This window comes from Streptomyces sp. NPDC001219, from assembly GCF_053597915.1.
On record NZ_JBSFJF010000011.1, the window covers coordinates 56,827 to 113,553 of the forward strand.

The 56,727-nt window shown below is 72.5% G+C and carries 51 protein-coding genes and 1 pseudogene (2 of these 52 cut by a window edge); 18 read left to right on the plus strand and 34 right to left on the minus strand.

Features of this window, described 5'->3' with window-relative positions:
• Positions 1-2,791, minus strand: the 5' portion of a protein-coding gene (locus tag ACWC9R_RS09585; RefSeq protein WP_450729982.1) for a helix-turn-helix transcriptional regulator. Its footprint begins 59 nt before the window's first position; the window shows 2,791 of its 2,850 coding nt (coding positions 1-2,791); its start codon is at positions 2,789-2,791; its stop codon lies off the left edge, out of view.
• Positions 2,792-3,200: 409 nt separating this feature from the next.
• Here ACWC9R_RS09585 and lipA point away from each other — a divergent pair, with 409 nt between their 5' ends.
• The 3 genes from lipA to ACWC9R_RS09600 all read left to right on the plus strand — a co-directional run bounded on the left by lipA (position 3,201) and on the right by ACWC9R_RS09600 (position 7,267).
• Entirely contained in the window at positions 3,201-4,163 is a 963-nt protein-coding gene (lipA, locus tag ACWC9R_RS09590; RefSeq protein ID WP_450729984.1) for a lipoyl synthase, read from the plus strand.
• 503 nt (positions 4,164-4,666) lie between these two features.
• On the plus strand, positions 4,667-5,965 hold the full coding sequence (locus ACWC9R_RS09595) for an erythromycin esterase family protein (protein ID WP_450729986.1): 1,299 nt from the start codon (positions 4,667-4,669) through the stop codon (positions 5,963-5,965).
• Positions 5,966-6,196: 231 nt separating this feature from the next.
• Positions 6,197-7,267: a zinc-binding dehydrogenase gene (locus ACWC9R_RS09600; protein ID WP_450729988.1), complete on the plus strand. Its 1,071-nt coding sequence runs from the start codon at positions 6,197-6,199 to the stop codon at positions 7,265-7,267.
• 37 nt (positions 7,268-7,304) lie between these two features.
• Here ACWC9R_RS09600 and ACWC9R_RS09605 read toward each other — a convergent pair whose 3' ends face one another.
• The 8 genes from ACWC9R_RS09605 to ACWC9R_RS09640 all read right to left on the minus strand — a co-directional run bounded on the left by ACWC9R_RS09605 (position 7,305) and on the right by ACWC9R_RS09640 (position 14,167).
• Positions 7,305-7,763, minus strand: a complete 459-nt coding sequence (locus ACWC9R_RS09605; protein ID WP_450729990.1) for a hypothetical protein — start codon at positions 7,761-7,763, stop codon at positions 7,305-7,307.
• A 15-nt stretch (positions 7,764-7,778) separates the two neighbouring features.
• Entirely contained in the window at positions 7,779-7,913 is a 135-nt protein-coding gene (locus ACWC9R_RS09610; protein ID WP_450729992.1) for a hypothetical protein, read from the minus strand.
• 90 nt (positions 7,914-8,003) lie between these two features.
• Entirely contained in the window at positions 8,004-9,317 is a 1,314-nt protein-coding gene (locus tag ACWC9R_RS09615) for a UDP-glucose dehydrogenase family protein (protein ID WP_450729994.1), read from the minus strand.
• Positions 9,318-9,400: 83 nt separating this feature from the next.
• On the minus strand, positions 9,401-10,786 hold the full coding sequence (locus ACWC9R_RS09620) for a glycosyltransferase family 2 protein (RefSeq protein WP_450729996.1): 1,386 nt from the start codon (positions 10,784-10,786) through the stop codon (positions 9,401-9,403).
• Positions 10,783-10,959, minus strand: a complete 177-nt coding sequence (locus tag ACWC9R_RS09625) for a hypothetical protein (protein ID WP_362604871.1) — start codon at positions 10,957-10,959, stop codon at positions 10,783-10,785. The genes ACWC9R_RS09620 and ACWC9R_RS09625 overlap by 4 nt, the downstream gene beginning before the upstream one ends.
• 500 nt (positions 10,960-11,459) lie before the next feature.
• Positions 11,460-12,164 carry a hypothetical protein gene (locus ACWC9R_RS09630; RefSeq protein WP_450729998.1) on the minus strand — a complete coding sequence of 235 codons (705 nt, stop codon included), beginning with the start codon at positions 12,162-12,164 and terminating at the stop codon, positions 11,460-11,462.
• 60 nt (positions 12,165-12,224) lie between these two features.
• Positions 12,225-12,596 (minus strand): hypothetical protein, encoded by a 372-nt coding sequence (locus ACWC9R_RS09635; RefSeq protein ID WP_450730000.1) that lies wholly within the window; start codon positions 12,594-12,596, stop codon positions 12,225-12,227.
• A 47-nt stretch (positions 12,597-12,643) separates the two neighbouring features.
• Entirely contained in the window at positions 12,644-14,167 is a 1,524-nt protein-coding gene (locus ACWC9R_RS09640) for a zinc ribbon domain-containing protein (protein ID WP_450730002.1), read from the minus strand.
• A gap of 262 nt (positions 14,168-14,429) precedes the next feature.
• On the opposite strand from ACWC9R_RS09640, the gene ACWC9R_RS09645 reads away from it, so the two are divergent.
• Positions 14,430-15,296 carry a dienelactone hydrolase family protein gene (locus ACWC9R_RS09645; protein ID WP_450730004.1) on the plus strand — a complete coding sequence of 289 codons (867 nt, stop codon included), beginning with the start codon at positions 14,430-14,432 and terminating at the stop codon, positions 15,294-15,296.
• Between the two features lie 59 nt (positions 15,297-15,355).
• Here ACWC9R_RS09645 and ACWC9R_RS09650 read toward each other — a convergent pair.
• Positions 15,356-15,769, minus strand: a pseudogene (locus ACWC9R_RS09650) (alpha/beta fold hydrolase); the annotation flags it as partial.
• A 220-nt stretch (positions 15,770-15,989) separates the two neighbouring features.
• On the opposite strand from ACWC9R_RS09650, the gene ACWC9R_RS09655 reads away from it, so the two are divergent.
• The 3 genes from ACWC9R_RS09655 to ACWC9R_RS09665 all read left to right on the plus strand — a co-directional run bounded on the left by ACWC9R_RS09655 (position 15,990) and on the right by ACWC9R_RS09665 (position 19,688).
• Positions 15,990-17,174, plus strand: coding sequence for a CaiB/BaiF CoA transferase family protein (locus ACWC9R_RS09655; RefSeq protein WP_450730006.1), 1,185 nt, complete (start codon positions 15,990-15,992; stop codon positions 17,172-17,174).
• Between the two features lie 73 nt (positions 17,175-17,247).
• Positions 17,248-18,420 (plus strand): acyl-CoA dehydrogenase family protein, encoded by a 1,173-nt coding sequence (locus ACWC9R_RS09660; RefSeq protein WP_450730008.1) that lies wholly within the window; start codon positions 17,248-17,250, stop codon positions 18,418-18,420.
• Positions 18,421-18,818: 398 nt separating this feature from the next.
• Positions 18,819-19,688 (plus strand): LysR family transcriptional regulator, encoded by an 870-nt coding sequence (locus ACWC9R_RS09665; protein WP_450730010.1) that lies wholly within the window; start codon positions 18,819-18,821, stop codon positions 19,686-19,688.
• 58 nt (positions 19,689-19,746) lie between these two features.
• On the opposite strand, the gene ACWC9R_RS09670 is transcribed toward ACWC9R_RS09665, so the two are convergent.
• The 4 genes from ACWC9R_RS09670 to ACWC9R_RS09685 are packed head-to-tail and all read right to left on the minus strand — an operon-like array spanning position 19,747 to position 23,308.
• Positions 19,747-20,982, minus strand: a complete 1,236-nt coding sequence (locus tag ACWC9R_RS09670) for an FAD-dependent monooxygenase (protein ID WP_450730012.1) — start codon at positions 20,980-20,982, stop codon at positions 19,747-19,749.
• The gene (locus tag ACWC9R_RS09675) at positions 20,979-21,233 is read right to left on the minus strand and encodes a hypothetical protein (RefSeq protein WP_450730014.1); all 255 of its coding nucleotides are present in this window, start codon (positions 21,231-21,233) and stop codon (positions 20,979-20,981) included. The genes ACWC9R_RS09670 and ACWC9R_RS09675 overlap by 4 nt, the downstream gene beginning before the upstream one ends.
• Complete coding sequence (locus ACWC9R_RS09680) at positions 21,230-21,838, minus strand: VOC family protein (protein WP_450730016.1); 609 nt, start codon at positions 21,836-21,838, stop codon at positions 21,230-21,232. Before ACWC9R_RS09680 ends, ACWC9R_RS09675 begins: the two co-directional genes overlap by 4 nt.
• A 48-nt stretch (positions 21,839-21,886) precedes the next feature.
• Entirely contained in the window at positions 21,887-23,308 is a 1,422-nt protein-coding gene (locus tag ACWC9R_RS09685) for an MFS transporter (RefSeq protein ID WP_450730018.1), read from the minus strand.
• 140 nt (positions 23,309-23,448) lie between these two features.
• Between ACWC9R_RS09685 and ACWC9R_RS09690 the strand changes: the two genes are divergently transcribed.
• On the plus strand, positions 23,449-24,351 hold the full coding sequence (locus ACWC9R_RS09690) for a LysR family transcriptional regulator (RefSeq protein ID WP_450730020.1): 903 nt from the start codon (positions 23,449-23,451) through the stop codon (positions 24,349-24,351).
• A gap of 23 nt (positions 24,352-24,374) precedes the next feature.
• Here ACWC9R_RS09690 and ACWC9R_RS09695 read toward each other — a convergent pair whose 3' ends face one another.
• Positions 24,375-26,105 (minus strand): class I adenylate-forming enzyme family protein, encoded by a 1,731-nt coding sequence (locus ACWC9R_RS09695; protein WP_450730022.1) that lies wholly within the window; start codon positions 26,103-26,105, stop codon positions 24,375-24,377.
• Between the two features lie 569 nt (positions 26,106-26,674).
• Here ACWC9R_RS09695 and ACWC9R_RS09700 point away from each other — a divergent pair.
• From ACWC9R_RS09700 to ACWC9R_RS09710, 3 genes are read left to right on the plus strand one after another with little or no spacing between them, the layout of a single operon-like run.
• Positions 26,675-27,481, plus strand: a complete 807-nt coding sequence (locus ACWC9R_RS09700) for a hypothetical protein (protein WP_450730024.1) — start codon at positions 26,675-26,677, stop codon at positions 27,479-27,481.
• Between the two features lie 60 nt (positions 27,482-27,541).
• Complete coding sequence (locus tag ACWC9R_RS09705) at positions 27,542-28,240, plus strand: O-methyltransferase (RefSeq protein WP_450730026.1); 699 nt, start codon at positions 27,542-27,544, stop codon at positions 28,238-28,240.
• Positions 28,240-29,982, plus strand: a complete 1,743-nt coding sequence (locus ACWC9R_RS09710) for a 3-deoxy-7-phosphoheptulonate synthase (protein WP_450730028.1) — start codon at positions 28,240-28,242, stop codon at positions 29,980-29,982. The genes ACWC9R_RS09705 and ACWC9R_RS09710 overlap by 1 nt, the downstream gene beginning before the upstream one ends.
• 28 nt (positions 29,983-30,010) lie before the next feature.
• On the opposite strand, the gene ACWC9R_RS09715 is transcribed toward ACWC9R_RS09710, so the two are convergent.
• From ACWC9R_RS09715 to ACWC9R_RS09725, 3 genes are all read right to left on the minus strand, one after another.
• Positions 30,011-31,255: a DegT/DnrJ/EryC1/StrS family aminotransferase gene (locus tag ACWC9R_RS09715; protein WP_450730159.1), complete on the minus strand. Its 1,245-nt coding sequence runs from the start codon at positions 31,253-31,255 to the stop codon at positions 30,011-30,013.
• A gap of 171 nt (positions 31,256-31,426) precedes the next feature.
• Entirely contained in the window at positions 31,427-31,654 is a 228-nt protein-coding gene (locus tag ACWC9R_RS09720; protein WP_450730030.1) for a hypothetical protein, read from the minus strand.
• A 76-nt stretch (positions 31,655-31,730) separates the two neighbouring features.
• Entirely contained in the window at positions 31,731-32,762 is a 1,032-nt protein-coding gene (locus ACWC9R_RS09725) for a LacI family DNA-binding transcriptional regulator (RefSeq protein ID WP_450730032.1), read from the minus strand.
• Between the two features lie 149 nt (positions 32,763-32,911).
• Here ACWC9R_RS09725 and ACWC9R_RS09730 point away from each other — a divergent pair, with 149 nt between their 5' ends.
• From ACWC9R_RS09730 to ACWC9R_RS09745, 4 genes are all read left to right on the plus strand, one after another.
• Positions 32,912-34,237: an extracellular solute-binding protein gene (locus tag ACWC9R_RS09730; RefSeq protein WP_450730033.1), complete on the plus strand. Its 1,326-nt coding sequence runs from the start codon at positions 32,912-32,914 to the stop codon at positions 34,235-34,237.
• A 5-nt stretch (positions 34,238-34,242) separates the two neighbouring features.
• Positions 34,243-35,223 carry a carbohydrate ABC transporter permease gene (locus tag ACWC9R_RS09735; RefSeq protein WP_450730034.1) on the plus strand — a complete coding sequence of 327 codons (981 nt, stop codon included), beginning with the start codon at positions 34,243-34,245 and terminating at the stop codon, positions 35,221-35,223.
• Positions 35,220-36,068, plus strand: a complete 849-nt coding sequence (locus ACWC9R_RS09740) for a carbohydrate ABC transporter permease (RefSeq protein WP_450730036.1) — start codon at positions 35,220-35,222, stop codon at positions 36,066-36,068. Before ACWC9R_RS09735 ends, ACWC9R_RS09740 begins: the two co-directional genes overlap by 4 nt.
• Before the next feature lie 133 nt (positions 36,069-36,201).
• The gene (locus ACWC9R_RS09745; protein ID WP_450730038.1) at positions 36,202-37,866 is read left to right on the plus strand and encodes a glycoside hydrolase family 13 protein; all 1,665 of its coding nucleotides are present in this window, start codon (positions 36,202-36,204) and stop codon (positions 37,864-37,866) included.
• A gap of 22 nt (positions 37,867-37,888) precedes the next feature.
• On the opposite strand, the gene ACWC9R_RS09750 is transcribed toward ACWC9R_RS09745, so the two are convergent.
• From ACWC9R_RS09750 to ACWC9R_RS09820, 15 genes are all read right to left on the minus strand, one after another.
• Positions 37,889-38,659: a sirohydrochlorin chelatase gene (locus ACWC9R_RS09750; RefSeq protein ID WP_450730040.1), complete on the minus strand. Its 771-nt coding sequence runs from the start codon at positions 38,657-38,659 to the stop codon at positions 37,889-37,891.
• A gap of 3 nt (positions 38,660-38,662) precedes the next feature.
• Entirely contained in the window at positions 38,663-39,595 is a 933-nt protein-coding gene (locus ACWC9R_RS09755) for an ABC transporter permease (RefSeq protein ID WP_450730042.1), read from the minus strand.
• Positions 39,582-40,388, minus strand: a complete 807-nt coding sequence (locus ACWC9R_RS09760) for an ABC transporter ATP-binding protein (RefSeq protein WP_450730044.1) — start codon at positions 40,386-40,388, stop codon at positions 39,582-39,584. Before ACWC9R_RS09760 ends, ACWC9R_RS09755 begins: the two co-directional genes overlap by 14 nt.
• A gap of 39 nt (positions 40,389-40,427) precedes the next feature.
• Positions 40,428-41,537 (minus strand): aliphatic sulfonate ABC transporter substrate-binding protein, encoded by a 1,110-nt coding sequence (locus ACWC9R_RS09765; protein ID WP_450730046.1) that lies wholly within the window; start codon positions 41,535-41,537, stop codon positions 40,428-40,430.
• A 212-nt stretch (positions 41,538-41,749) separates the two neighbouring features.
• On the minus strand, positions 41,750-43,105 hold the full coding sequence (locus tag ACWC9R_RS09770) for a sulfate adenylyltransferase subunit 1 (RefSeq protein WP_450730048.1): 1,356 nt from the start codon (positions 43,103-43,105) through the stop codon (positions 41,750-41,752).
• A 2-nt stretch (positions 43,106-43,107) separates the two neighbouring features.
• Positions 43,108-44,052, minus strand: a complete 945-nt coding sequence (gene cysD / locus ACWC9R_RS09775) for a sulfate adenylyltransferase subunit CysD (protein WP_450730050.1) — start codon at positions 44,050-44,052, stop codon at positions 43,108-43,110.
• Entirely contained in the window at positions 44,049-44,582 is a 534-nt protein-coding gene (cysC, locus tag ACWC9R_RS09780; RefSeq protein ID WP_362605000.1) for an adenylyl-sulfate kinase, read from the minus strand. Before cysC ends, cysD begins: the two co-directional genes overlap by 4 nt.
• 20 nt (positions 44,583-44,602) lie before the next feature.
• Positions 44,603-45,295 carry a phosphoadenylyl-sulfate reductase gene (locus ACWC9R_RS09785; protein WP_450730052.1) on the minus strand — a complete coding sequence of 231 codons (693 nt, stop codon included), beginning with the start codon at positions 45,293-45,295 and terminating at the stop codon, positions 44,603-44,605.
• On the minus strand, positions 45,292-45,486 hold the full coding sequence (locus tag ACWC9R_RS09790; protein ID WP_450730054.1) for a hypothetical protein: 195 nt from the start codon (positions 45,484-45,486) through the stop codon (positions 45,292-45,294). Before ACWC9R_RS09790 ends, ACWC9R_RS09785 begins: the two co-directional genes overlap by 4 nt.
• Positions 45,487-45,601: 115 nt before the next feature.
• Positions 45,602-47,299, minus strand: a complete 1,698-nt coding sequence (locus tag ACWC9R_RS09795; RefSeq protein ID WP_450730056.1) for a nitrite/sulfite reductase — start codon at positions 47,297-47,299, stop codon at positions 45,602-45,604.
• A 213-nt stretch (positions 47,300-47,512) separates the two neighbouring features.
• Complete coding sequence (locus tag ACWC9R_RS09800; RefSeq protein WP_350257049.1) at positions 47,513-47,596, minus strand: putative leader peptide; 84 nt, start codon at positions 47,594-47,596, stop codon at positions 47,513-47,515.
• A 92-nt stretch (positions 47,597-47,688) separates the two neighbouring features.
• Positions 47,689-48,288: a GNAT family N-acetyltransferase gene (locus ACWC9R_RS09805; protein ID WP_450730058.1), complete on the minus strand. Its 600-nt coding sequence runs from the start codon at positions 48,286-48,288 to the stop codon at positions 47,689-47,691.
• A 198-nt stretch (positions 48,289-48,486) separates the two neighbouring features.
• Entirely contained in the window at positions 48,487-49,176 is a 690-nt protein-coding gene (locus tag ACWC9R_RS09810; RefSeq protein WP_450730060.1) for a class F sortase, read from the minus strand.
• A gap of 131 nt (positions 49,177-49,307) precedes the next feature.
• Entirely contained in the window at positions 49,308-50,168 is an 861-nt protein-coding gene (locus ACWC9R_RS09815) for an LLM class flavin-dependent oxidoreductase (RefSeq protein ID WP_450730062.1), read from the minus strand.
• Between the two features lie 273 nt (positions 50,169-50,441).
• Complete coding sequence (locus ACWC9R_RS09820; protein ID WP_450730064.1) at positions 50,442-51,731, minus strand: GAF domain-containing protein; 1,290 nt, start codon at positions 51,729-51,731, stop codon at positions 50,442-50,444.
• Between the two features lie 274 nt (positions 51,732-52,005).
• Between ACWC9R_RS09820 and ACWC9R_RS09825 the strand changes: the two genes are divergently transcribed.
• Positions 52,006-52,425: a hypothetical protein gene (locus tag ACWC9R_RS09825; protein WP_450730066.1), complete on the plus strand. Its 420-nt coding sequence runs from the start codon at positions 52,006-52,008 to the stop codon at positions 52,423-52,425.
• 151 nt (positions 52,426-52,576) lie between these two features.
• Here the strand turns inward: ACWC9R_RS09825 and ACWC9R_RS09830 are convergent, their stop codons facing one another.
• A complete protein-coding gene (locus tag ACWC9R_RS09830; protein WP_450730068.1) occupies positions 52,577-54,220 on the minus strand; it encodes an acyl-CoA dehydrogenase family protein in 1,644 nt (547 codons plus the stop codon).
• 18 nt (positions 54,221-54,238) lie between these two features.
• Here ACWC9R_RS09830 and ACWC9R_RS09835 point away from each other — a divergent pair, with 18 nt between their 5' ends.
• Together ACWC9R_RS09835 and ACWC9R_RS09840 are read left to right on the plus strand one after the other, a co-directional pair.
• Entirely contained in the window at positions 54,239-55,399 is a 1,161-nt protein-coding gene (locus ACWC9R_RS09835; RefSeq protein ID WP_450730070.1) for a YihY/virulence factor BrkB family protein, read from the plus strand.
• A 609-nt stretch (positions 55,400-56,008) separates the two neighbouring features.
• A protein-coding gene (locus tag ACWC9R_RS09840) for a CocE/NonD family hydrolase (protein WP_450730072.1) crosses the window boundary here: on the plus strand, positions 56,009-56,727 show its 5' end (the start). 958 nt of this gene lie beyond the right edge of the window; 719 of the gene's 1,677 nt are visible here — the first part of the coding sequence; its start codon is at positions 56,009-56,011; the stop codon falls past the right edge of the window.

Consider the following 56,727-nt stretch of genomic DNA (forward strand, 5'->3'; position numbering starts at 1 on the left):
GGGGGAAGTCCTTGCGGCCGGTGATGTCGAGCTTGCGGTAGGCGCTGGACAGGTGGAGTTCCACCGTGCGGCGGGTGATGTGCAGCGTGGTCGCGATCCGTTCGTTGGTCGAACCGCGTACGGCATCGATGAGGATCTGCTTCTCCCGCTTGGTCAGCTGCAGGACGCCGCCCAGCGGCGAACGGCCGGTGGAGCGCCCCTCCGCCGCGGCCAGCCGCTGCCGCAACCGCACCGCGAGCGGCCGTGCTCCGCACCGGTCGGCCAGTTCGAGCGCCGTGCTCAGCTGCGTCAGCGCCTCGTCGTGGCGTCCTTCGTCGAACAGCAGGCAGGCCAGGTCCGCGGAGGCGTGCGCGAGGTCGAAGTCGGCGCCCGCGTCCGTCAGCAGCCGTATCGCCTCCCGCAGCAGCTTCCCGGCCTCGGGCGCGTCCGGCAGGGCACCGAGGGCCCGCAGGGCGATGCCCCGTTCCCGCGGGGTGCCCGCCGCCTCGGCCGACCGCAGCAGCCGGTCAGCGGTGTCGCGGGCCTCCTCGTCCCGTCCCAGCTGCGTCAGCAGGTCGACCGCGTGGAGATACGAGTGGACGCCTCCGGTGGCCCCGTCCGGGGTGTCCGCGCCCAGGGCCTCGGCCAAGTCCCGTGCGGCGCCCGGCAGATCACCGCTGTCGGCCCGCAGACGGGCGCGGGTGATCCACACGTCCCGGTGCAGCCAGCCGGGCGGCAGGCTGCCCAGACAGCCGTGCTCGCGCAGCAGCGCGCGGGCCTCGTCGCCGCGCCCCATGGCGAGCTGGACCTCCGCCAGCATCCCCACGATCCAGACCAGCAGCGGGTGCTGGTAGCGCGTCTTGTGGTGGACGATGGCCTCCAGGCATTCGTGGAGTTCGTCGTGGGCGTGGCGCAGCCGACCGCGTAGCAGGGCCATCCGCGCGGTGACGGGCAACAGCAACGTCCGGTGCAGCGGGTGCTCATGGCACCGCGCACAGTCCTCGTGCCGCCGCAGATGAGCCGCCACGTCCTCGTCGCGGCCGTTCCAGGTCAGGACCATCAGCGCCATCAGCTTCAGCACCGGGTGCAGGCACAGCCCCGTGTCCGTCCGCAGGGCCTCCCGGGCCTGCTCCACCGCCTGCGCCGGCCGGCCGCCGCCGAGGTGGCTGCGCAGGGCGCCCATGACCAGGGCCGCGGCGGCGGCCTGCTCCGCACCGCAGAACTCGGCGTCCGGCGTGGTGCGCCTCCCCGGCCCGTGCCCCTTCGGCGCGAGGCGTTCCTCGCTGAGCTGGGCGGCGGTCGGCAGCGGGTAGGCGTTGAGGCAGTCGAGCATGCGGTGCACCTGGTGCCAGCCGGACAGCCGGGCCCACGCGGGGCCGGCGGTGATGGTGGTCCTGGCCGCCTCGCCGGGCTGGAAGCCGAGGTAGAGCGCGGTGCTGATACGGGCCAGGAGGGGCAGGCGCAGCGCGTCGTCCGTGGTCTCCGCCAGCGTCCTGATCGCCTCGTCGATGCCCTGGACCCGGTTGATCGCCATCGTGGCGTCGGTGAGCTGGAGCAGTGCTGCCCGGCGGGCCTCGCCCGATGCCGCCTGTACGGCGTGCGCCAGGTAGCGCCGGGCCCGGTGTGGTTCCCGCGCGGCGAGTGCCGCCTGCCCGGCCCGCATCAGTACCGGGACCGGCCAGGAGTCCTCCAGCGTCACGGTCGACGCGGTGAGATGACCGGCGATCTGCTCGGCCGGGGCCTGTCTGCCGTGGAGATAGGTGGCGGCGGCGAGATGCGCGGCGTTGCGGGCCATCAGGGTCATCCGGCCCAGGAGCGCGTCGCGGACGACGGGGTGCCGCAGCGACAGCTTGTCGCTGTCCCCGACCAGGCGCATACAGACCAGCAGGTCGACGGCGGCGAGGGTCTCGGACAGCGACAGGCCGCTGAGGTGGCTGACCAGGAGCGGACTGGCGGCCGTGTGGGTCTCCGCGATCGCGATGGCGGAGGCGACCTTCCCGGCGTCGGGGTCGGTCCGCATCAGCCGGGTCCCGATGAACTCGGCCACGGAGGCGGGCCGGAGGGCCGCGGCCGGTGCCCGGCCGGGGGAGTCCGCCGGCTGGTCGCGCAGTACCCGGGCGACCTCGGTGAGCAGGAACGGGTTGCCCGCACAGGCCCGGTGACACTCCGCCACGAGCTCATCGGCCGGTGTGCGGTGCAGCATCCGTCGCAGCAGCGCGGCGGCCTGTGTCCGGGTGAGCCCTTCCAGCCGCCGGTGCCGTGTGCCGACCAGCAGCTCGTGCCGTTCTCCGGGGCCGCCGCCGCTCTCTCCGTCCCGCACGGACGCCACCAGGAGCACCCGGGTCAGGTGCGGGGTCAGCAGCGCGCGCCGGAGGAAGTCCAGTGAGGCGGTGTCGGCCTGGTGGGCGTCGTCGAGGGAGAGGACCACGGACGCGCCGGACGTCAGCTCCGCGAGGGCGGTCAGGACGGGAGGGAGCAGGTCTTCCGGTTCCGCCCCCGGGTCCGGCGAGCCCGTCGGGGACGTCAGGGCCGCGTCGAGGGCCGTGCGGCAGCCGTGCGCCGCCGGCAGAAGGGCGGCGAGTTTCCCGGCCAGTTGGCGAACGAGACCGAGCGGATGATTGCGGTCGTGAAGCGAGCACACCAGGTCGATGGTGTGACACCCCTGAGCACGGGCGGAGGCCGAGAACGCGCGCAGCAGGCTGGTCCGCCCGATGCCCGGCTCCCCGGTCACGAGAAACCGGACCGCTCCGCCCCGGGCGCAGTCCTCCAGGGCCTGGCCGAGCAGGCGCAGCTCGTTCTGACGCCCCGTCATGGACACCCGTTGCCCATCCTCTGTGCGATGCATGAAGCTCCTCTGTCACAGATCACTGCTCTTTCCCCTGCAGCATCAACTGTGTGCTCGCAACGACGGCATTCTGAACGAGTTGGCCATTGCCCTTCATAAGAGGCAAACAGGCAACGCGCCGCCCTCCGCGCCCCAGCGGACCACCGCCTTCCACCACCGAGCCGCCGTCCGTACGGCCGGACGACCCCCGAAACATCGGTTTCCGGTCACTGTGCCGAGGGCCCGGCAGGAGGGCCGGTGGTGGAGTGCCATGCGCACCAGGCCCGGAATTGGGCATTCCGGCCGGGCCGAATACGACCGGTCACGGTCACCGGCCGGGCGTAGCCTGACTGGGCCAGATCGTTGCTCCTCACCCGTGCAAAGAGAGGTACCGAACGTGTCCGCTGTCGCACCCGACGGACGCAGGATGTTGCGCCTGGAGGTCCGGAACAGCCAGACCCCCATCGAGCGCAAGCCCGAGTGGATCAAGACCCGGGCGAAAATGGGTCCCGAGTACAACCACCTGCTGGGCCTGGTCAAGAGCGAGGGTCTGCACACGGTCTGCCAGGAGGCGGGCTGTCCCAACATCTTCGAATGCTGGGAGGACCGCGAGGCCACCTTCCTCATCGGCGGCGAGCAGTGCACCCGCCGCTGCGACTTCTGCCTCATCGACACCGGCAAGCCGCAGCCCCTGGACCGCGACGAGCCCCGCCGGGTCGCCGAGTCCGTCGTCTCGATGGACCTCAACTACGCGACGATCACCGGCGTCGCGCGCGACGACCTGGCGGACGGCGGCGCCTGGCTCTACGCGGAGACCGTACGGCGCATCCACGCGATGACGGCGGAGCGCGAGGACGGCCGCACCAAAGTGGAGCTGCTCGCTCCCGACTTCAACGGTGCGCCGGAGGCACTGGCCGAGGTCTTCTCGTGCCGTCCCGAGGTCTTCGCCCACAACGTCGAGACGGTCCCGCGGATCTTCAAGCGGATTCGCCCCGGCTTCCGCTACGAGCGCTCGCTGGAGGTCATCACCAAGTCCCGCGAGGCCGGCCTGGTCACCAAGTCCAACCTCATCCTGGGCATGGGCGAGACCCGCGAGGAGATCAGCCAGGCGCTCCAGGACCTCTACGACGCGGGCTGCGAACTGATCACCATCACCCAGTACCTGCGCCCGTCGCCGCGCCACCACCCCGTCGACCGCTGGGTCAAGCCCGCCGAGTTCGTGGAGCTGAAGGAAGAGGCCGACGAGATCGGCTACGCCGGTGTCATGTCCGGCCCGCTGGTCCGCTCCTCCTACCGCGCCGGCCGCCTCTACCAGCAGGCCATGGAGCGGCGTGGCGCGTCGCTCGCCCTGCCGGGCTGAGCGTCCCGGCCACCCCGCTCACCACTACGGCCCCGGCTCCTGAGCCCGACGGATACCGGGGCGGTGGTGGCCTGAGCGAGGAGTTCCGGACCGTGGTGCCCCGGGGGCCGATGTGCCCTTCCGTGCTTCCCGGGCGAGACGGTAGGCGTCGGCCTCGCGGATGAGGTGCCGGTGACGGAACAGGAGCGTCTGGGAGTTCATGCCGCTGATGCTGGGATTTCCCCCAAGGTGAAGGTCAACCGGCGCACGGGGAAAGGCTGAGCCCACCCACCCTCAGGCGCGCAAAAACTCCTGTGCGCGCCGCCCTCACCCGCTGCTAGCTTTCGGCCATGGCAATTCGCAGCAACTTTCTCTGAGCGGTTCGTCCGCAGACCCGGCGCCCCGTGGCCCAGTAGCCGCCCCGGCGCCGGTGAGGTCTGCGCGCCGTCGCGCCGCCCTCCCGCCGTGTGCGGGGGACGGGCGGCCGTTTCCTGAACCTCCGCGTCGAGAAATGAGCTCTGACCATGCCTGTTCAGCCTTCTTCGCATGCCGCGCTTGCCGACTGGTTCCGTGCGCACGCCCACACCCTGACCACGCTCGATCCCCAGCAGCCCCCCGACGACCTCGAAGCGCTCCGGGAGATCGTCGGTGACGCGCGGGTCGTCGCGATCGGCGAGGGTGCCCACTTCGTCGAGGAGTTCTCCCTGGCGCGCCGGCGGGTGCTGCGCTTTCTCGCCGAGCGGTGCGGATTCACCGTCCTCGCGATGGAGTTCGGCTTCAGCGAGGCCTTTCCGCTCGACCGGTGGCTGCAGGGTGCGGGCGACGACGGTGACCTGGCACGGGTGAGCCGGGCCGCCGCCGAGTGGGGCGCCGCGGATCTCATGAACTGGCTGCGCCACCACAACCGCGCCAGCGGGTACCCCCTGCGGTTCGCCGGCATCGACCTCCCCGAGGCCGGCGGGGCGCTGCGGCCCGCCCTGGAGCCGGTGGCCGACTATCTGCGTGAGGTCGATCCCGACGCCCTGCCCCTCGTCGACACCGCGCTGGCGGTCAGCGACCGGTTCCTCGAGGGCGTCGGCTCCGGCGCCGCGGCCGCGCCCGCGTGGGCCAAACGGGAGGCCGCCGAGCAGAACGAGCTGACCGCCGTACTGGCGCGGCTGTTGCTGCGGCTGCGTGCCGCCGAACCGCTCTACGTGCCCCGCAGCGGACAGCGCCGCTTCGACATCGCCCGGCGCCGGGTGGAGGCGGCCTGCCACACCGACCACATCTTCCAGGCGATGACCGCCCTGATGTCCGGCCGGGGCCGGGCGGCGGACCTGGCGGTGCGTGAGATCTACATGGCCGAGTCGGTGCGCTGGCATCTGGAACGGGCCGCCCCCGGGACCCGGATCGCCCTCGTGGCGCACAACAGCCATATTCACAAGACGGAACTGGAGCTCGGCGGCGGCCTGACCACGCTGCCCATGGGCCTGCACCTGCAGCGGATGCTCGGCCGGGACTACCGCACGGTGGCCCTTGTCCACACCGCCGACCATGTGCCGGAGATGTACCTCGACGCGAACGCCACGGTCGGCTTCACCGTTGCCGAAGCGCACCTTCCGCCGCCCGAACCCGGCAGTGTCGAGGCCGCCCTCACCGACGCCGGACTCGCCGACCGGATCACCCTGACCGATCTGCGCCAGGCACCGCGCGACCCCCAGGGCGCGCCGCTGCCCCACGCGATCCGGTCCCAGAGCTCCACCTTGCACACCCCGGTGTCCGTGGCGTTCGATGCCGTGCTCGCGGTGCCGACGGTCACCCGGGACCGCACCGTGCGCTTCTGATCGCGCCGTACATGGGCGGGCGGGGCTTCCCGGGCGTGAAGCCCCGCCCGCCTGCGGCCTCGGGGCCAGGGCGGCGGCTGCAGCGTCGCTCTGCGCTGCCGTTCGGAACGGGCACAGGCACCGGGGCCGGCCGTGTCGGCCGAACGGGCGGAAGATGACGCGACGCCCATCGGCAGGTCACCGCCGCGGGAAGGGCGAGGGCATGAGCCATCGAACGGCAGGTGATCCGGCGTGAGGGCGTTCGTGCTCCGGAGGGTCGGCGAGGTCGGCGTCATGGAGAAGCCGGTCCCCGAACCGGGCCCCAACGACGTGGTGGTGCGCACCACCGCGGCCCTGGTGTGCACCACGGATGTGCATGTCATGAGGGGCGTGATTCCGGTCGCGCCGGAGGTGACACTGGGACATGAGGCGGTCGGTGTCGTCCATGCGCTCGGCTCGGCCGTCGAGGGACTGGCCGTGGGCCAACGCGTCGCGGCTGCCGGGATCACGCCCTGCTTCCAGTGCGACGCCTGCCAGCGCGGATTCTCCTCGCAGTGCCAGGGACGCATGCTGGGCGGGGCGAAGTTCACCAACCAGCGTGACGGGACCCTGGCCGAGTACTTTCTCGTCAACAACGCCGAGGCCAATCTCGCGCCGATTCCCGACCGGCTCTCCGACCACCAGGCGCTGTACGCCACCGACATGCTCTCCACGGGGTTCGTCGCCGCCGAACACGCGGAGCTCGCCCTGGGCGAGACCGTGGCGGTCTTCGCGCAGGGCGCGGTGGGGCTGTCGGCGACGATCGGCTGCCGGCTGCTCGGCGCCGGCCTCATCATCGCCGTCGAGTCGGTTCCCGCACGTCAGGAGCTCGCCCGCCGCTTCGGCGCCGATGTGGTCGTCGACCACACCCGGTGCGATCCGGTCGAGCGGATCATGGAGCTGACGGACGGCCAGGGCGTCGACGCGGCAATCGAGGCGCTCGGCGCTCCGCAGACCTGGGAGGCGGCCTTCCGGGTCACGAAGCCGGGAGGCCGCGTCTCCAACGTCGGGTACCACGGGGAGGTACACGAGCCGCTGCGTATCCCCCTGGAAGCGTTCGGTTATGGCATGTCGGACAAGCAGCTGTACGGCGGGTTCAACCGCGGCGGCCGCGGGTGGCTGCGGCGGATCTTCCGGTTGCTGGAAACGGGGAAGGTCGATCCCACGCCGATGACCACCCATGAGTTCGGCTTCGACGAGATCGAGCGGGCCTTCCGGATGATGGCGGCGAAGGAGGACGGCATCATCAAACCGCTCCTTCACTTCCCCGCGGGCGGTGCGTAGACCGCGCCGGTGGTGGTGCCGGTGCCCGGTTGGCCGTTCAGCGGTACTGCTTCAGCTCTCCGGGCCGCGCGAAGTAGAAGGCCCGTGGCCCGTCCGTCGCGCCGGTGTTCCCGCAGAGGCACGGGGCGGGCCGCCCTTCGACCAGTGCGCTGCCGTTGAGGACGCGTTTGCCGTCGAAGTGGCGGCCGGTCCAGCCGAAGATATGCGTTCCCCGGCCCAGCCGCATGATGCCGGCGGTGATCCGCGCCGTCGGAACCGGCAGGCCACCGGACATGAACGGCAGGGACAGGAAGAGGTTCCACTTTTCCCGCGCCGCCGGGCCGGTCCACAGCGCGACGGTCACCGCCGCCCCGTCCAGGTCGGGAATGCAGCCACGCACCCGGTAGGGCTTGGCGACCGGCGTGGTCGTGTAGTGCCAGAGCGCCGTGGCAACGGCCTGCTGCGCCCGGGAAAGACACTCCGGCGAGCAGGTCACCGGCTGGTTCGGCACGGCCATGTCAGCCTCCCTTGTTCACGGCCACATCGGCGGCCAGCCGAGGACGAGGCCGGCGAACAGACTGAAAATCCACAGCACGGCGAGCGCGGCGACCACACCCAGGGCACCGATTCCGATGACAACAGCCTTTGCTCCTAAGGAATGTGCCATGCTGCCATCCTCTCTCTCACCTCCTCCGGGGTGTGCGGCGGGGTACGGATTCCTGAGCCGTCGGGTGCGGCCAGGCGCGCGGCGGCGGTCTCACGGCGCAGCGGGACGCACCGTGGCGCGTCCCACGCTCAGGTACGTGAATCCGGCGGAGACCAGGGCGTCGGGATCGAGGGTGTTGCGGCCGTCGAAGAGGAGCCGGCGGCGCATGGTCCGTCCGGCGGAGGCCCAGTCGACGTCCCTGAGTTCGGGCCATTCCGTCACCACGAGGGCGGCGTCCGCGTCGCGCAGTGCGGCCGCCGGTGACGGGTGGCGCGTCGTGGCGTTCCAGGGGGTGACATCGGCCGGGCGGGCCATGGGGTCCCAGCAGTGCACGGTGGCGTTCTCCGCGAGGAGCCGGGCGGCGATGACCGCGCTGGGGGCCTCGCGCAGATCGTCGGTGCCCGCCTTGAACGTCATGCCCAGCAGCGCGACGCGGCGCCCCTGGAGACCGCCGAGTTCCGTCTTGAGGCGCTGGATGGCGCGGCGGGGCTGGAGGTCATTGACCTCGATGACGGAGTTGAGCAGCTGGAAGGGGTAGCCGGAGTTGCTGGCCATGGCCCGCAGGGCACGGGAGTCCTTGGGGAAGCAGCTGCCGCCGTAGCCGAGGCCCGCCTTGAGGAAGTGCGGGCCGAGGCGGTGGTCCATGCCGATGGCCGTGGCGACCTGTTCGACGTCGGCGCCGGTGGCCTCGCAGACGGTGGCGATCTCGTTGATGAAGGTGATCTTGGTGGCGAGCAGGGCGTTGGCGGCGAGCTTGACCATCTCGGCGGACGCCACCGACAGCGTCTGCACCGGACCGTCGACCCCGTCGTGAAGTTCCCTGATCAGCCGGTCCGTTCGCGCGTCGGAGGTCCCGATGACGATGCGGTCGGGGTGCAGGAAGTCGTCGACCGCCTTGCCCTCCGCGGTGAACTCGGGGTTCGCCGCGTACCCGACATGGGCCAGCCCGGCCTCGTCGAGGGCGGCGCGGACCCGGTCCCCGGTGCCCACCGGCACCGTGCTCTTGACGACCACCGCCGTCAGGTGGGGCGCGTCCTTGAGGGTTTCGATGACCGACCAGACGCGGGACAGGTCGGCGTCGCCGGACGCGGTGGGCGGGGTGTCCACACAGACGTAGGCGATCTCGGCGTCCTTGAGCGCCGTGTGGGCTTCGAGGGTGAAGGTGAGACGGTCCTTGTTCGCCGCGATCAGGTCGCCCAGACCGGGTTCGTGGATCGGCACCTCACCCCCGTTCAGCAGCCTGATCCGCTCCGGCTGCACATCGCGCACGGTGACGCGATGGCCCAGCTCGGCCAAGCACGCGCCCGTGACCAGGCCGATGTATCCCGCGCCGAAGACGGCGACGGTGCGTGGTGTGGTGACCATGGGGAGGAACTCTTTCCTGAGAGAGGTGCCGGCCGCCGGGTCGCCCGGCGGCCGGCGGGGCGGTGTCCATGAGCCCGCACGGGCTACGGAGCCGTGACGGGCCGGGCGTCGAGGGCGACTTCGGCGCCGTTCTGCCGGGTGTTCCAGCCGGTGCGGGCGCAGGTGACGATGCCGTACCAGCGCAGCCAGCGCAGGACGGTCCAGGCCATGACGATGGCCAGCGGCATCATCACCCAGGTGAGGGCGCGGGACCGGATGCGTTCGTCGCTGCGGATGATGCCGAGGTAGCGCAGGCCGAGGGCCCAGCCGAGGAGGAAGGGCACCCAGAGCATCGACAGGGGCGGCAGGTTGTCGTAGGCGACCGGTTCGACGACCAGCAGCCACACCGTCACCACCTGCGTCATGATCATCTGGAACCACCGCATCAGATGGAGCCAGAACGCCGGGCGGGCGGGGGACAGATAGCGCATCCGCCATACGGAGCGGATGGTCGAGCCCCGCATCCACCGCAGATACATCCGGGTGAAGTGGCTCCACTTCTCCGGCATGGCCGTGAAGACGATGGCCGACGGCTGCTGCACGGTCAGACCGCGCTCCTGTGCGTAGAGCGTGAGCAGCGAGTCGTCGGAGAACATCACGGTGTTGCCCAGGAAGGTCTCGCCCAGATACGACCCGAGATTGTCGCGGACGACCTCGGCGCGATAGGCGGCCAGCGGACCGGAGTTGACCATCACGGCGCCGACGGCGGACTGGCCGGAGCGGTCGACGAGCTGACTGGTGACGAACCAGAGGTCGGTCACGCGCGCCAGGAGGTTGGCCCGGTTGTTGGTGGCGATGACGATGCCCGCAGCGGACTGGACCCTGGACCGGGCGAACGGTGCGAGGATCTCCTGCACGGCGTTCGGGGCCAGACAGGAATCGCTGTCCACGGTGATGTAGATCTGCGCCTGCGGGCTCACCCGGACCCCATGTGCCTGGGCATGACGCTTTCCCTCGTTGGGAACGCGTTGCCAGGTGGTGCCGATGCCGTGGTCGGCGGCAGTCTGCCGCCACCAGTCACGGACCTCGGCGTAGTCCGAGGTGGTGGAACCGTCGTCGACGACATGGACGCTGTCCGGGCGCCGGGTCTGGCGCAGGAACGACTCCAGCCCGAGGCGCAGATAGCCGGGATCTTCGTTGTAGACCGGCATGAGGATCGCCACATGCAGTGCGTCGAGCTGCCGCGCGGCGCGCTCCTTGACGCGTCGCGGGCGTTCGAGGTGGTAGAGCAGGGTCTGGATCAGGAAGATCACGAAGAGGGTGAGCCACACGTAGGACAGGCGCCCGGTGACGTCCGCGTCCCAGCGGGCCGCGGACAGCGCGTGCTGAGCGGTCCAGCCGCCGGCCAGGATCAGCACGATGATGCCCATGAAGACCGTGGCGGACCGGTGTTGACGGGCAGTCAGCACCGGCGTCCGCTGGGTGGTCACTGCTCGCCCACTCCACGGCGGGTCCGGAATCCGAACCGGATCAGCAGGAATCCGCTGAGGACCGCGAAGGCGCTCACGCCCAGCAGCCACCACCCGGTGGTGAACGTCATCGTCCCGATGGTGACCGTCCCGAATAAGCCCGACTTGGCGAGCTGTCCGTAGTCAGAAGGCATACCGATTTCCCCCCACGAATGATGATTTTCATACTTGCGGCGGTCATCCTAGAGTTACTTGACACTTCACGAACCCTCGAACGTTTCTTCGAGTGAGGGGTGACAACGGTGTCCTGAGGGAGGGGGGCGACAGCGGTCCGCATTTCAACAGTTTTCGACATCGCCACACTCGGAAGGACACCCTCCGTTGTGTGGCAGGTCAGTGGCCGTGGCGGCAGTGACGCCGGGGGTGCGGAGGGGGAACAGGGCTCCCGCGGGGCCGTGTTGGAGTCTGCCGGTTTCGGTAGCGGCTTGATGCGTCTCAAGTCGATAACAGGGGGGCGTGCGGGGGGCGCACTCACCCCGCAGGTGTCACGCGGGCCACAGAGGTGAGCGCCCGTCGGCCGGGAGCATGCGCGAAAGCCCCCGGTACTGTTCCTCCACCGGGGGCTTTGGTGCAACGTCGCGTGGACGAAGGCGGGTTGGCCGGCTGCCGTCGGCAGCCGGAGCCCCGCCGGTGCTCACCTCTCCTTGATCGAGGCGCTGATGATCTCGCCGCCGGAGACCGTGTAGGTCCCCTGGTAGACCCGTACCGAGCCGTCGGTCTGGACGGCGCGGAGAACGGCGCTGACCTGCCCCGCGCTGCCGCTGTCCACCGCGCTGAGGCTGATGGCCACCGTGCTGTTGTAGCCGGACACCCACTGCGTGTACGAGTTGCCGCCGATGTTCTTGCCGCCGAGGTCCCAGGCAGACGAGAAGTCCCGGGCGTTGATGTCCCGGTAGTACTCCTCCACGACCGCGCTCGGGTTGTCGGGTGACGGTGAGCTGTACGTCGGGGTGGGGGAGGGGAAGTCGGTCGGCGGCAGGGTCCCGCCGTAGGCCGGCGGGGAGGAGGTCAGGTCGGTGGGAGGCACGGAACCGATCGTCGGGCCGGGAGTCGGGGTGTCCGAGGAGCTGACGTCGACCGTGGTGCCGTCGTACGGGGAGTTGGTGGACGAGGAGAGGACGACGGCGGTCACGACGCCCGCGACGAGCAGCGCCGCCATCAGCCACAGCAGCCACTGCGGGAGGATGGTGGTGCCCACCCGTACGTAGCCGTGCCGGGTGTCAGCGGCCGGCTGAGCGGTGCCGGCCGCTGTGCCGCTCTCGCGCGGCATGCCGCAGTTCGGGCAGAGCATCGCGGCAGCGTCCTCCTGGAGCGCGCCGCAGTGTGTGCAGGACGGCATCGTCATCTCCCCCCGTCGTCCTTCGTGTTCCTGGTTCCGGCCGGTGCGTCGTCGGTCCGCTTACAGTCCGTGGACCGCCTCCTCGATCGCCACCGCCAGGGTGGCCAGGGCGGTGAAGTCCGGGACCGCGCCCACGAGCGCCCTGGCGAACAGCCGCAGCTTGCCCTTGCGCGGGGTCTCCGAGGTGGCCTCCTCGCGGGCGTCCTCGGCGGCCTCGATCAGGTCGTCCCGTTCGGGGTGCTCGGACCGGCCGAGCTCGTCGATCAGCCGGGTCAGCAGCGCGCCGAGGTCCTCGGGAGAGGGCTGCTGCCCGCCGGTGTGCTCGGTCAGCCCGCTGTCGCGGACCTCCGCCTTGGCGTTCCGGCCGCTGGCGACGGCGTTTCCGACGACTTTCGAGCCGCCGGTGGCGATGATTCCGTCGTTCCTGCGCATGCGGATTCCTCATTCCTTGTGCGGTTGTCAGCCGAGTCTCGCGGTGGTCAGTCGAGCTTGACCCCGGGGATCTTGTTGAGGAGGTTCATCGCGATCCGGGCCCGGTCACCGGAGGCGACCGGACTGGAGTCCACGCGGGCGCCGTTGGACGCGATGATGCCGTTGTTGATGATGGCCTGCTGACGCTGAATCAGTTCGCCCGCGTCGATGCCGCGCTCCTCGGCGAACTCGACGAGGGCGTCCAGGACCCGCTTCTCCACCGTCTTCAGGACCATGCTGCTGTCGGCCTTCTGGAAATGGCGGTGGTGGCGGGTGGAAGCGGCCTGCCGGCGGACGCTCTGCCGCGCCCCGTAGTCGAAACAGCGCAGCCGGGTGATCAGCTTGTTCTGCCGGCGTACCCGCCGGGACATCCAGAAGTCGGGGGCGAACCCCGCGACGGCGCGCGCGGGGGAGGCCAGCAGGACGAAGAAGGTGCTGATCGCTGTCCTGGAGACCAGCGCGGCGACCTCACCCACGGGCGGCCGGGGCATGAGGGTGTCGATGACCCGGTAGCGGTCGAGCAGCGGGAACAGCACCGTCGGGACGGCCTCCACGAAGAGGTTGGAGTCCGACCGCACGAAGCGGAGGAAGAGCGAGGTGACCAACTCGCCGCCCCAGCCGGTGGAGTGCACGGCCAGGTAGGGGCGCGCGCCCTCCTCGGGCGTCCGTTTCAGCGCGTCCATCTGGTCGAACGGAATCCGGGGCACGGGCCGGCCGAGGGGATCGGGCAGGAAGCGGGTGTCCCCCAGGATGGTCCCGCCGTCGGCGAAGAGCCGCTCCTCGATTTCCAGACAGGGCAGCGCCAGGGTGCCGACGCGTGCCGCGATATGGGTGTACAGCTCCGTCACGTCGAATTCCTGCGGCTCCTCTCCCGACTCGTCCGGGGTGGTGACGTCGAACGTCAGTGACCAGGAGTCGAGTTCGGCGCCGTAGCCGAAGAACGGTGAGTAGCCGCTGTAGGTGGTGACGTTCCCGTCGGCGTACGCACCGATCTGGCGCAGCCGTGTCGCGATGGCGTTGTTGAGCGGCGGCGGCGCGTCCGCCGGGTCGAACCGGTTCGGGCGGAGGCTCTGGAGGTGGCGCCCGTACTTCGTGGAGAGCTCGAAGGAGAACACCGTCACCCAGGCGAGGAACAGCACCAGCAGGGTGATCAGCCCGTCGCCGACCCAGAAGGTGAAGACGAAGGCCAGCAGGAAGAGGACGGTGAGTACGAGATCCCGGCCGTGGCGGCGCGTGTTGGCCAGATAGGCGTGCCGGAGCACCACGGGGATGTCGCACGCCGGGGCCGCCGCCACACCCAGATGCGGTTCGGCGGCCACCTGTTTGATGAGCGAGGCGGCGTAGGCGCGGTCCAGGTAGGCGGCCGCGCACAAGTACCGGGTCAGTTGGCGGCCGTTGCCCCACCGCGGCACGGTGGTGCGGTGGTCGGCGGCCCGCGTGGCGCCGGCCGTCGTCGCCACGGCAGGCGCGGGCGGTGGAGCACCGTCCGCCTGCTGCGGCAGCGTCAGGGTCGCGGTCCCGTCGGCCACCACGGCCGCACCGCACCTGCTGCAGAACGCCGCTTCCGGGGCGGTACTCCCGCCACATCCGGGGCATGTCGTCGATTGCGTCATATTTTCCCCCCACACATGAGCCGGGCTCACGTCCAACAAGTGCACCACAAGAGCATTCTGAGAAAATGTCGGAGTCACTCTTTGAGGCTGGACCGTTACAGATCCGGAACGGGGTCTGGCAGGGGGCGGCCGGAGAGCGGCACCGACCAGTCCCCGATCAGCGACCGAAGCGGTGGTATCCATGGCAGATCACGACCTGACCGGTTTCGAGCGTGGCACCTTCACCCACGACGGCACCACCCACCCGATACTGCGGCGGGGCACGGGCCCCGCCGTGATCGTGGTGGCGGAGATACCGGGGATCACGCCCAAGGTGCTGGAGTTCGCGACGCGGGTCGCCGGTGTCGGCTGTACCGCGGTGCTCCCGGTGCTCTTCGGTACGCCCGGCCGCGATGCCGACCCCGCACACGTCGGCCGGCTGAGAGCGGGCCTCTCCATGGCCTCGTCCATCGGGAAGGTCTGTGTGAGCCGGGAGTTCACGGTGCTGGCCACCGGGAGAACCTCCCCGGTGGTGACCTGGCTGCGGGCCCTGGCCGCGCACGAGCACGAGCGCTGCGGCGGCCCCGGGGTCGGGGCCGTCGGCATGTGTCTCACCGGTGGCTTCGCCCTCGCCATGGCCACCGACGAGCGGCTGCTCGCCCCTGTCGTGTCCCAGCCGTCGCTGCCGCTGGCCCTGGGCAGGAGACGGGCCGCCACCATGGACCTGTCCGCCGAGGACCTCGCCGTCGTCCGGGGGCGCTGCGAGCGCGAGGGGCTGCGGGTCCTCGGGCTCCGGTTCCGCGGCGACCGGCTGGTGCCGGGCGACCGGTTCGCCTTTCTGCGCCGCGAACTCGGTGAGGCGTTCACCGCCGTCGAGCTGGACGACTCCGCCGCGAACCCGCAGGCCGTGCGTCCGCCGCACTCGGTCCTGACCGAGCACCTCGTCGACGAGCCCGGCCAGCCGACCCGTGCGGCGCTGGACGAGGTGCTCGACCTGTTCCGTACGCGGCTGCTCGGGCAGGACCGCGGGCCGGTCGCGGAGGCGCCGGCCGCCGGGGGAGGGGAGTGAGGCCGGGTGTGCCGGGCGGGCGGTGACCGGCGGGGTCAGCCGTGCGCGGCCTCCGGGGCGTCCCGCTCCCGCGCCCGGGGTCCGCCGGGGGAGGTGCACCCCAGGACGAGACGGCGGACCCGGTGCGGAGGGCGGGCGGCGAGCCACTGGGCGACGCGGCCGCCCATGGAGGTGCCGTACACATCGGCCCGCTCGACCTCCAGGGCGTCCAGCACCGCGATCACGTCGTCGGCGAACAGCCGTGTGGAGTACGGCCCGTCGGGTGCGCCGCTGGCCCCGGTGCCGCGGTAGTCCATGGTGAGGGTGGCGTGCGTGGCGTGGAAGTCCTCGCGTACGCCGTCCCACCAGTGGTGGTTGTTCGCCTGCCCGGCGAGGAGCACCAACGGGCGCCCGGAGCCGTGCCGTTGCCAGGCCAGGACGGTTCCGTCCTGGGCCCGGGCCGAGGTGTGGAGCTGTTGGGAGTGGCCGGTCATGCCGTTCCCGCCTTCCTGGACGGAGTGGTCCGCGTACCGTTCCGCGCCCGCCGCCGGGGCGTCGAGGCGAGGCGCGCGGAGCATGGCACCATCAGTGTGCCGAGGCTGTCATGAGTCCTCATGAGGCCCTGCTCAGGTGGCGCTCTCCCGGAGTCCGCGCGCATGCTTCCCGCGGCGGCCGCCGGGCCGCCGTGTTCCCTCAGCACCTGGAGGTCACCGCATGACCGAGCTTCCGCTCTCCGGCATCACCGTCGTCAGCGTCGAGCAGGCCGTGGCGGCGCCCTTCGCCACCCGGCAACTGGCGGACCTCGGCGCCCGGGTGATCAAGGTCGAGCGTCCCGGGGAGGGTGACTTCGCCCGCCGGTACGACACCACGGTGCAGGGGCAGTCCAGCTACTTCGTGTGGCTCAACCGGTCCAAGGAGTCCCTGACCCTGGACCTGAAGGCGCCGCGCGGACGGGAGATCCTGGAGCAACTCCTCGGCGGCGCCGATGTGTTCGTACAGAACCTGGCCCCGGGGGCGGCGGCCCGGCTGGACCTGGACGCGGCCTCTCTGGTGGCGCGGCACCCCACGCTGATCCCCTGCACGGTCTCCGGCTACGGCACCACCGGGCCCTGGGCCGACCGCAAGGCCTACGACCTGCTCGTCCAGTGCCAGACCGGGCTGGTGTCCCTCACCGGAACCGCCGGGGAGACCGCCCGCGCGGGGGTCTCGGTCGCCGACATCGCGGCCGGTATGTACGCCTACTCGGGCATCCTGACCAGCCTGTACACCCGGGCCGTCAGCGGTGTCGCCCGCCCCGTGGAGGTCTCCCTCTTCGAGGCGCTGGCCGAATGGATGAACCAGCCCGCCTACTACACCCGGTTCAGCGGCACCCAGCCCCCGCGGCTCGGCACCCAGCACGCGACCATCGCGCCGTACGGGGCCTACACCGCGGCCGACGGCCAGGAGGTGCTGTTCTCCATCCAGAACGAGCGCGAGTGGGCCGCCCTGTGCGAGCGGTTCCTGAAGCGCCCCGACCTGGTGGACGATCCGCGCTTCGCCACCGGCCCGGACCGGGTGGCGCACCGGGACGCGCTGAACGCGCTCGTCGCCGAGCGGTTCCGGCAGCTGGACAGCCGGGAGGCGGAGGAGCTGCTGGACGCCGCGGGCGTCGCCAACGCCGGGGTCAACGACGTCGCGCAGTTCCTCGACCACCCGGTGCTGCGGGAGCGGGACCGCTGGCGCGACGTACGGATTCCCGGCGGGACCGTACCGGCGCTGCTGCCGCCGGTCGACCTCGCCGGCGCCGGCCACCGCATGGACCCGGTCCCCGCCGTCGGCGAACACACCACGAGCATCCTGGCCGAGCTGGGACACGGCGCCGCCGGCATCGAGCGCCTCCGCGCCGACCACGTCGTCTGACGCCGCCCCGGCATCCGGCACCGAGCGCGCATCCGGCACCGCACCCACGCCCGCCAGTGAGGAGCAGCACAGCATGAGCACTCTCGACATCCTGTCCGAGGACGAGCGGTTCATCGTCGGCACGGTGCACGACTTCGTGGACCGGGACGTCAGGCCGGTGGTCCGGGAGCTGGAGCACGCCGACACCTACCCCGCGGCGCTGATCGAGCGGATGAAGGGCCTCGGCGTCTTCGGCCTGGCCGTCCCCGAGGAGTACGGGGGAACTCCGGTCTCCACGCCCTGCTATGTGCTCCTCACCGAGGAACTGGCCCGCGGCTGGATGAGCCTGGCCGGTGCCATGGGCGGCCACACCGTGGTCGCGAAGCTGCTGCTCCACTACGGCACCGAGGAGCAGCGGTCCCGCTACCTGCCGCGGATGGCCACCGGCGAGATCCGGGCCACCATGGCGCTCACCGAACCCGGCGGCGGCTCCGACCTCCAGGCCCTGCGGACCGTGGCGCGCAGGGACGCGGACGGGTACGTGATCAACGGCTCGAAGACCTGGATCACCAACTCCCGGCGCTCCCGGCTGATCGCCCTGCTGTGCAAGACCGACCCCGAGGCCACCCCGGCACACCGGGGCATCTCGATCCTCCTCGTCGAGCACGGCCCCGGGCTGACGGTCTCCCGCGATCTGCCCAAGCTCGGCTACAAGGGCGTCGAGAGCTGTGAACTCTCCTTCGACGACTACCGGGCACCGGCCGACGCGGTGCTCGGCGGCGTCGAGGGCAAGGGGTTCGCCCAGATGATGCGGGGACTGGAGACCGGCCGGCTCCAGGTCGCCGCACGGGCCCTCGGGGTCGGCCGGGCGGCACTGGAGGACGCGCTCGCCTACGCCCAGGAGCGCGAGTCGTTCGGCAAGCCGATCTGGCGGCACCAGTCGATCGGCAACTACCTGGCGGACATGGCCACCTCGCTCTCCGCGGCGCGCCAGCTCACCCTGCACGCGGCACGCGAGGCCGACGCCGGGCGGCGGGTGGACATGGAGGCCGGTATGGCGAAGCTGTTCGCCTCCGAGACCGCGATGCAGATCGCCCTCAACGCGGTGCGCATCCACGGGGGTTACGGCTACTCGACCGAGTTCGACGTCGAGCGGTACTTCCGTGACGCGCCGCTGATGATCGTCGGCGAGGGCACCAACGAGATCCAGCGCAAGGTGATCGCCGGCCAGCTCGTCGAGCGGGGCGGCCTGGACGGCGCCCGTTAAGTAGCGGAATGGTCAAGTTCGCCGGACAAAAGGGGCATGAGGCTCATGTGCTGGTGCATTCTTCCGTCGCACGTCTGATCGATCAGGTAAAGATTGGCTTGTTCGTCACATCGGAGAGGGAGACACACGGGGGCCGGGCTGTGTTCTGTCGCTACGCACATCCGTCCGGGGCAGTTCCCGGGAGCGCGTCCCTCACGGGCAGTCCGCTCTCCGGAGAGCGTGGCGCCGGAGACGCCGTGCCGCCCACGTGGTGATCACCGCACCCGCCGGCCGGCGGGAAAAGGCGGATCGCCGCGGAACGCGGCGCCGCCCGCGCGGTGCATGACGCATACCGCAATGTGTTCCGACCGTACGCGTGCCCTGGCTTTTGCCATACCTCCGGGATCAGGTGGTGGACCGTGTTGCAGCGTGATATCGAAGTGAAACTCCTGCGCACCCTCGTGGCGGTTGTCGATGAGAACGGTTTCGCGCGCGCCGCACAGATCCTGCACGTGACGCAGCCGACCGTCAGCCAGCAGATCCAGCGCCTGGAATCCATCATTCAGGCGCCGTTGTTCCAGCGCGCCAAAAGGCCGTTACGGCTCACCCCCGCCGGGCGGGAGGTGGTGGCACACGCCCGGCGCGTCATCCTGCTCAACAACGAAGTGCTCAGCAAGCTCTCGGTGCTGCACAGCCAGAAGTCCTTCAGCATGGGCTGCTCGGTGCATTTCGCCGACGGACTGCAGAGCATGATCGGCCAACTGGCGGTGGAGCGCCCGCATCTGCGGTGCGCGATGGCGACCGGCCTCAGCGCCGTGCTCGCCGACCAGCTCGCCCAGGGCCAGCTGGAGGCGGCCCTGCTGCTGGGAACGCGGACCCCGCGCTGCGAGATGCTGGGAAGGCTGCGCCTGGCGTGGTTCGGAGAGGTGCCGCTGGTCACCGGGGACCGGTTCCCGGTGGCGCTGGTCAGCGAGCGCTCGGCCCTCAGCATGCGGATCGTCGACACCCTGGCCGAGCGCAACGTCTCCTGGCGCAGCGTCCCGTGGTGCTCCGACCCGCTGTCGGTCCGGGCCTCCGTCCAGGCCGGGCTGGCCTACACCGCGCTGCCCGCCGACACCCACCACAACCACCCCTCGCTGCGCCCCGCGCCACCCGGTGTCCTGGGCGCCGCGCCGGAACCCCTGCCCGTCTACCTGGCCTTCGCGTCCTCGGCGGCGGAACCCGTCGTCGACGCGGCACGGGCGGTGGCACGCGCGACGCTCAAGGCCCTGCCGCTGTCGCCGCCGTGACCGGTGGCGGGGACGGCCCCTTGCCCGCGACGGGGGCGCGGGCAAGGGGCCGGTCCGGTCAGTAGCCGCTCCGCGCCGCCCCGCGGGCCGCCAGCTTCGGGCCGTACGGAGCGGAGTCCAGCCACGCCCCCGCCCGGAGCCCGGCCGTCGCCACGGCCGCGGCGGCCCGCCGCCGCAGCCGGACCGAGGGGCGGTGCGCCAGCATGTGCTCCAAAGCCGTGCTCGCGCAGGCCCGGTTGTAGCCGGCCGCCTCCTTCCGCTCCTGGCCGAACCGGACGATCTCCGCCTCGGCCGCGCCCGGATCGCGGGCCGACAGCGCCTCCTGGGCGGCGCGCACCGCCCGGATCGCGTCCGGGATGCTGGAGTTCATGCCCCGGGCGCCGAACGGGGCGAAGAGATGGGCGGCCTCACCCGTCAGCAGCACCCGGCGGTGCGCGTCGGTGAAGGCCGCGGCCACCTGCTGGGCGAACCGGTAGGTCGACACCCAGCGCACCCGCTCGCCGTACGACGCGGGCAGCACCCGGGGAATCCAGCGGCGCAGCCCCTCCGGGGAGACGAACCGCTCCGGGACGTCGTTCACCCGCAGGTTGAGATCGACCCGCCAGCCGCCCGCGAACGGCACGATGAGGACGTTCCGGCCGCCGACACCCGGGTGCTGGTAATGGAAGACCCGCTCCAGCGGCACCGGATGGGCGGGGTCGTCGTCCAGGTCGACCACCACGAAGGTGTTCCGGGAGCGCGGCCCCTCCAGGGGACTGCCGATGGCGGACCGCAGCGCCGACCGCGAGCCGTCCGCCGCGATCACGTAGTCCGCCTCCCACTTGACGCCCGTGGCGTCCACCAGCCGTACCCCGTCCGGGGAGCTCTCGGCCGCGGTCACCTCCACACCCCAGTGGAACTCCACCCCGGCCTCCCGGCACGCGGCGGCCATCAGGTCCTCGGTGCACACCTGCGGAAGGCTGGTGAACGGCGGCAGTCCGTCGCGGCGCAGGGGCGGATAGGTCCGGGAGTAGATCTCCCGCCCGGCCCAGAACGACCGCTTGGTGGCCCACATCAGGCCACGGCCGGCGATCTCGTGGCCGAGCCCGGGGCTGAGCCCCTCCAGGGCGCGCAGTGACGCTCCGTGCAGATAGGCGGCGCGGCTGCCCGGCCGGACCGTGTCCCGGGTGCGCCTCTCCAGGACCACCGCGGGCAGGCCGGCGGCGCGCAGTGCCAGCGCGGCGCTCAGCCCGGCCGGGCCGGCGCCGACGACCAGCACCGGATGACGGGCCGCCGCCCCGTCGGCGGTGCTCACGCGCCCTCCTGGGCGAGATGGAGCACGTCCGGGGTGAAGGAGACGATGCGGCCGTCGAGCCCGCCGGTCAGCAGGGCGTGCCACAGCGCGGTGCGCATTCCGGTCTCCTCGCGGCGGAGCGTGATCTCGCGCTCCGTGGTGGTCAGTTCCAGGTAGTCCCCGGTCCTCCGGGCCGCCATCCCGGCGGCCTCGGCGGTGTGGACCACGGGTTCGAACTCCGGCACGTCGAGTACGTACACCGCGAGCCTCACGCCCCCGCCACCTCCGTGTTCTTCCGTATCAGCTCCGCCTTCCGCTGCCACAGCGCCTGCGCCGAGGGCTGCGGGGACCCGGCGATGTCGCTGAGGGCGTGCAGCGTCAGCTCCGCGTCCCGGGCGTCGGTCTCCGACATCTCGCGCAGCGGCCGGGTGATCTCCAGCTGGATGCCGTTGGGGTCGTCGAAGTAGATCGACTCGATCAGCTCGTGGCCCAGCGGACGGGTGACCCGCACCCCGTGCGCCTTCAGCCGGTCCCGCCAGGCCAGCAGCTCCTCCTCGGTGTCGACGTGGAAGGCGAGGTGCCGGGAGCGGTGCATGAGGTCGCTCGGCGGTTCCTCCTCCGGCAGGCCGAAGTAGTAGAAGAACGCGATCCGGTTCCCCCGCCCCATGTCGAAGAAGAAGTGCACGAAGTCCGGGTGGTCCTCGGTGACCCAGCCCGTCGCGGTGATCGCGTGCACCAGGGGCATCCCCAGGGCCCGGGTGTAGAACGCGTGGGTCGCACGCGGCCGCCAGGTGACGAAGGCCAGATGGTCGACGCCGTCCAGGCACGGGCCCGGCCGGCCGGACCGGGGACCCGCGGACGGTGATGCGGTTGCCAATGCTCCTCCTAGTAGGGGCGGAACGGCAGAGCGGCGCTGCCGGGGGCGTCAGCGCGCCGGTGACGGGGTGCGCCCGCGCAGCCCCGTACCGGCGACCAGCGCCCCGAGCAGCAGGGCCAGCCCGCCGATGACCAGCGCCCAGCGGGTGCCGCCCGCGTTGGACGAGGCCAGATTGAGGACCACACCCAGGACGGCGACGCCCAGCGAGGCGCCGACCTGGCGGGCGGAGTTGAGCGCCCCGGCGCCGATACCGGCCAGCTCGGCCGGGACCGAGCCGGCCATCCCGGCGACCAGGGCGGGCAGCGCGAAGGAGACCCCGAAGCCGAACGCCAGCAGACCCACCACCGTGGCCACCAGCGCACCGGCCGAGTCGCCGGTGAACGGTGCCTGGAGCAGCGCGCCGGCGCCCATGAGGACGAAGCCGATGGTGGCCGGGCGGCGCGGCCCGATCCGGCCGACCAGACGCCCGGTGAAGATCGGGTTGAAGGCGGTGGGCAGGGTCAGCGGAAGGAAGGCGAGACCGGCGCTGAACGAGGAGTAGCCGCGGCTGTCCTGGAAGAACAGCGAGAGCACGAACAGCAGCCCGGACAGGCCGAAGTTGGCGAGCAGGCCGGAGGCCAGCGCGGCCGAGAAACCGCGGCTGCGGAACATCCGCAGCGGCAGCATCGCCGCGTCACCGGCCCGCAGTTCGGCGACCACGAAGACCACCGCAGCGACCACCGCCAGCGCGAACGCGGTCAGCACCCCGGCGGCCGCCCAGCCCTTCTCCGGGCCCTCGATCAGCGCGTACACCAGCGCGGCCAGCGCCAGGACGCCGCTGAGCTGCCCGGTCAGATCGAGGCCGCTGCGCTGCTTGCGCGCGGTCTCCGGGGCCAGCCGCACCGTGATGACCAGGCTGACCAGCGCCAGCGGCACATTGATCAGGAAGATGGTGCGCCAGCCGACCGTGTCGGTGAGCACCCCGCCCACCAGCGGTCCGGCCGCCAGCGCCGCACCCGTGATGGCCGCCCAGGACCCCACCGCCCGGGCCCGCTCCGCGGGGTCGGTGTACGCGTTGGTGATCACGGCCAGCGAGGCCGGCAGCAGCAGCGCCCCGGCCACGCCCAGTGCCAGCCGCAGCACCACCAGCGCGTCGAGGGTCGTCGCCGCCGCCGAGACACCGGACAGCACACCGAACGCCACCAGGCCCCAGAGGAAGACCCGCCGTCCGCCGTAGCGGTCCGACAGCCAGCCCGCGGTGAGCAGCAGCGCGGCGAAGGTGATGGTGTAGCCGTTGGTGACCCACTGCAGGCCGCTCAGCCCGACGTGCAGGTCCCGGGCGATCGCCGGGAGCGCGACCGAGACGATCGTCATGTCCAGCAGGACCATGAAGTAACCGAGCGAGAGGCCGGTCAGTAAGGTGCGCGAGGGCTTACCGCTCCGTGCCGCGTCGGCGACGGAAGCCCGCTGTGGTTCCGCCTGCGTAGCCATGTGTTCTCCTCGGTTTCGGAATCGCCATTTCCGCCGCCTGATCCGCTTCGCCGGGCGGGCCAAATCATTGAACCGGACACGGAACGGGAATTGCCGGTGCCGGTGACGGGAATGTCCTATGGTTGTCATCGGCCCAGCCGATGGGTCTTCAACTGGGGGGCGAAGTCGTGGAGTTACGGCATCTTCGGACGTTCGAAACGGTGGCCCGGACACTCAGCGTCACACAGGCGGCCCGCGAGCTGCACTATGCGCAGTCCAGTGTCAGTGACCAAATTCAGGCGCTGGAAAGAGAATTGGGCGTCGAGCTGCTCGACCGGTCGCAGCGCCGGATTCGGCTGACTCCGCAGGGGTCGGTGCTCTCGGAGTACACCAACAGAATCCTCAAGCTGCTGGAGGAGGCGCGCTGGGCGGTCTCGCGGCCCGGCTCGGAACTGGCGGTCGGCGCGCTGGAGACCGTGGGCCTGCACCTGCTGCCGGAGGTGCTCTCGCACTACCGCACGCTGTACCCGCACGCGCGGGTGCGGGTGGGCCAGGACAACCGCGGCGAGCTGTACCGCGCGGTGCGCCGGGGCGACCTGGACCTGTGCCTGACCTTCGGCGACCCGCCCGCCGACGCGGGCCTGTGCCACGAGACGCTGGCCGAGGAGCCGCTGGTGGTGATCGTGCCGCCGGGGCACGCGCTGGCCGCCCGGGGGCGGGCCGGCCTGGAGGAGCTGGCCAGGGAGTCCTTCCTGGCCACCGAGCGGGGCTGTGGCTTCCGGGAGATGTACGACAGCTCGTTCGGCGGCGCGCCGGCCAAGGAGCCGGTCGCGGAGGTGTCGGGGATCGGCACCCTCGGCGCGTGTGTCGCGGCCGGGATGGGCTGTGCGCTGCTGCCGTTGATCTCGGTGCGTGGCCAGGCCGCCCGCGGTGAGGTGGCCGTGGTGGAGGTCGGCGACACCGATCTGCGCACCCGGGTGACCATGACCTGGCTGGACCGCAACTCCACCAACCCCAACCTCACCGGCTTCCAGGCGGTACTGCGCAAGCAGCTGGCGGGCTGACGGCGGGCGGGCCCGTACCCCGGTCACCGCTCCACCGCCCGCGGCTCCGGCGCGGGCGGCGCCACGGGGGCCGGCTGCCGCGACTGCGCAAGGGGCGGCTGTACGACGGACGGCGGCGGAACGGGCTCCGGCGAAGGGGGCGACGGCGGCAGCGGGATCGCCCTGAGCCGGGCGCGGGCGATCTTGCCGGTGACCGTGGTCGGCAACCGGTCGACGAGCACCAGCCGTTCGGGCAGCTTGTAGGTGGCGAGCCCCTTGCCGGACAGGTGCGCGGTCACCTCCTCCAGCGTCAGCCGCGCCCCCTCGCGCAGCGCGGCCAGCAGACAGGAGCGCTGGCCCAGCCGGGGATCGGGCCGTCCCACCACCGCGTGCTGCGCCAGTTGCGGCAGGTCGTCGAGCAGCTCCTCGACCTCCAGCGCGCTGAACTTCAGACCGCCACGGTTGATCAGCTCGTCGGCCCGCCCCCGGTAGCGCACCGCACCGTCCGGGTCGAGGACGGCCAGATCGCCGGAGCGCAGCCAGCCGTCGTCGGTCAGCGCGGCCCGGGTCGCGTCCGGCGCTCGGAAGTAGCCGTGGAACATGTAGGGGCTGCGGTATTCGAGCTCCCCGGTCTCGCCCGGCCCGGCGGGTCCGCCGTCCCGGCCCCGCACCCGGACCTCTCCGCCGGACACCGGCCGCCCTATGGTGCTCACCGCCTCGGGCGGGTCACCGGGGCGGGTGAAGGTCCCCGCACCGATCTCGGTCATCCCCCACTGCACGACGAGCCGCGCGCCCAGCGTCCGCCGTACGCCCTCGGCCAGCTCCCGCGGCACCGGCGCGCCGCCGGTGCGCACCTCCCGCAGCCCGGCGGGAGCCCGTACGGCCGGTTCGTCGTCCAACAGGGCGCACAGGTCGCGCAGTTGGGCCGGTACGGCGAACGCCGCGGTGGCCGAGGCGGCGTGCAGCGCGTCCAGGAACCGCCGCGGATGCCATCCGTCGAACAGCCCGACGGCGCCGCCCACGACCAGGGCGAGATGCACCGACAGCAGCCCGAAGGCATGGCTGAGCGGGCTCGCGGAGACGAGGGTGTCCGCGGGGCCGAGACCGCTGTCCGCGGCGACGGCGGCGGCGTTGCCGAGCAGCCCGCCGTGGCTGTGCACACACAGCTTCGGACGCCGGGAGGTGGTCCCGGAGGAGGCGAGCAGCAGCAGCGGGGTACGGGGGTCCCGCGGGCGGTCCGGAAGCTCCGCGACCCGGTCCGGTGCCCCGGTCAGCAGCTCGGCCGAACTCGGCAGCCCGGCGCGCTCCGGCCCCGGCGCACCGCTGCCGGCGGACCCGCCCTCGGCGACCCAGACCCGCCGCAGCGAGGGACACTCCTCGCGCAGGGCACGGATCTCCCCGGTGCGGTCCCGGCCGCGGCAGGTGTCCCGCGCCACCAGCGCGGCGGCCCCGGCCTGCTCGACCAGCGACCGCACCTCGTGGGCACCGTAGGCGCGGTGCAGCGGCAACAGCACCGCTCCGAGCCGGGCGGTGGCCGCGTGCAGCGCCACCAGCTCCCAGGAGTCCGGCAGTTGGGCGGCGAGCACCTCACCGGCCCGGAGCCCCTGCCGGTGCAGGGCGGCGGCGGTCCGCTCGGCCTGCAGCAGGCAGTCGCGCCAGGTCCGCCACCGGAGCCCGTCCCACACGGCGGGGCCCGTACGGCGGGCGGCGGCACGCTCCAGAGCTTCGGTGAACGTCACCGACGTGGTCGTCGATTCCGGATGGCCAGCGTGCACGAAGATCCTCCGTCTGCGGCGGAACGAACGGTCACTGCCTTTCCGGCTCGGATTCTGGACGCGGACGAACGGCTCGTCCAGACAATGCCCGATAAGAATTCCTGATCCCGGGAAGTCGGCGGGACGCAATAAGAATCCCTTATTCAGGGCGCCGGATTCCGGTGGTGGCCGCCCTTTTCTCTTTCCTCGCGCACCGCTGTTCGGTCCGGCCGATGCGGACCATCGGGCCGGCCGAACCATCACCGTCACAGGGTCCAACTGGCGCCCAACGGCGGGTAGTTGCCGTACCGAACGAGGCCATCCGGCCCGTCGGCCGAAAGAAATCTCAATAGAGAGGGGCGATCCTCCGCTTCACGGCTGCGTCGTCAGGGGCTGCCACCCCACCGATCGGTGCCGCCGATGCCCGCCATCGAAAAAACCGAAGTGCCTTGTTTTCCCTGGCCGTTCGGTATGTTTCCGGGGTCCGGCGAACGCGGAACCCGCGCTTTCCCCTTTTCCGGTCACTTATGGCTTGCCGGGCGGACGAAAAGCGCCACAGAATGCCGACGGCCCCGATACAGGAGGTATCGATGTCCGTTGCCCACCCTTCCGGTAAAGCACAAGAACGGCCGCACCAGGCCGCGGAACATTCCGGGGACAGCGCATTCTCCGGCGCCGATGTGCGGCGGCTGGACGAGGCGATACGCGAGGCCCGGCTCGCCTCGGCGGCGTCGGCGCCGGCGCTCCTCGAACCGGTCGTGGCGGGCGGCGAGGCCGGCTCGCTGACCGAACGGCACTGCGTGTTCGACCACTGCGCCGTGCTGCTGTTCCCGCGCACCCTCGCGGCCGGACTGCGCTCCCTGGAGCGGCGCGGCCTGGCACCGCTGCCGACCGTGCCGAGCACCGTGGTGCGCCGGAGGCTGAGCGCACGCCACGGGCTCGACCCGGCCGGGTGCCCCGTCCACATCACCCGGCTCCGCCTGGAGTTACCGGACGGCCGGCGGCACGCCGCGGTGGAGGTGTTCCTCTTCCCCCGTGACGGCGCCGCGTTCGACCGGCGGGTCGCGGAGACGGAGGCCTCGCACGACTTCGAGCGGCACACCGCGTTCGTGGTGCCCCGTCCGGACCCGCCGCTGCTGGAACGCCTCGTCACCGCCTGGCGCACCGAGGCCGGCCTGCTCTGGGAAGGGGGCGGCCACAACCCCCACGAGGGCGGCCCGCAGGGCACCACGGTCATGTACTTCGTCCGGGACCACGGGTGGCCGGCCCCGCGGCGCCGGTTCGAACTGCACTGCGCCGGCGACCTGCGGGCCTTCACCGCCCGGATACCCCGGGAGACCGAGGCCGTCGCCCGTGCCTATGCCGCATGGCGCACCGACCGCGACGGACACCGCTGAGCACCGGGCCCCGCCCGCGAACCGGCGTACGCCCGTCCCACACCCACTCAGGAGACCACCGTGTTACGGAACGACACACTGGGCCCCAGGAACCTGACGCTCACCCCCGAGCTGCACCGCTATCTCCTCACCCAGGGCAGGATGACGCCCGACCCGGTCCTCGCCGAGCTGATCGCGCACACCACAGCGGCCGTCCCCGACCAGGCCCATATGACGGTCGCGCCCGAGGAAGGCGCCCTGCTGACCTTCCTCGTGCGGCTGCTCGGCGCCCGCCGCATCGTCGAGGTGGGGACCTTCACCGGCTACTCCGCGCTCTGCCTGGCGCGTGGACTGCCCGCCGGGGGTTCGCTGATCACCTGTGACGTCTCCGCCGAATGGACCGCCCTGGCCCGCGACTTCTGGTCCCGCGACGGGGTGGCCGACCGGATCGAGCTGCGGCTCGGCCCCGCCCTGGACACCCTCCGCGCCCTGCCGTCCGAACCGCATCTGGACCTGGCGTTCATCGACGCCGACAAGCCCGGCTACATCGGCTACTGGGAGGAACTGGTGCCCCGGCTGCGTCCCGGCGCGCTGCTGCTGGCCGACAACACCCTCTTCAGCGGCCAGGTGATCGACGCGGACCCGGGCGAGAAGCCCGCCGCCATCCGCGCGTTCAACGAGCACGCCCGCACGGACGACCGCGTCCAGCTGGTCATGCTGCCGGTCGCGGACGGGCTGACGATGGCCAGGAAACTGCCGTCCGGCGAGTCCCCGGTCTGATGGAACACACCAGCCCCGCGACGGCCGGCAGACCACCGGCGCCGGCCGGCGGGAGGACACATCTGACGGGGGCGCACCGGCCCGGCCACCCGCTGCCCTCGCTCACCGTCGAGGGCCCCTTCGTGGACCTCGACGAGGACTGCCCCTGGGACCTCGCCGCGGCCCGGCAGCAGCCGGACTGGGACGACCCGGTCCAGGCCGCGGCGATGCGCGCCGAACTCGCCCAGCTGCCCGGCCTGGTCACCTGGGAGGAGGTCCGCCTGTTGCGGACCCTGCTCGCCGAGGCGGCGACCGGGCACTACCTGGTGATCCAGGCGGGCGACTGTGCCGAGGACCCGGCGGAGTGCGAACCGTCCGCGGTCCTGCGGAAGGCCGGCCTGCTCGACGCGCTGGCCGGGGTGATGACCGCCGGTACGGGCAAGCCGGTGGTACGCGTCGGCCGGATCGCCGGACAGTTCGCCAAGCCCCGCAGCGCCACCACCGAGGCCGTCGAGGGCGTGCAACTCCCGGTCTACCGAGGTCACTTGGTCAATGCTCCGGAACCCACGCCGCTCGCGCGGCGGGCCGATCCACGCCGGATGCTGGACTGCTACCACGCCGCCTTCCGCGCCGTGAGCTGTCTGCGGCAGCGCACCAGCGCCTGGGCACCGCCCACCGGCGCACCGGTGTGGACCAGCCATGAGGCGCTGGTCTTCGACTACGAACTGCCCCTGCTGCGCCGGACCGTCACCGGGAACACCCTGCTGGCCTCCACCCATCTGCCCTGGATCGGTGAGCGGACCCGGCAGCCGGACGGGCCGCACGCCATGATGCTGGCGCAGGTCGCCAACCCGGTGGCCTGCAAGGTCGGGCCGACGACACGGCCCGAGGAGCTGCTCGCCCTGTGCGCCCGCCTCGACCCGGGGCGCGAGCCCGGCCGGCTGACGCTCATCTCCCGTATGGGAGCCCGGACGGCGGCCACCGCGCTGCCGCCGCTGGTCGCCGCCGTACGCCGGGCCGGGCACCGCGTCGGGTGGCTGTGCGACCCGATGCACGGCAACACCGTCACCTCGCCCGCCGGTGTGAAGGTCCGGGCGGTGCCGACGGTGATCGCCGAGGTCCGGGCCTTCCTGGAAGCGGTCACCCGGGCCGGCGGCACCCCCGCCGGGCTGCACCTCGAAACCACGCCCCACGACGTCCTCGAATGCGTCTGGGGAGACGACCCCGCGGACATCGACGCCGCACGGGCCGCCGGACCGTCCCCGTACGCGTCCCACTGCGACCCCCGCCTCAACCCGGCTCAGGCCGTCGAGGTGGCCCGCGCGTGGGCGAACCCGCCCACGCGGACCCCGGCATGCGCCACCGGCCCGGCACTCGGCCGGTCCCGCGCGGCGCATGCGCTACCCGTCCCTCCCGAAAGGAACGACACCATGAGCGAAACCGTCATCCGCACCGACGACGGCACCATTGCCATGATCAACGTCTTCGAGGTCGCACCCGAGCACCAGCAGGAGCTGGCCGAGGTGCTGAGCGAGGGCGCCGAGAAGTTCATCCGGCACCGGCCGGGGTGCGTCTCGGTGAACATCCTGCCCAGCACCGACGGCAAGCGGCTCGTCTACTACGCCCAGTGGCGCAGCAAGGCCGACATCAAGGCGACCATGGCCGACCCCAATGTCCAGGTCTACCGCGACAAGGCGGCCGAACTGGCGACGCCCGACCCGCACGCGTACACGGTGTTCGCCGTCCACCACCCCGAGAGCTGACGGCCCCACCGCCGGCCCGCCGGCCCCGTCACCCCCGTCCGCAGACCCCCGCGGGCACCGGTGCCGGGGCCGGCGGCCCGCCGTTCAGTTCGGCCAGCGCGCCGTCCAGCGCCTCGATGAGGTAGCTCTGCTGAGTGGACGTCAGGAAGGCGTGGCAGGGCAGGTTGAGGTGCTGCTCGAACCAGCTGCGTTCGGCGACCGGGCACTCACCGCGCAGATGACCGCGGTGGCGCCACTGCGGCAGCAGATGCTGGGGGAAGTACCGCAGCTGGATCTCCACGCCCCTGCGGTCCAGGGCCAGGACCAGCCGGTCGCGCAGCTCCTGGTGCCCGGCGAAGCAGGTGTAGAGGTGGTAGGCGTGTGTGCTGTGCGCGGGCGCCGACTGCGGGGTGAGGAACGGGTAGCGGGCCAGCACCTCGTCCAGCCGCCCGGCGAGCGCGCGCCGCTGCGCCCCGGCGGCCTCGGCCCCCGCGAGCTGGGCCTGCCCGAGGGCCGCGACCGCGTCCGGCATCGTGGTGTCCCTGCCGTACCGCCGTACGCCGCCGCGCGGCAGGGCCGTGGGGTACGTGCCCGACAGTCCGGCCCCCTGCGGCCGGGGGGAGGTGGTCCGGACGTCCGTGCCGTGGGCGCGCAGCCGGTGCAGCCGCTCCGCCCAGTCGTCCCGGTCGCAGGTGACCAGACCGCCCTCGCCGAGCACGGTGCTGGTCCGGGCGCCGCGGAGGCTGAAGGCGGCGAGGTCCGCCAGGGACCCGGGGCTCCGGCCGCGGTAGCGGGCACCCAGCGCGTGCACACAGTCCTCCAGCACCAGGAAGCCGTGGCGCCGTGCCAGTGCCATGACCGTGTCCATCTCGGCGGGGCAGCCGCCGTAGTGCACCAGCAGCAGGGCCCTGGTGCGCGGGGTGATCAGCGTCTCCAGCACGGCCGGGTCGAGATTGAGGGTGGTGGGGTCGATGTCGCAGAACCGGACCCGGACGTCGTGGTCGAGCAGCGGCTGGACGGTGGCCCGGTGGGTCTGCGGGGTGGCGATCACCTCGTCGCCGGGGGCCAGACCGAGCATCTGGACGGCCAGCTGGAGGGCGGCCGCTCCACTGTCCACCGAGACCGCGTGCCGGCTGCCGACCGACGCGGCGAAGGAGCGCTCGAACCGTGCGCGGCGGGCGCCGGCCGGCGGCGGTGTGCTCTCGTGGACCAACTCGGCCAGCACGGCCGCCTCGGTGTCGGCGGGCAGGCCGCCCCGCCTCTCCCAGGGCACGACGTAACTCTTGTCCAGCATCAGTTCCCCCAGGTCGTCTCCGGCGCGGCGCACCAACAAGGCGCGGTCCCATGACAGTCGAGGGGCGGCCGCCGGTGAAAGGGGCAGCGGCGGTCAGCAAGGTCAGTTAGGTCAGCTTCCGTCGTCCGGCGCCGGGCCGGCCCGCCGTGGCGGGCCCGGCGGCCGACACCGTCAGCGGGCGTTCCTCGGGTGCTGCCGCGCCGACCGTTCGTTGCCCCGCCGGTAGTTGCCCGTCCACCGGGCCATCACCAACTGGGCGTCACCGGCGGCTACTTCCCGCAGGAACCGCTCGGCCCGGTCACCCCGCACCACCGCCGCCCGCCGTCCGTGATGCCGCACCACCACGGTTCCGTCGCCCAGCTCCTCGTACACGAATCCCTGTGCCTTCGACACCCGCATGCCCCCTGTTCGTCCCCGCGCCGGGCCCTCATCGTGGCGCCGCGGCCGCCCCGGCGCGAGGCGGTTTCGCGGGCGGTCAGCTCCCCGCGGGCGGTGGTGCGGTGCTGCCGCGCGGGACGAGTTCGGTCGGCAGGACGACATGACGCTGGTGGGCGCCGTCGGAGTCGTCGATCACCGACCGGGCCAGATGGACCGCGGCGCGGCCTATCTCGGCGGCGGGCTGGGACAGCGTCGTCAGGCCCAGGACCCCGGCCATGACGTGGTTGTCGAAGCCCATGACCGAAACCCGCCCGGGGACCGGGACGTTGGCCTCCCGGAGCGCCGCCAGCAGCCGGAACGCGAAGTCGTCGGTCTCGGCGAACAGCGCGGTCGGCGGGTCCTTGAGGCTCAGCAGCCGCCCCACCGCCGCGCCCATCCCGCTGCCCTTCCAGTCCGGCACGCTCATCACGAGGGCGTCGTCGTGCTCCACACCCGCCTCGCTGAGGGCCCGCAGATGGCCGGTGAGCCGGTTCTTGCTGCTCCAGGCGAAGCCGGTCCGGTCGGACGTCTGGAGGAAGGCGATCCGCCGGTGCCCGAGGTTGAGCAGATGGCGGGTGCCGCGCAGCGCGGCGTCCGCGTCGTCCACGTAGACGCTGGGGCGCCCGGCGGCGTGCTGGCTGACGAAGACCAGGGGCATGCCCAGATCGTCCAGCCGGGCCCGCTCGGCGGGGGTCAGCGCGAAGCTCACCACGAGCAGGGCGTCGGCGTTGCGGCGGGCGGGCAACCGGTCGAAGAAGTCGGCGCGTTCGCGCACATCGGCCACGCTGTAGACCAGCAGGTCGAGACCCGCTTCACGCAGCGCGGGCGCCATACCGGCCAGCGCCGCGCTCAGGAACCACGTCTCCAGGTGCGGGGTGAGTACGGCGACCCGTCCGGTGCGGCCGGTCACCAGACTGGAGGCGCTGCGGGTGATCGCGAACGAGAGTTCGCGGGCCGCCTCCTCCACGCGGGCGCGTGTGGTGTCCGAGACCGTCGACAGTCCGCGCAGTGTGCGCGAAACCGTGGATACCGAAACCCCCGCCCGATGGGCCACATCGGCCATCGTGGCCTCGCTCCGAGCTGAGGACATGCCGGGACGCTAGCACAAAAGGACGATGACAGCGTTGCCAGAAGTTTCGTTAGGGAAATCCGTTGTTCACGAGCCGTTGACCTGGCGACAAGGCCACTTCTAGCCTGCAAGCGCTGTCATCGAAGACAGGCAAGACGTCAGGAGCACTCATGGCCTTGAGCCGCAGAACCCTGCTCGCGGGCGGTCTCGCCGCCGGAGCCGGGCTCGCCAGCGGTTGCGCGGGCAAGCCCCTGGACACCCTGCTGACCCAGGCTGCCCATGTCCCGCGTACCCCGGCCACCCTCGTCTGGTGGGTGTCCGAAATCCCCTCCCGGGACGGCCCGGTGGTGGCCGACCTGATCATCCGCGCCTTCGAGCGACGCTATCCGCACCTCCGGGTCCGGAAATCGAACGCGCTCAGCGCCACCGACGGCAACCGCGCCGCGGTCACCACCCAGCTCGCGGGGGCCTCACCCACCCCTGACGTCTACCTCGGTGACACCACCTGGCCCGCGCAGTTCGGGGCCAACTCCCTTGCCCTGCCGGTGCAGAAACTGCTGCCCAAGGACTTCTGGGCGGACTATCCGGCCGCCCTGCGGCGGGTGAGCGAATACCGCGGAGCCGTGTACGCGCTGCCCTTCTACACCGACAGCTCCTTCCTCTTCTACCGCAGGGACCTGCTGGCCAAGCACGGCCTGCCGGTGCCCCGCACCTGGGAGGAACTGCTGCGCACCGCGCGCAAGGTGCAGCGCGCCGGGGACGCCGCGTACGGCTTCCTCTGGCAGGCCTCCGTGTCGGAGTCGCTCACCTGCAACGTCACCGAGTTCCTGGCCGACGCCGAGGCGCCCGTACTGGACAAAACCGGCAAGGTGGCGCTGAACGGGCCGGGCGCGGAGCGGGCCTTCGCGCTGATGCGGGAGTTCACCGAGACCGGTGTCTCGCCCCGTACGGTCACCACCTACGCGGAGGCGGACTCGCAGGACGCCTTCGCCGGCGGCCGCGGCGTCTTCCTGCGCAACTGGTCCTACGCCTGGGGCAACGCGGCCGACCGCTCGGCCTCCAAGGTGGCCGGCCGGGTCGGTGTCGTCCCCCGGCCCGGCTTCGACGGCGACGGTCCGCGCGGGGTGAGCTGCGCCGGCGGCTGGAGCAACTTCGTCAATCCCAACTCCCACCACCTCGGGGCCGCGGTCGCCTTCGCCCGCTTCTGCGCCGGAGAAGAGGCACAGATGATCCTGCTGAAGCACGCCGGGGTGATTCCGGCACTCGACGACGTCCTGACCCGGCCGGAGGCCCGCCGGGCCGGTGACCCGACGCTGCTGCGGGCCAGGGAACTGCGGCTGGTCGCCCGGCCGGTGCAGAGCCCGTACTACCCCCAGGTCAGCAAGGCGCTCTACACCCAGGCCAACGCCGTGACCGGCGGCCGGGCCACGCCCGCCCAGGCCGTGCGCGCGGCCCGTGCCGACATCCGGACCGCGCTGGAGGGCAGGGCGCTGTGAATGCCGTGACCTCCTCCGTGACCGTCCCGTGGCGCCCGGAACCCCGCCCGGCCGGACCGCACGGACCCGCACCGCACGGCGGCGGCCCGGCCCGGGGCAGCCGCCGCCGGCCCGCGCGCACCGGCTGGCTCTTCGCCTCGCCGGCGCTGCTCACCATCGCCGCCGTGACGCTCTTCCCGGTGCTCTTCTCGGTGCTGCTCAGCTTCGCCGACGTCCGCCTGGAATACGGCGGGTTCAGCCTCTCGTCCCTGACGGGCGACCACTACGCCGCCGTGCTGAGCAGCCCGGAATGGCGCCATGCGCTCCTGTTCACCTTCGGCTTCACCGTCGTCACCGTCCTGCTGGAGCTGGTGCTCGGCACCGCGGCCGCGCTCGTACTGGAGCGGCTGGGGGCCGCCCGCGGCTGGGTGCTGGCGGTCCTGCTGCTGCCCTGGGCCCTGATCAACGTCGTCGCCGCCCAGTTGTGGGGCTACCTCTACAACGGCACCTACGGCGGGCTGACCTGGCTCTTCGAGCAGGTCCTCGGCAGCCAGCCGGACATCCTGGGGCAGCCCGCCTCCGCCATGGGCGCCATGGTGGTGGTCGACGTCTGGAAGACCACGCCCTTTGTCGCCATCGTCGTCCTCGCCGGGCTGATGCTGATTCCCGGCGACGTCTATGAGGCGGCGGAGATCGACGGCGCCGGTGCCTGGACGACGTTCTGGCGGGTGACCCTGCCGCAGCTGCGGCCGATCATGGCCATCGCCGTCCTCTTCCGCATCCTGCAGGCCTTCGGCATCTTCGACCTGCCCTTCGTGCTGACCCAGGGCGGACCGGGCACCGCCACCCAGTCCCTGGCGATCCTCGGCTACAAGACCCTCTTCCAGAACCTCGACATCGGCCGGGGCGCGGCGGTCGCCACCACCACCGCGGTCATCGTGATCAGTTGCTGTCTGCTCTTCCTGCGGGTCTTCAGGACGCAGGCCGACGAAGGAGGGCGGGCATGAGCCGCCGCGCACCGGCGTCCGGAATCCGCCGGTACCTCAACGCCGTCAACCTCGGTGGTCTGGCGATCGTCGTGCTCTCGGCACTGCCGCTGTACTGGATGCTCGCCTCGTCCTTCAAGGGACCGGGCGAGATCAGCGCCGCCCCTCCGAGCCCGGTGCCGGAGTCCGCGACGCTCGGCAACTACGCGGAGGCGTTCATCCGCAACGGCATCGGCCGCTATCTGCTCAACAGCGTGGTGGTGGCGTCCGTTTCGACGATCGCGGTGCTGGGACTGTCCTTCTTCGCGGGGTACGCCCTGGCCCGCACCCCGATGCGCGGCCGCGGCGCCCTCATGACCGCGCTGCTGATGCTGTCCGTCTTCCCGCCGATCGCGCTGGTCGTGCCGCTGTTCCTGCTGGAGCGGCAACTGGGGCTGCTCAACAGCTACGCGGGCCTGATCGTGCCCTACGTCGCGCTCAACCTGCCGTTCGCCATCTGGATCATGCGCAACTACCTGGTCGGTATCCCCCGTGAGCTGGAGGAGGCGGCCACCGTCGACGGCGCCGGGCCGATGCGCACCGTCCTGACCGTGATCGCGCCGCTGGCCCGGCCGGGCCTGTTCACCGCGGGCATCTTCACCTTCACCGCGACCTGGTCGGAGTTCCTGCTGGCGCTGACCTTCAACAGCGAGGACGGGCACCGCACCGTCCCGGTCGGCATCGCCCTGTTCACCAGCCAGTACACCGTCCCCTACGGGACGCTCTTCGCGGGGGCCGTGGCGGCCACCCTGCCGATCGGCGTCCTGGTCCTGATCTTCCGCCGCTCGATCGTCTCGGGCATGACCTCGGGGGCGGTGAAGGGATGACCCCGGCCCCCGTGCCGGCCGCCCCCACCGGCCCCGCCGCACCCGGCGCGGCCCGGCGCCGCGCCGTACCCCTCTCCCAGCCACCTCTGGGAGGTACCCCCATGCGTCCGCTACCGCCCCGAAAGGCCTCCACGTGACCGCACAGCACCTCGGCCCCGCCCGCGACACCACCGACTGGTGGCGGCAGGCCGTCGTCTACCAGGTGTATCCGCGCAGCTTCGCCGACTCCGACGGCGACGGCATCGGCGACCTCCCCGGGGTGACCTCCCGGCTGCCCTACCTCGCGGCCCTGGGGGTGGACGCCGTCTGGCTGAGCCCCTTCTACCCCTCGGAGCTGGCCGACGGCGGCTACGACGTCGCCGACTACCGCGACGTCGACCCGCGGCTGGGCACCCTGGACGACTTCGACGCCATGGTCGCCGAGGCACACCGCCTGGGCCTCAAGGTGATGGTGGACATCGTGCCCAACCACTCCTCCCACCAGCACGCGTGGTTCCAGGAGGCGCTGCGCGCCGCGCCCGGCTCCGCCGCCCGCGAGCGCTATGTCTTCCGCGAGGGCAAGGGCGAGCACGGTGAACTGCCGCCCACCGACTGGGTCTCCTGCTTCGGCGGCCCCGCCTGGACCCGGCTGCCCGACGGCTGGTGGTACCTCCACCTCTTCGCCCCCGAGCAGCCCGACTTCAACTGGGACAACCCCGAGGTCCGCGCGGACTTCCGCACCACCCTGCGCTTCTGGTCCGACCGCGGCGTCGACGGCTTCCGGGTCGACGTGGCACACGGCCTGGCGAAGGACCTGGCCGCACCGCTCCGCGACATCGGCACCGTCGAGGGCTACACGCCCGGCGACCTGCCCGAGGACGGCAGCCACCCCTTCTGGGACCGCGACGAGGTGCACGACATCTTCCGCGACTGGCGCAAGGTCTTCAACGAGTACGACCCGCCCCGGGTCGCCGTCGCCGAGGCCTGGGTGCGCAGCTCCCGCCGCACCGCCTACGCCACCCCGCAGGAGCTGGGCCAGGCCTTCAACTTCGACTTCCTCAAGGCCTCGCTGGACGCGCCGGAGCTGCGTGCCTCCATCGACGGCGCGCTCGCCGACGCGCGGGCCGCCGGGGCGACCGCGACCTGGGTGCTCTCCAACCACGACGTGATCCGGCACGCCTCCCGCTACGGCCTCCCGGACGGCCGCGACGAGGAGGCCTGGCTGCTCTCCGACGGCCGGGAGCCGGTCCTGGACCGGGAGTTCGGCCTGCGCCGGGCCCTGGCCGCCACCCTGCTGATGCTGGCACTGCCCGGCTCGGCCTATGTGTACCAGGGCGAGGAACTGGGCCTGCCCGAGGTCGCCGACCTCTCCCGCGACAGCCTCCAGGACCCGGTGTGGACCCGCAGCGGCGGCCGGCTCAAGGGCCGGGACGGCTGCCGGGTGCCGCTGCCCTGGCGGCGCGGGGGCAGCGCGTACGGATTCGGCAGCGGCGGCTCCTGGCTGCCGCAGCCGCCCGGCTGGGGCGAGCTGTCCGCCGAGGCGCAGGAGGGGGTGGCGTCCGCGCCGCTGGAGCTCTACCGCACGGCGCTGGCCACCCGCCGCCGGCTGGTGGCCGACGAGGCGCTGGAGTGGGCCGACGAGGCCGCGGCCGGCCGGGGCGTCCTGCACTTCCGCCGCTCGGGCGGCTGGGAGTGCGTGAGCAACCTGTCCGGCGAGTCCCGGCCGCTGCCGCCCGGCGAGCTGCTGATCGGCTCCGCCCCGGTCACCGGCGACGAGCTGCCGCCGTGGACCACGGTCTGGCTGCGCACCGCGGGCTGAACCACCGGGCCCCGGGGGCCTGTCAGGCGCTCAGCGCGGGCAGGTCCCCGCGGGCGTGCCCGCGCACCGCCCCGTCGTAGCGCCGCAGCAGCAGACGGGCCAGCTCGGGCGCCGGGCCGAGCACGGGGGCGAGCAGGTCGGCGCGGGCCTCACGGGCACCCGCGGCGATCCGGTCCGGGAGGAATCCCGGCGCGATGACGTACGGGGCGACGGCCACCCGCCGCACGCCCTCGGCCCGCAGGGCCCGCACGGCGTCCGCGGTGCGGGGAAGAGATGCGGAGGCGAACGCAGGACGCACTGCGCACCAGCCGGCGGTGCGCCACCACTCCCGCGCGATGTGAGCGATCACTGCGCTCGCCTCCGGGTCGGAGGAGCCCGCCGAGGCCAGGACGACCCCGGTCGAGCGTCGGTCACCGGGCCGCAGCCCGGCTTCCTCCAGCCGACGCTCCAGCGCGTCGGTCAGGAGGGGGGACGGGCCCAGCACCTCGGCCTGACGGATGGTCAGCAGGGGCAGCCGCGCGCCCGCCTCCCGCAGGACCGCCGGGATATCCGACTTGGCGTGGAAGGCCCGGGTGAGCAGGAGCGGCAGCGCCACCACGTCCCGCGCCCCCTCGGCCGACAGGCGCTCCAGCACCCGCGGCACCCGGGGGGCGTTGAAGTCGAGGTAGCCGACCTCGACCCGCAGCCCCGGCCGCAGCGCCCGGACCCGCGCACAGAGCGCGGAGACGGTCGCCGCGTGCCGCGGATCGCGGCTGCCGTGGGCGATGACGAGAAGCGTGGGGCGCATGTCCATGGGTCAGCTCTTCACGAGGAGGCCGCGGCTGCGCAGCACCCGGCGCTCGACGGGGGCGAAGATCAGTAGCTCGATGCCGATGCCGACGATGAGGATGAGCAGGATCGCGGCCAGCACCCAGGACATGTCCTGCAGTTCCCGGCCCTGCTCCAGCAGCTGGCCCAGGCCGGTGCCCAGGTCGGGTGCGTTCACGATGAGTTCGGCGGCCATCAGGGAACGCCAGGAGAACGCCCAGCCCTGCTTGAGCCCGGCGATGTAGCCCGGCAGCGCGGCGGGCAGCAGCACATGCCGGACCCCGGCGAGGCCCGTGGCACCGATGGTGCGGCCGGCCCGCAGGTAGAGCGGGGAGATCTGGTCGACCCCGGCCACCAGCCCGTTGGCGATGGACGGGACCGCGCCGAGCAGCACCACGGTGTAGATGGTGGCGTCGCTCAGCCCGAACCAGATGATCGCCGCCGGGACCCAGGCCACCGAGGGCAGGGACTGCAGCCCGCTCAGGATCGGCCCGATCGCGGCCCGGACGGCCTTGACCCGGGCGACGACCAGACCGAGCACCGTGCCGATGGCCACCGAGGCCAGGAAGCCGAGCGCACCGCGCGAGACGCTGGTCCACACGAAGCTCAGCAGGGTGCCCTCCAGCCACTTCTGCTGGAGCGAGCGGCCCACGTCGACGGGGCTCGGCAGCAGGTAGTGCGGCTTGAGCTCGAAGTGGTAGGCGAGCTGCCACAGCCCGAGCACGATCGCGATGGCGATCAGCGGGGGGAACGCCTTCGAGACGGCGGTACGCAGCCAGGGCTGCCGGTCGACGACCCTGGATTCCAGGGCGTCGAGCCCGGCCTCCAGTCCGGCGATGTCCCCGGCGGTGCCGCCGGGGGTGCCGTCGGCGGTGTCGGTGTCCCCGGCGGCGGCCGGGGCCTTGGTGTCAGTGCTGGCCATGGCGGCGGATCTCCCCACGGAGCTGTTCGGTGATCTCGATGGAAAGGTCGGCGACCGCGGCGTCCTCGATGCGGCGCGGCTGCGGGATGTCCACCCGCCACTCCCGGGCGATCCGGCCGGGGCGGGAGGACAGCAGGACCACCCGCTCGGCGAGCCGTACGGCCTCCCGGACGTTGTGGGTGACGAAGAGGACCGAGAGGTTGGTCTCGCGCCAGATGCGGGTCAGCTCGTCGTGCAGCACATCGCGGGTGATCGCGTCGAGCGCCGCGAACGGCTCGTCCATCAGCAGCAGCTGGCTGTCCTGGGCGAGCGCACGGGCCATCGCGACCCGCTGGCGCATGCCGCCCGACAGCTCGTGCACCCGCTTGCCGTGGGCGCCCTTGAGCCGGACGAGTTCGAGCAGCCGCTCGGCCTCCTCACGGCGCTCCGCGCGCGGCACCCCGCGCAGCCGCAGCGCCAGTTCGATGTTGCGGCCCGCGGTCAGCCACGGGAACAGCGCGTGCTCCTGGAACATCAGGGCCGGCCGGCCGTCCGGCGTCTCGATGGCGCCGGCGGACGGCGCGTCGAGGCCGGCCACCAGGTTGAGCAGGGTGGACTTGCCGCAGCCCGAGGCCCCCAGGATGCAGACGAATTCGCCGGGCGCCACATCGATGCTGATGTCGTCCAGGACATGCTGCTGTGCGCCGGTGCGGCCGAACGACTTCGAGACATGGTCGATGCGGGCCGCGTACGGCACGGTGGTGCCCGTGTCCGCCGTGGCGGGCTGCTGCTTGGTGAGCGTGGTGGTCGTCATCGGTGTCACCTCCTGGGGGAGTGCGTGCTGCGGGCGGGGCTACTTGCTGCCGAGTCCGGCGTCGTCGACGGGCGGCTTGCCCTGGGACTTGAGCACCTTGTTCAGCAGGGTGAGGTCGTAGATGCCCTTGAGGTCGGGCTTCTTGAGCAGGCCCGCCTTGACGGCGTGGTCGGCCTCCTCCTGGAGGGTGGCGGCCAGCGGGTCGTCGGTGAGGTCGACGTTCCTGAACGCCGGGTCGATGACGTTCTGCGGCAGGGCCTTGCCGGCGACGCCCGAGGAGGCGAGCCTCTCGTTGAGGGCCTTCTTCGCCTCGGCCGGGTGCGAGCGAATCCAGGCGTTGGTCTTCACCGAGGCGCGCAGCACCGCCTCGACGGCCTTCGGGTGCTCCTTGAGGAACTTCTGCGAGACGATCATGTTCGTGATGACGAACTTCCCGTCCCTCCACAGCTTCTTCTCGTCCAGGATCGTCCTGCCGCCCTCGGCGACGAGCTTGGACGCGGTGGGCTCGGGAACCCAGGCGCCGTCGATGCCGCCCTGCTGGAAGACCGTGGGCGTCACCTTGTTGTCGGTGCGCTGGACGGTGACATCGCCCTTGCCGGTGGTCGGGTTGACCTTGTAGCCCTTCCCGGCCAGGTAGTTGAGCAGCGCGACGTCCTGGGTGTTGCCCAGCTGCGGCGTCGCGATCGTCTTGCCCTTGAGGTCGTTGATGCCCTTGACCTTCTTGGGGTTGACCACCAGCGAGACACCGCCGGAGGCCGAACCCGAGATGATCTTCAGGCTCTTGCCGTGGGACTTGGCGTAGCCGTTGATCGCGGGGGAGGGGCCGATCCAGCCGATGTCGATGGCGCCCGAGTTGAGCGCCTCGATCTCCTCGGGTCCCGCGTTGAAGACGGAGGACTTGACCTCGGTGCCGCCCAGTTCCTTCTGGAACGTGCCGTTCTGGAGACCGATCAGGGGAGTGGCGTGCGTGGTGTTGCCGAAGTACCCGATCGTCAGGTGATCGAGCCCGTCGGTCTTGGCCCCCTTGGGGGCGACACCGGCGGCGGTGTCCTTCTTGGCCTCGGAGCCGTAGCCGCAGGCGCCCAGCGCCCCTATCAGGAGCGGGACGGTCGCGGCGGCCGCCAGCAGGCGGTGTCGAACGGCAGACACGGGAGGAGGTCCTCTCGGAGGGCCGGGCGGTGCGCGCCCGCTAAGGCGCGCCCGGCGAAGCTGTGGATCTTCGGAAGGGGGGTGTGGGGGGTACGGAGTGGAGCATCGTCAGCGCACACATCGGCCGACTCCGCCCTGCCCGCTGCCCAGGGCGCCGCTGCCGATGCGGCCGCCCTCCTTCGCGAAGGTCGAGAACACGTCCTGGAGCATGCTCAGAAGTCCCATCCCTCGTCGTCCGCCGCGGCCGCCGGTGCGGCCTCTTCCGCCGCCTCGGCGAAGGCGGTGCCCGCCATGCCCGCGGTCAGCGTCGTCCCGTCGGCCGGGTCGATCAGCAGGAAGGAGCCGGTGCGGCGGGAGTCGGCGTAGGCGTCCAGCGCCAGCGGCCCGGCCGTGCGCAGCACGATCCGCCCGATGTCGTTGGCGGCCAGCTCACCGGGCGCCGGGTGCTGGGAGAGGTCGTCGAGGGTCAGCCGGGACGGGATGTCCTTGACGATCGCCTTGACCGTGCGGGTGGTGTGCTTGAGCAGCACCCGCTGCCCGACGGTCAGCGGACGGTCCGCCACATGGCAGACGGTCGCCTCGATGTCCTGCGAGACGCCGGGCGCGGTGGCCGTCGGGGCGATCAGGTCGCCGCGCGAGATGTCCAGGTCGTCGGCGAGCCGGACGGTCACCGACTGCGGTGCCCAGGCGACGTCCACGGACCGGCCGAGCACGTCGAGCGCCTCGATGGTGCTCGTCCGGCCCGAGGGCAGCACGGTGACGGCCTCGCCGACGCGCAGCACACCGGAGGCGACCTGGCCCGCGTAGCCGCGGTAGTCGGGGTGTTCGGCGGTCTGCGGACGGATCACGTACTGGACCGGGAAGCGGCCGGGGTCGTCGGCGGGGTCGGCGACGACCGGCACGGTCTCCAGGTGCTCCAGCACCGTCGGGCCGCCGTACCAGTCCATGTTCGCCGACGGCGACACCACGTTGTCGCCCGCCAGCGCCGAGATCGGGATCGCGGTGATCTCCGGGACGCCCAGCGAGGCCGCGTACGTCGTGAACTCCTCGGCGATGGCCGCGAAGACCGGCTCGGCGTAGTCGACCAGGTCCATCTTGTTGACGGCCAGGACGACGTGCGGGACGCGCAGCAGGGCGGCGACCGCGGCGTGCCGGCGGGTCTGCTCGACGACACCGTTGCGGGCGTCGACCAGCACCACGGCCAGCTCGGCGGTGGAGGCGCCGGTGACCATGTTGCGGGTGTACTGCACATGCCCCGGGGTGTCCGCCAGGATGAAGCGGCGGCGCGGGGTGGCGAAGTAGCGGTAGGCGACGTCGATGGTGATGCCCTGCTCGCGCTCGGCGCGCAGCCCGTCGGTCAGCAGCGCCAGGTCGGGCGCCTCCTGCCCGCGGTTGCGGGAGGCGTGCTCGACGGCCTCCAGCTGGTCGGCGAGCACCGACTTGGAGTCGTGCAGCAGCCGTCCCACCAGGGTCGACTTGCCGTCGTCGACGGAGCCGGCGGTGGCGAAACGCAGCAGCGAGGTGGCACCCGTGGCCAGGGCGTCGATCGCACTCGTGGACGTGCTCATGGTTAGAAGTACCCCTCGCGCTTGCGGTCCTCCATGGCGGCCTCGGACATCTTGTCGTCGGCCCGGGTGGCGCCCCGTTCGGTGAGCCGGGAGGCGGCGATCTCGGTGATCACGGCCTCGATGGTGTCGGCGTCGGAGTCGACGGCGCCGGTGCAGGACATGTCGCCGACGGTGCGGTAGCGCACCTGCCGGGTCTCCAGACGCTCGCCGTCCTTCGGGCCGCCCCACTCACCGGGCGCCAGCCACATGCCGCTGCGGGCGAAGACCTCGCGCTCGTGGGCGTAGTAGATGGCCGGCAGCTCGATCTTCTCGCGGGCGATGTACTGCCACACGTCCAGCTCGGTCCAGTTGGACAGCGGGAAGACCCGGACGTGCTCACCGGGGGAGTGCTTGCCGTTGTAGAGCTGCCACAGCTCGGGGCGCTGCCGGCGCGGGTCCCAGCCGCCGAACTCGTCACGCAGCGAGAACACCCGCTCCTTGGCGCGCGCCTTCTCCTCGTCCCGGCGGCCGCCGCCGAAGACCGCGTCGAAGCGGTTCTTGTCGATGGCGTCCAGCAGCGGGACGGTCTGCAGCGGGTTACGGGTGCCGTCGGGGCGCTCACGCAGCTCGCCGCGGTCGATGAAGTCCTGCACGGAGGCGACGTGCAGCCGCAGCCCGTGCCGCTCCACCGTGCGGTCGCGGTAGTCGAGCACCTCGGGGAAGTTGTGCCCGGTGTCGACGTGCAGCAGCGAGAACGGCACCGCGGCCGGCGCGAACGCCTTCAGCGCGAGGTGCAGCATGACGATGGAGTCCTTGCCGCCGGAGAACAGGATCACCGGCCGCTCGAACTCCCCCGCCACCTCACGGAAGATGTGCACCGCCTCGGACTCCAGGGCGTCCAGATGCGACAGCGCGTAGGGGTTGTCGCTGTCCCCGGCGTTCTCGGTCACGGCAGCGGTGGTGGTCATGCCAGTCCCCTCTCGGTGAGCAGCGTGTGCAGCGCCGCCGCGGACTCCTGCACGGTCTGGGTGTGCGACTCAAGGCGCAGATCGGGCGACTCGGGGGCCTCGTACGGGTCGTCCACGCCGGTGAGCCCGGAGATCTCGCCCGCCGCCTGCTTGGCGTACAGGCCCTTCACGTCCCGCTCGGAGCACACCTCGACGGGCGTCGCCACATGCACCTCCAGGTAGGCGGTGCCCTCGCTCTGGTGGCGCCTGCGCACCGCCTCGCGGCTGTCCGCGTACGGCGCGATCACCGGCACCAGCGCCTTGACGCCGTTGCTCGCCAGCAGTTCGGCCACGAAGCCGATGCGCTGCACGTTGGTGTGCCGGTCCGCGCGGGTGAACCCCAGGCCCGCGGACAGGAACTCGCGGATCTCGTCGCCGTCGAGCACCTCGACCCGGTGGCCCTCGCCGCGCAGCCGGCCGGCCAGCTCGTGCGCGAGGGTCGTCTTGCCCGCGCTCGGCAGACCGGTCAGCCAGATCGTGGCGCCCGTCATGGATATCTCCTGATGCTCGGTCATCCGTGCAGCCCGCACTCGGTCTTGTCGCTGCCGGCCCAGCGGCCGGCCCTGGCGTCCTCGCCCTCCAGCACCCGGCGGGTGCAGGGCGCGCAGCCGACGGAGGCGTAGCCGTCCGTCAGCAGCGGGTTGGTGAGCACCCCGTGCTCCGCCACGTACGCGTCCACGTCGGCCTGCGTCCAGCGGGCGATCGGGGAGACCTTCACCTTGCGGCGCTTGGGGTCCCAGCCGACGACCGGGGTGTTCGCCCGGGTCGGCGACTCGTCCCGGCGCAGGCCCGTCGCCCAGGCGTCGTAGCCGGCCAGGCCCTCTTCGAGCGGCGCGACCTTGCGCAGTGCGCAGCACAGGTCCGGGTTGCGGTCGTGCAGCTTCGGGCCGTGCTCGGCGTCCTGTTCGGCCACTGTCTGACGCGGCGTCAGGGTGATGACGTTGACGTCCATCACCTCGGCCACCGCGTCCCGGGTCCCGAGGGTCTCCGGGAAGTGGTAGCCGGTGTCCAGGAAGACCACGTCGACGCCCGGGAAGGCCCGCGAGGCCAGGTGTGCGACGACCGCGTCCTCCATCGAGGAGGTGACGCAGAAGCGCGGACCGAAGGTCTCGGCGGCCCAGGCGAGGATCTCCAGGGCGGACGCGTCCTCCAGGTCGCGGCCCGCCTGCTCGGCCAGCTGCTGAAGGTCGGTAGCGGTGGTCACGAGGTACCTCCGTCGGAAGCGGAAGCGGAAGGGGTCCCACTGGTGCCTCCCGGCGCCAGCAGGCCCAGGAACTTCAGCCGGAACGCCCGGCTGCAGGCCCGGCATTCCCAGGCACCATGGCCCTCCTCGGAGGGCTGCAGGTCCTCGTCGCCGCAGTACGGGCAGTAGAAAGGTGCGGCACGTTCACTCACTGTGTCCCCCGCTCAGCCTCGGCGCGCTTGGATGCGCCGGCTTCCCTCGTCACTGCTCGTTCCTTCGTCACTGCGCGGCTCCTCAGTCCAGCCGGCGCAGCGCGCCGAGGCTCGCTCACTTCAGCGCACCCTCTTCCGCACGGGCCGCCCACTGGGCGAACCGCTCGCCGTCCGTGCGCTGCGCGTCGAAGTTGCGCAGCACCCGCTCGACGTAGTCGGGGAGTTCGTCGGCGGTGACCTTCAGACCGCGGACCTTGCGGCCGAAGCCGGGCTCCAGGCCCAGCGCGCCGCCCAGGTGCACCTGGTAGCCCTCGACCTGGTTGCCGTCGTCGTCCAGGACCAGCTGGCCCTTGAGGCCGATGTCCGCGACCTGGATACGGGCGCAGGCGTTGGGGCAGCCGTTGAGGTTGATGGTGACGGGCTCCTGGAAGTCCGGCATCCGGCGCTCCAGTTCGTCGATGAGCGAGGCGCCGCGGCCCTTGGTCTCGACGATGGCGAGCTTGCAGAACTCGATGCCGGTGCAGGCCATCGTGCCGCGCCGGAACGGCGAGGGGGTGACCTGGAAGTCCAGCGCCTCCAGCCCGGCGACCAGCGAGTCGACCTGGTCCTGGGCGACGTCGAGGACGATCATCTTCTGCTCGACGGTGGTGCGCAGCCGGTCGGAGCCGTGGGCACCGGCCAGTTCGGCGATCTTGGTGAGGGTGGTGCCGTCGACCCGGCCGACGCGCGGGGCGAAGCCCACGTAGAAGCGGCCGTCCTGCTGCTGGTGCACCCCGATGTGGTCGCGCCACCGGGAGAGCGGCTCCTCGGGCGCGGGGCCGTCGGTCAGCTTGCGCCGGAGGTACTCGTCCTCCAGCACCTGGCGGAACTTCTCCGGGCCCCAGTCGGCCATCAGGAACTTCAGCCGGGCGCGGGTGCGCAGCCGGCGGTAGCCGTAGTCGCGGAAGATGCCGACGACGCCGGCCCACACGTCGGCGACCTCGTCCAGCGGCACCCAGGTACCCAGGCGCTGGGCCAGCTTGGGGTTGGTGGACAGCCCGCCGCCGACCCAGAGGTCGAAGCCGGGGCCGTGCTCGGGGTGGACGACGCCGACGAAGGCCACGTCGTTGATCTCGTGGACCACGTCCTGGACCGGGGAGCCGGAGATCGCGGTCTTGAACTTCCGCGGCAGGTTGGAGAACTCCTTGCTGCCGATGTAGCGGTCGTGGATCTCGTCCACCGCCGGGGTGCCGTCGATGATCTCGTCCGCCGCGATACCGGCCACCGGGGAACCGATGATCACGCGCGGGCAGTCCCCGCACGCCTCGGTCGTGGAGAGCCCGACGGCCTCCAGCTTCTCCCAGATGGCGGGGACGTCCTCGATGCGAATCCAGTGCAGCTGGATGTTCTGCCGGTCGGTGATGTCCGCGGTGCCGCGGGCGTACTGCTCCGAGACCTCGCCGATCGCACGCAGCTGGGCCACGGACAGCCGTCCGCCGTCGACGCGGACCCGCAGCATGAAGTACTTGTCGTCCAGCTCCTCCGGCTCCAGGATCGCGGTCTTGCCGCCGTCGATCCCGGGCTTGCGCTGGGTGTACAGGCCCCACCAACGCATCCGCCCGCGCAGGTCGTTGGGGTCGATCGAGTCGAAGCCGGCCTTGGAGTAGATCGTCTCAATGCGTGTCCGCACATTGAGACCGTCGTCATCCTTCTTGAACTGCTCGTTGCCGTTGAGGGGCGTGTGGTGGCCAACGGCCCACTGGCCCTCGCCGCGGTGGCGTCCGGCCTTGCGGCGGGTCGTGGCAGCTGCGGGGACTTCGGAGGAGGCGGCCATGGGTGTACGTCCTTCTGGGCGGGCTCAGGGGGTCGGGACGGTCGCCGGACACACGACGACCTGCGCGGACACACCGAAAGGCGGCGCGTGGCAACGCGTCGGGGAGGTCAGCGGGTCAAGGGGGTGTCAGCGCGTCCGCGACGATGGGGACGGCGTGAGATGCGGTGCTGCTGGGTGCTGCCGGGGGCCGGGAAGCCCCTGGTGGAGGCAGCCTCAGCCCGCCCGACAAATGGCGCTGGACATGCGGCCGAGGTCGACGTGCCGCCGACTCACCAAGGCAATTCCAGCTCGAGACATGACGGAAGCCTGGCACGCCGTTCTCCGGCCAGTCCACCGCCATCCATTATTCGGACAACTCTGTCCCGCATGGCGAGACGGTGTGCTGCCGGTCACGCTCCGGCGGGACGGCCGGCCGCCACCGGGCCCGCGCCGGGCCACGGTCCGGGGACCGGCGTCTCGGGCTCGTCGGCGACCGTGGTCTCGTACAGCCGGAAGCCGCGCCGCTGATAGTTGGCCATCGCGTGCGGGCCGTCCTTGCTGCACGTGTGCAGCCACACCCGCTTGGTCGGCGTCCGCCCCGGCCAGCGTCCGGCCAGGTCCCAGGCCCGCTCGACCCCGTACGTGAGCAGCTGCCCGCCGATCCGGCGCCCCTGGAACGCCGGTATCAGTCCGAAGTAGGTGATCTCCACGGAGCCGTCCGCCTCCGCCGCCAGCTCGATGAACCCGGCGGGCGTCCCGTGCTCGTACGCCACCCAGGTCTCCACTCCCGGCCGCCCGAGGAACTCCACCCACTGGGCGTACGACCAGGCCAGCCGGTCGGTCCAGAGGATGTCCCCGCCCACCGCCGTGTAGAGGAAGCGGCTGAACTCGGGCGACGGCACCTCGGCGCGGACGATCCGGACGCCCTGTCCGGCCGGCGGCACCTGGGCGGGGGACAGGTCGGCGGGCGAGGTCTGCTCAAGGTGCCAGGTGGTGACCGAGATGCTCATGCGGCCAGCACATCACACCGGGGCCCGGACGCGCCGGGGAAGGGGTGCGGCGGGGGCCAGAGGGTCAGGGGCGAGGGGCCAGCGGGAGCCGCGCCGGGCCGCCGGGGACAGGGCGCGTCCCGCATCGTGAGACACCGGTTCACTTCGTGGGGCATCCCCGGCCCGCCGGGCCCTCCCCGGCTCTCCGGCTTCCCGGGGTCACCGGTGCGGCGGGTCGCCCTGGCCGGATTCCGTCATCCGGGCGAAGACCACCACGTTGCCCGCGTAGCCGGAGCCCGCCGTGTAGGCGCCGCCGCAGGTCAGCACGCGCAGCTCGGGACGGCCCGTGGTGCCGTAGACCTTCCGGGAGGGGAACTTCCGCTTGTCGAAGACCTGGGTGCCGTAGACCTCGAAGACCGCGGTCCGCCCGTCCTCGCGGGTCACCCGGATCGTCCGGCCCTTCTCCAGCGCGCCCAGCCCGTAGAAGACGGCGGGCCCGCTGCGGCTGTCGACATGCCCGACGATCACGGCGGTGCCGTTCTCCCCCGGCGTCGGCGCGTCCGCGTACCAGCCCGCCAGCCCGGGGTCCTCGGCCGGCGGGGCCTCGATCCCGCCGCGCTCGTCCAGGCCCAGCGGCATCAGCGCGGCCGCGACGTCGAGCGAGGGAATCGCCACCTGGGCGGGGGCGGAACGGGGCAGCGGCGGCGGCGCCGGGCCGGCGGGCGGGAGGTCGCCGGGGAAGAGCGCCGAACCGGCTCCCGGCTGCGGCGGCCCGTCCGCCTCGCCGGACAGCCCCTGCCGCACCATGCCGAGGCCGACGAGACCGGCCAGCGCCAGCGCGCCCCACCGGGGCCGACGCGGGGCCGCCGGCTCCCCGGGCGCCGCGTCCGGCGGGCCTGGCGGGCTCATCACTCACCTCCCGTGGCCGCGCGTCCGGGAGGCGCGCGGCCCGCAGTCGGCACGCTAGGCGGGCCCCGGCCCGGCAGCGACAGCAGTCGGCCGAACGGGTGGCGGGGGCTCGCGCCCCGCCACCCGGCCCGCTATCCGCCGTGGAACACCGCCCCCGCCAGCCGCTCGACCTGGTCCGGATCGGGGGACCAGCAGTAGAGCATCACCTCGTCCGCGCCGATCGCCCGGAACGCGGCCACCGCCTCGCGGATCTGCTCTCCGGAGGTGAGCAGGCCGTTCACCACGTGGTCGGTGTAGCTGTGCGGCGCGTAGTAGGCGCGCAGTTCGGCGCGGGCCCGGTCGAGGGTCGGCTGCGGGCCGAGCGCGGCGTTGACCTGGGCCAGCAGCCGCGGGCGGCCCGCACGTCCGGCCCGGTCCCAGGCGTCCTCCACCTGACGGAAGAGCGGCTCCATGTGTGTGGGCGGCAGCGCGGCGCCGAGGAAGCCGTCGCCCCAGCGCGCGACCCGTTCCAGCGCGGCGGGCACGAAACCGCCGAACAGCACCTCGGGCCCGCCGGGCCGCGCCGGTGCGGGGCCGACCGGGCCGACGTCCGCGGAGAGCGGCTCACCGGACCAGAGCCGCCGCAGGGTCGCCATCTGCGCGTCGAGCCGCCGGCCGCGGGTGCGCAGGTCGACCCCGGCGGCCAGGTAGTCGTCGTCGCGGCCGCCGATACCGATGCCGAGGGTGAAGCGGGAGCCGGACAGCACATCGAGTGTGGCGGCCTGCTTGGCGAGCAGCGCGGTGCGGTGCAGCGGGGCGAGCAGCACCTCGGTCTGCAGCCGAATCCGGGAGGTGGCGCCGGCCAGGGCGGCCAGCGTGACCAGCGGCTCGGGGTTGCCGAACACCAGCCGGTCGAGGAGGGCGACGGTGGCGAACGGGGTGGCTTCGGCGCGCCGGGCCCAGCTCAGCAGCTGTGCGGGGTCGCCGATGGGAAGGCCAAGGCCTACGGACATGGTGGGGTCCTCCAGAAGGGCATGCGGGCATGCGTGAGCACGGGTCGTCGTGTCGCCCGCTCATCCGGCTCCGCGCGTGCGAGGCGCGCGGGGCTGCTCCCGTTCTGCGACGTCCTTCTGGAGAGCTGCTTCAGAGCACGGTCACTCTAGGAGCGGGCCCCGCGGCACCGCACCTGGTTTTCCCGCCCCGGCCCACCAGGGTTTCCCGCCCCGGCCATCAGGGGCTTCCGCCGCCCGCTCCCTCGGCCCCCGGCGCTCCCCGCGGGACGGCCCTCAGCCCCGCCGTGCCGCCGTCACCGCCGGAGCCAGTGACTGCGGCAGCAGATGCACCGGCTGCGGCGGCAGCCGGAGTTCGACCTCCACCCCGTCCGTGAAGCGGTACGGCCGGTGCGCCAGCACGCTCGGGAGATGGCGGCGCAGCCGGGACAGCTCCGCGCGCACCGTGACCGTACGGCTGTCGTCGCCGAACAGGTCCCGGGCGAGTTCGGCGGCGCTGCGCCCCTGCGGATGCGCGGCCAGCACGAACAGCAGCTCGGCATGGCGCGGCGTCAGCTCGTGCGACCAGCTGCCGGCCGGTCCGCTGACGGTGACCGTCGAGCCGGCCCGGCCGCTGACGTCCAGCACCACCCGGCTCGGCCCGGTGTCCCGCTCCCGCTGTCCGACGCGGATCAGCCAGCCGCCGGGCAGCGGCTCCAGGGCGCACATGCCGTAGCGCGGCAGCCACAGCGGCCCGGCCTCGGGCGGCCTGGGCAGCGCCACCCGGTCCGGCGGGGTCAGGCCCGTCACCCCCACGACCCAGCCGTTCGGGTCGACGGCCAGTGCCCGGCCGCCGATCCGCGCCAGCACCGGCGCCGCGGTCGACCGCAGCCGCTCCAGGGTGAGCTGATGCCGGGAGTGCAGCTCGCCCTCGGCGAGCCGGGCGACCGCGGACACCAGGGACAGCGTCGTGGGGTGGAAGCCGGGCGCCGGGCCGCTGACGTCCACGGTGCCCAACAGCCGTCCGTCGCGCGGGTCGTGGAGCGGCGCGGCGGCACAGGTCCACTGGCGGTGACTGCGGACGTAGTGCTCGGCGGAGTGCACCAGCACCGGACGGCGGGCCACCAGCGCGGTGCCGATGGCGTTGGTGCCGACGACGTCCTCCGCCCAGTCGGCGCCCTTGTCGAAGCCCAGCCGGTCGGCCATCCGCCGGACCGGCGCGCTGCCCTCCCGCCACAGCACCCGGCCCTCGGCATCGGTGACGACCATGATCTGCTGCGCGGCGTCGGCCGCCGCCAGCAGCCCCTCGTTGAGCACCGGCAGCACCGGCGCCAGCCCGGACCTCTGCCGACGGTGCTCCAACTCCGCGACGGGCAGCAGGTTTTGGGGCCGGTCACGGTCCGGGTCCACGCCCGAGCCCCGTACCCGGCGCCAGGACTCACCGATGAGCGCCCGGGGCGCGTCGGACGGACCGTCGGACGGTGCCTCGCCCCCGAGTACGGCGTCCCGGACCGAGGCGAGGCGGTGCGCGGTCACACGGATGTCCTGGGCCGACCAGATGGCACTGTCGATCGGTCTGTCGCTCACGCTGCTCTCCGTTGTGCACTGTCCCGGGGCCGCGGCCCCTCGTGCCGTCACCAGGCAGTCCTGGAACGGCCATTGTCCAGGTCCGTACCGGCGCACTGCAACGGACTGCAACCGTTGTGGCCTATGACGCGTTCCCGGGAATCTGGGCGCAGCGGCCGATGGCGCCCCGCCACCGCGGGTTCGCCGGTCACCCGTCGGGAACCCGCCGGCAGCGCCGGGGACGCCATCGGCCGCCGTGTGTGATGTCGGCAGTGCGGGGAGGGGACCCACCAGGATGGCCGCTGCCCCGCGCGTCGTGGTGATCGGAGCGGACGAGGGCGTACGCGGTGTGCGTGCGGCCCGGCTGGCGGAGCACTACGGGATTCCCCGGCTGCCCGCCGTCGACCTGCTGATCAGGCGTCAGCCGCTGCCCGCCGACGGCTATGTGATCGACGGCGCCCCGCAGCTCCTGGACCGGGTGGCCGGCACCGGCGGTCTGCTGCCCGCGCTGGCCTTCGCCGACCTCGTCGTGCTGCTGCTCGGCGCGGAGTGGAACGGCGACGACGAGGCCTGCCGGGTGCTGCGCTACTACGAGGCGCGCGGTGTGCTGCTCGCCTTCCCGCCGGACGCACCGGACGGCGACATCGTCGTGGCCATCGACGCGGCGGCGCGCGGGCGCACCGCGGACCCGCCGGAACGTCCCGGCCGCCCCTGAGACCGGGGAGCGGTGCCGGGTCGGCGCGGCACCGCTCCCTGACCGGCGCGGCGGCGGCAACCCCCTGTCCCCGCAGGCTCCGTGCGGCAAGGCCCGGAGCCGGCGGGGAGCCGCCGCCGCGTCGCTGACCGGCCGGTCCGGCGTGCGCGGCTCAGCGGCCGACCACCGGCCGGGCCCGCTCCACCACCGCCGCCAGGTCCAGGGTGTGCGGCAGCGTGCCGAACGCCGCGCCCGCGTCGCCGCCGAGCCGGGAGGCACAGAACGCGTCCGCGACCTCCGGTGTCGCGTGGCGCACCAGCAGCGATCCCTGGAGCACCAGCGCCATCCGCTCCACCAGCCGCCGGGCCCGCGCCTCGATGCCCTCCAGGTCGGCGAGTTCGGTGAGCATGCCCTTGATCGCCCGGTCCAGCCGGTGGTCCGCGCCCCGCGCCGCCCCGATCTCGGTCAGGAACGCGTTCAGCGCCTCGGGCTCACGCCGCAGCGCCCGCAGGACGTCCAGTGCCTGGACATTGCCGGCGCCCTCCCAGATCGAGTTGAGCGGCGCCTCCCGCAGCAGCCGCGGCAGCCCCGACTCCTCCACATAGCCGTTGCCGCCCAGGCACTCCAGCGCCTCGGCCACCATCGGGGTGCACCGCTTGGTCACCCAGTACTTCGCCGCCGGCACCGCCAGCCGCAGAAAGTGCCGGTCCCGCTCGGTGTCACCGTCGTACGCCGCCGCCAGCCGCAGCGCGAGCGTGGTGGCCGCCTCCGACTCCAGCGCGAGGTCGGCCAGCACATTGCGCATCAGCGGCTTGTCGATCAGCGGGCCGCCGAAGGCCTCCCGGTGGGCGCTGTGGTGCAGCGCCTGCGCCACCGCCTGCCGCATCACCGCCGCGGACGCGCTGACACAGTCCAGCCGGGTCGCCGCGACCATCTCGATGATCGTCGACACCCCGCGGCCCTCCTCGCCGACCCGGCGCGCCCAGGTCCGCCCGTCGAACTCGACCTCCGCCGAGGCGTTCGAGCGGTTGCCTAGCTTGTCCTTGAGCCGCTGGATACGGAAGGCGTTACGGCTGCCGTCCGGCAGCACCCGCGGCAGCAGGAAGCAGGTCAGCCCGCCGGGCGCCTGCGCCAGCACCAGGAAGGCGTCCGACATCGGCGCCGAACAGAACCACTTGTGCCCGGTGAGGACGTACTCGCCGGGCGCGGCCAGCGGCTCGGCGCGGGTGGTGTTGGCCCGTACGTCGCTGCCGCCCTGCTTCTCCGTCATGGCCATCCCGGCCAGCGCGCCGCCCTTCCCGGCGACCGGCCGCAGTTCCTGCTCGTACACCCGGGAGGTCAGCAGCGGCTCCCATTCGGCCGCCAGCTCCGGCTCGGCGCGCAGCGCGGGCACCGCCGCATGGGTCATCGAGACCGGACAGCCGTGCCCCGCCTCGGCCTGGGTCCACACGATGAAGCCGGCCGTGCGGCGGACATGGCCGTCCGGCCGGGACCAGGCGTCGGTCAGTCCGGCCGTGACGGCGTGGCCGAGCAGCCGGTGCCAGGCCGGGTGGAACTCGACCTCGTCGATGCGGTGGCCGTAGCGGTCGTGGGTGCGCAGCACCGGGGGATGGGTGTCGGCCTGTTCGGCCCACCGCCGGGCGTGCGCGGAGCCGGCCGCCTTGCCGAGCGTGCCCAGCTCCTCGCGCACCTCGTCGAGCCGTTCGGGGGCGATGTACCGGGTGATGCCCTCGGTGAGGGCCGGGTCGTTCGCGAAGACGTCATAGCCGACCAGCGGCGGGGGCTGGTTCGTGACCGTGTGAGTGGTGGCTGCCATGCCGGATACGGTAAGGAGGTGCAGCAGGAGAACGAACCAACCGAGTGGCCCGCGGGCCGTCTGACCAAGGCCCGTGCCCTCTACCGCAATGTCTCCAAGCGCCGGCTGGCCTGGCTCCTGCTGAAGGACACCGTCCACTCCTGCATGAAGTACCGGGTCACCGGCCTGGCCGCCGAGGCCGCGTTCTGGAGTCTGCTGTCGCTGCCGCCGCTGATCCTCGGGCTGCTGGGCGTGCTCGGCTACACGGACGCCTGGATCGGCCACGACACCATCGACAGCGTCCGGCAGCGCATCCTCCAGGGCGCCGGCACCGTGCTGTCCGACAAGGGCGTGAACGAGATCGCCCGGCCGCTGCTCAACGACGTCTTCACCGGCCGCCGCCCGGATGTCATCTCCTTCGGCTTCGCCATCGCGCTGTGGTCCGGCTCCCGGGCGATGAACGTCTTCGTCGACACCATCACCATCATGTACGGGCTCGACGGGCGCCGCGGCATCGTCAGGACCCGGCTGCTGGCGTTCGCGCTCTACCTCGCCGCGCTGCTCGTCGGCGCCGTCGCGCTGCCGCTGATGGTGGCCGGCCCCGACACCGTGGTGGGCTGGCTGCCCGCGAGCGAGCACATCATCCGCGCGCTGTACTGGCCGGTCGTCCTGCTCCTGTCGGTCGCCTTCCTGACCACCCTCTACCACGCCTCCGTACCCGTCCGCTCACCCTGGCCGGAGGACATCCCCGGCGCGGTCGCCGCCCTCGGCATGTGGCTGCTCGGCAGCTTCCTCCTGCGCCTCTACCTCACCTCGACGGTCGAGGGCCCCACGATCTACGGCTCCCTGGCCGCCCCTGTGGCCGTCCTCCTCTGGATCGGCGTCTCCGCCTTCGCGGTCCTGGTAGGCGCCGCCATGAACGCCTCCCTCGACCGCGTCTGGCCCTCGGTCGCCACCGCCGCGGCCCGCGAGGAAATCGCCCGCCGGACGGCGGCGAAGGGCGGGTCGGCGGGGGAGACCGGGGGCGCTTCCGACGCGGAGGAGGGGCACGGGGACGGTGACGGTGACGGGGGCGGTCACGGGGATGGGGGCGGGGAGGACACCGGCGGCCCGGCCGGAGGCGCGAGCCGCGGCAACGGCGACGGCGACGACCACCGCCGCGGCAGGAGCCGGGGCGACGACGGCAGCGCCGAGGGCTGAGCCGGCCGGGCGCCGGGAGCACAGCAGCCGCCAGGCCCGGCCCGCTCGGCCCGCACCACGTGGTGTGGTGCGGGCCGTTCTGCCCGGCTCTTCGCCGCTACCCCTCGGGCGGACGGGTGCGCTCCGGCAACGAGCGGCCCGAGAGCGCGGTGTCGCTGCCCGCATCGGCCGGGGCGGGGGCCGGTGACCGAGGGGCCGGAATCGGCCGGGGGTTCGCCGCTCGCGTTCACGTCGCTCTCCGAAGGCGGGGGCGAGGGCGGGGCCTGCGTCCTCTCCTGCCGCATCGTGCGGAACTCTTCCCGTATCTCGCCCAGCTCGGCGAGCATCTGCTCCTGGCAGCGGCGCAGCTCCCCGTTCTCCTCGTGCAACCCGGCGGTTCCGCCCTGAAGCGCCTCCAGGAGCTCCTGACGACTCTCCATGACACCGTCGTGCAGCGCCGCCAGGCCGGTCGTCTCATCCAGCCGTTGTGGAGGGCGTTGCTCCGGGAGCGGGAGCAGGGGCGCCCTCGCCAGGCGCCCGCCTCATCTCCCGTCCTCCCGGCCGGAGTTGTGTGAGGAAGCCGTCCGTCCCGTATTCTCGTGCAACGTACGATAATTAGTGGAGGGGAACATGACGCCGCACACGCATGACGTCGTACCGGGGGCCCGCTGGGTCGCGCCGGCCGGGAAGCCGCCGCTGTCCTCGCGGATGATGCGGGCCATCTGGCGGGGGCTCCCGGCCAGGCGGTACGAGACCGGCTGGGAGCCGGGGCTCGCGGTGCCGGCCGCGGACGGCAGCACGCTGCGTACCGACCACTACTTCCCGCGTGCGGAGGGCGACTTCCCCACCCTGCTCGTGCGTTCGCCCTACGGGAGGGGCGTGCCGTGGTCGCCGCTGTTCGGGGTCCTCTTCGCCGAACAGGGCTTCCATGTGGTGCTCCAGAGCTGCCGTGGCACCGGTGGCTCGGGCGGCCGGTTCGACCTGTGGCGCAACGAGGCCGGGGACGGGCAGGCCACCGTGGCCTGGCTGCGGCAGCAGCCCTGGTTCACCGGGGTGCTGGGCACCATCGGCCCCAGCTACCTGGGCTATGTGCAGTGGGCGCTCGCCCTGGACCCGCCGCCGGAGCTGAAGGCGATGGTGGTGCACGTCGGGTTGCACGACCCCCATGCCCTCTTCCACTCGGGCGGTGCGCTCCTCCAGGAGAACGCCCTCGCCGTCGGCCTCGGGATGACGTACCAGCACCGGGGGGTGATGCCGTTCGGGCGGGCGGCGCTGCGCCTCCAGCGCCGGCTGCGGGAGATCACGAGCGCGCGGCCGCTGCGCCGGGCGTATGAGTCCGCCCTCGGTGA

Coding starts and splice junctions, on each gene's coding strand:
- ACWC9R_RS09645 (WP_450730004.1), top strand. CDS start 14,430: ATGGCAGATCACGACCTGACCGGTTTCGAGCGTGGCACCTTCACCCAC.
- cysC (WP_362605000.1), bottom strand. CDS start 44,582: ATGACGGGCGCCACGATCTGGCTGACCGGTCTGCCGAGCGCGGGCAAG.
- ACWC9R_RS09605 (WP_450729990.1), bottom strand. CDS start 7,763: ATGGCCGTGCCGAACCAGCCGGTGACCTGCTCGCCGGAGTGTCTTTCC.
- ACWC9R_RS09715 (WP_450730159.1), bottom strand. CDS start 31,255: ATGCTGGACAAGAGTTACGTCGTGCCCTGGGAGAGGCGGGGCGGCCTG.
- ACWC9R_RS09720 (WP_450730030.1), bottom strand. CDS start 31,654: ATGCGGGTGTCGAAGGCACAGGGATTCGTGTACGAGGAGCTGGGCGAC.
- ACWC9R_RS09660 (WP_450730008.1), top strand. CDS start 17,248: ATGAGCACTCTCGACATCCTGTCCGAGGACGAGCGGTTCATCGTCGGC.
- ACWC9R_RS09830 (WP_450730068.1), bottom strand. CDS start 54,220: ATGGCAGCCACCACTCACACGGTCACGAACCAGCCCCCGCCGCTGGTC.
- ACWC9R_RS09795 (WP_450730056.1), bottom strand. CDS start 47,299: ATGGCCGCCTCCTCCGAAGTCCCCGCAGCTGCCACGACCCGCCGCAAG.
- ACWC9R_RS09595 (WP_450729986.1), top strand. CDS start 4,667: ATGCCTGTTCAGCCTTCTTCGCATGCCGCGCTTGCCGACTGGTTCCGT.
- ACWC9R_RS09755 (WP_450730042.1), bottom strand. CDS start 39,595: ATGGCCAGCACTGACACCAAGGCCCCGGCCGCCGCCGGGGACACCGAC.
- ACWC9R_RS09805 (WP_450730058.1), bottom strand. CDS start 48,288: ATGAGCATCTCGGTCACCACCTGGCACCTTGAGCAGACCTCGCCCGCC.
- ACWC9R_RS09760 (WP_450730044.1), bottom strand. CDS start 40,388: ATGACGACCACCACGCTCACCAAGCAGCAGCCCGCCACGGCGGACACG.
- ACWC9R_RS09655 (WP_450730006.1), top strand. CDS start 15,990: ATGACCGAGCTTCCGCTCTCCGGCATCACCGTCGTCAGCGTCGAGCAG.
- ACWC9R_RS09685 (WP_450730018.1), bottom strand. CDS start 23,308: ATGGCTACGCAGGCGGAACCACAGCGGGCTTCCGTCGCCGACGCGGCA.
- ACWC9R_RS09770 (WP_450730048.1), bottom strand. CDS start 43,105: ATGAGCACGTCCACGAGTGCGATCGACGCCCTGGCCACGGGTGCCACC.
- ACWC9R_RS09625 (WP_362604871.1), bottom strand. CDS start 10,959: ATGCCTTCTGACTACGGACAGCTCGCCAAGTCGGGCTTATTCGGGACG.
- cysD (WP_450730050.1), bottom strand. CDS start 44,052: ATGACCACCACCGCTGCCGTGACCGAGAACGCCGGGGACAGCGACAAC.
- ACWC9R_RS09610 (WP_450729992.1), bottom strand. CDS start 7,913: ATGGCACATTCCTTAGGAGCAAAGGCTGTTGTCATCGGAATCGGTGCC.
- ACWC9R_RS09630 (WP_450729998.1), bottom strand. CDS start 12,164: ATGCCGTCCTGCACACACTGCGGCGCGCTCCAGGAGGACGCTGCCGCG.
- ACWC9R_RS09725 (WP_450730032.1), bottom strand. CDS start 32,762: ATGTCCTCAGCTCGGAGCGAGGCCACGATGGCCGATGTGGCCCATCGG.
- ACWC9R_RS09740 (WP_450730036.1), top strand. CDS start 35,220: ATGAGCCGCCGCGCACCGGCGTCCGGAATCCGCCGGTACCTCAACGCC.
- ACWC9R_RS09700 (WP_450730024.1), top strand. CDS start 26,675: ATGTCCGTTGCCCACCCTTCCGGTAAAGCACAAGAACGGCCGCACCAG.
- ACWC9R_RS09815 (WP_450730062.1), bottom strand. CDS start 50,168: ATGTCCGTAGGCCTTGGCCTTCCCATCGGCGACCCCGCACAGCTGCTG.
- ACWC9R_RS09730 (WP_450730033.1), top strand. CDS start 32,912: ATGGCCTTGAGCCGCAGAACCCTGCTCGCGGGCGGTCTCGCCGCCGGA.
- ACWC9R_RS09690 (WP_450730020.1), top strand. CDS start 23,449: ATGGGTCTTCAACTGGGGGGCGAAGTCGTGGAGTTACGGCATCTTCGG.
- ACWC9R_RS09710 (WP_450730028.1), top strand. CDS start 28,240: ATGGAACACACCAGCCCCGCGACGGCCGGCAGACCACCGGCGCCGGCC.
- ACWC9R_RS09810 (WP_450730060.1), bottom strand. CDS start 49,176: ATGAGCCCGCCAGGCCCGCCGGACGCGGCGCCCGGGGAGCCGGCGGCC.
- ACWC9R_RS09800 (WP_350257049.1), bottom strand. CDS start 47,596: ATGTCTCGAGCTGGAATTGCCTTGGTGAGTCGGCGGCACGTCGACCTC.
- ACWC9R_RS09615 (WP_450729994.1), bottom strand. CDS start 9,317: ATGGTCACCACACCACGCACCGTCGCCGTCTTCGGCGCGGGATACATC.
- ACWC9R_RS09750 (WP_450730040.1), bottom strand. CDS start 38,659: ATGGACATGCGCCCCACGCTTCTCGTCATCGCCCACGGCAGCCGCGAT.
- ACWC9R_RS09635 (WP_450730000.1), bottom strand. CDS start 12,596: ATGCGCAGGAACGACGGAATCATCGCCACCGGCGGCTCGAAAGTCGTC.
- ACWC9R_RS09825 (WP_450730066.1), top strand. CDS start 52,006: ATGGCCGCTGCCCCGCGCGTCGTGGTGATCGGAGCGGACGAGGGCGTA.